The organism is Methanoregula sp., assembly GCF_049518935.1.
Lineage (GTDB): Archaea > Halobacteriota > Methanomicrobia > Methanomicrobiales > Methanospirillaceae > Methanoregula.
Genome location: NZ_JBEKRH010000005.1, coordinates 57672 through 115342, shown reverse-complemented (window position 1 = coordinate 115342; position 57671 = coordinate 57672). Strand labels below are relative to the sequence as shown.

At 54.9% G+C, this 57671-nt stretch carries 55 protein-coding genes (1 of these 55 only partly in view); 27 read left to right on the top strand and 28 right to left on the bottom strand.

The features are described from left to right. Window positions 1-135: 135 nt before the first annotated feature. The 3 genes from ABSE13_RS05685 to ABSE13_RS05675 all read right to left on the bottom strand — a co-directional run bounded on the left by ABSE13_RS05685 (window position 136) and on the right by ABSE13_RS05675 (window position 5755). Window positions 136-3294 (bottom strand): carboxylesterase family protein, encoded by a 3159-nt coding sequence (locus ABSE13_RS05685; RefSeq protein WP_424027535.1) that lies wholly within the window; start codon window positions 3292-3294, stop codon window positions 136-138. A 350-nt stretch (window positions 3295-3644) separates the two neighbouring features. Then, window positions 3645-4970, bottom strand: coding sequence for an MFS transporter (locus ABSE13_RS05680; RefSeq protein ID WP_424027542.1), 1326 nt, complete (start codon window positions 4968-4970; stop codon window positions 3645-3647). Between the two features lie 152 nt (window positions 4971-5122). Further along, on the bottom strand, window positions 5123-5755 hold the full coding sequence (locus ABSE13_RS05675; RefSeq protein WP_424027534.1) for a LysE family translocator: 633 nt from the start codon (window positions 5753-5755) through the stop codon (window positions 5123-5125). A 314-nt stretch (window positions 5756-6069) separates the two neighbouring features. Here ABSE13_RS05675 and ABSE13_RS05670 point away from each other — a divergent pair, with 314 nt between their 5' ends. Both ABSE13_RS05670 and ABSE13_RS05665 read left to right on the top strand, forming a co-directional pair. Further along, on the top strand, window positions 6070-6297 hold the full coding sequence (locus tag ABSE13_RS05670) for a KTSC domain-containing protein (RefSeq protein WP_424027533.1): 228 nt from the start codon (window positions 6070-6072) through the stop codon (window positions 6295-6297). Between the two features lie 92 nt (window positions 6298-6389). Then, window positions 6390-7181 (top strand): DUF6544 family protein, encoded by a 792-nt coding sequence (locus ABSE13_RS05665; RefSeq protein ID WP_424027532.1) that lies wholly within the window; start codon window positions 6390-6392, stop codon window positions 7179-7181. A 40-nt stretch (window positions 7182-7221) separates the two neighbouring features. Here the strand turns inward: ABSE13_RS05665 and ABSE13_RS05660 are convergent, their stop codons facing one another. Beyond that, a complete protein-coding gene (locus ABSE13_RS05660) occupies window positions 7222-8022 on the bottom strand; it encodes a ligand-gated ion channel (RefSeq protein WP_424027531.1) in 801 nt (266 codons plus the stop codon). Window positions 8023-8511: 489 nt separating this feature from the next. Between ABSE13_RS05660 and ABSE13_RS05655 the strand changes: the two genes are divergently transcribed. The 5 genes from ABSE13_RS05655 to ABSE13_RS05635 all read left to right on the top strand — a co-directional run bounded on the left by ABSE13_RS05655 (window position 8512) and on the right by ABSE13_RS05635 (window position 11896). Then, complete coding sequence (locus tag ABSE13_RS05655; protein WP_424027530.1) at window positions 8512-8961, top strand: Hsp20/alpha crystallin family protein; 450 nt, start codon at window positions 8512-8514, stop codon at window positions 8959-8961. A 111-nt stretch (window positions 8962-9072) separates the two neighbouring features. Further along, the gene (locus ABSE13_RS05650; RefSeq protein ID WP_424027529.1) at window positions 9073-9414 is read left to right on the top strand and encodes a hypothetical protein; all 342 of its coding nucleotides are present in this window, start codon (window positions 9073-9075) and stop codon (window positions 9412-9414) included. Window positions 9415-9554: 140 nt separating this feature from the next. Further along, window positions 9555-10256: a DUF1003 domain-containing protein gene (locus ABSE13_RS05645; RefSeq protein WP_424027528.1), complete on the top strand. Its 702-nt coding sequence runs from the start codon at window positions 9555-9557 to the stop codon at window positions 10254-10256. A gap of 376 nt (window positions 10257-10632) precedes the next feature. Beyond that, a complete protein-coding gene (locus tag ABSE13_RS05640) occupies window positions 10633-11319 on the top strand; it encodes a hypothetical protein (RefSeq protein ID WP_424027527.1) in 687 nt (228 codons plus the stop codon). 1 nt (window position 11320) lies between these two features. Further along, window positions 11321-11896, top strand: coding sequence for a LemA family protein (locus ABSE13_RS05635; RefSeq protein WP_424027526.1), 576 nt, complete (start codon window positions 11321-11323; stop codon window positions 11894-11896). Between the two features lie 189 nt (window positions 11897-12085). Here the strand turns inward: ABSE13_RS05635 and ABSE13_RS05630 are convergent, their stop codons facing one another. Beyond that, window positions 12086-13888: a hybrid sensor histidine kinase/response regulator gene (locus ABSE13_RS05630; RefSeq protein WP_424027525.1), complete on the bottom strand. Its 1803-nt coding sequence runs from the start codon at window positions 13886-13888 to the stop codon at window positions 12086-12088. Between the two features lie 286 nt (window positions 13889-14174). Between ABSE13_RS05630 and ABSE13_RS05625 the strand changes: the two genes are divergently transcribed. After that, on the top strand, window positions 14175-14876 hold the full coding sequence (locus tag ABSE13_RS05625) for a DUF1003 domain-containing protein (RefSeq protein WP_424027524.1): 702 nt from the start codon (window positions 14175-14177) through the stop codon (window positions 14874-14876). 158 nt (window positions 14877-15034) lie between these two features. Here the strand turns inward: ABSE13_RS05625 and ABSE13_RS05620 are convergent, their stop codons facing one another. Continuing rightward, window positions 15035-15367 carry a hypothetical protein gene (locus ABSE13_RS05620; RefSeq protein ID WP_424027523.1) on the bottom strand — a complete coding sequence of 111 codons (333 nt, stop codon included), beginning with the start codon at window positions 15365-15367 and terminating at the stop codon, window positions 15035-15037. Between the two features lie 684 nt (window positions 15368-16051). On the opposite strand from ABSE13_RS05620, the gene ABSE13_RS05615 reads away from it, so the two are divergent. Further along, window positions 16052-16603, top strand: coding sequence for a hypothetical protein (locus ABSE13_RS05615; protein ID WP_424027522.1), 552 nt, complete (start codon window positions 16052-16054; stop codon window positions 16601-16603). A 341-nt stretch (window positions 16604-16944) separates the two neighbouring features. On the opposite strand, the gene ABSE13_RS05610 is transcribed toward ABSE13_RS05615, so the two are convergent. The 4 genes from ABSE13_RS05610 to ABSE13_RS05595 form a co-directional block, all read right to left on the bottom strand. Continuing rightward, a complete protein-coding gene (locus ABSE13_RS05610; RefSeq protein WP_424027521.1) occupies window positions 16945-17634 on the bottom strand; it encodes a hypothetical protein in 690 nt (229 codons plus the stop codon). A 208-nt stretch (window positions 17635-17842) separates the two neighbouring features. Next, window positions 17843-18358 (bottom strand): hypothetical protein, encoded by a 516-nt coding sequence (locus ABSE13_RS05605; protein ID WP_424027520.1) that lies wholly within the window; start codon window positions 18356-18358, stop codon window positions 17843-17845. Window positions 18359-18468: 110 nt separating this feature from the next. Beyond that, window positions 18469-19161, bottom strand: coding sequence for a DUF4352 domain-containing protein (locus ABSE13_RS05600; RefSeq protein ID WP_424027519.1), 693 nt, complete (start codon window positions 19159-19161; stop codon window positions 18469-18471). 15 nt (window positions 19162-19176) lie between these two features. After that, complete coding sequence (locus tag ABSE13_RS05595) at window positions 19177-19806, bottom strand: hypothetical protein (RefSeq protein WP_424027518.1); 630 nt, start codon at window positions 19804-19806, stop codon at window positions 19177-19179. A gap of 465 nt (window positions 19807-20271) precedes the next feature. Between ABSE13_RS05595 and ABSE13_RS05590 the strand changes: the two genes are divergently transcribed. The 3 genes from ABSE13_RS05590 (at window position 20272) to ABSE13_RS05580 (ending at window position 21827) form a co-directional block, all read left to right on the top strand. Continuing rightward, a complete protein-coding gene (locus ABSE13_RS05590; RefSeq protein WP_424027517.1) occupies window positions 20272-20496 on the top strand; it encodes a hypothetical protein in 225 nt (74 codons plus the stop codon). Between the two features lie 14 nt (window positions 20497-20510). Further along, window positions 20511-20666 carry a DUF1328 domain-containing protein gene (locus ABSE13_RS05585; RefSeq protein WP_424027516.1) on the top strand — a complete coding sequence of 52 codons (156 nt, stop codon included), beginning with the start codon at window positions 20511-20513 and terminating at the stop codon, window positions 20664-20666. Window positions 20667-20801: 135 nt separating this feature from the next. Next, complete coding sequence (locus ABSE13_RS05580; protein ID WP_424027515.1) at window positions 20802-21827, top strand: AI-2E family transporter; 1026 nt, start codon at window positions 20802-20804, stop codon at window positions 21825-21827. Window positions 21828-22494: 667 nt separating this feature from the next. Here ABSE13_RS05580 and ABSE13_RS05575 read toward each other — a convergent pair. Further along, window positions 22495-22785 carry a hypothetical protein gene (locus ABSE13_RS05575; protein ID WP_424027514.1) on the bottom strand — a complete coding sequence of 97 codons (291 nt, stop codon included), beginning with the start codon at window positions 22783-22785 and terminating at the stop codon, window positions 22495-22497. A gap of 46 nt (window positions 22786-22831) precedes the next feature. Continuing rightward, entirely contained in the window at window positions 22832-24466 is a 1635-nt protein-coding gene (thsA, locus tag ABSE13_RS05570) for a thermosome subunit alpha (RefSeq protein ID WP_424027513.1), read from the bottom strand. 467 nt (window positions 24467-24933) lie between these two features. Between thsA and eif1A the strand changes: the two genes are divergently transcribed. Further along, the gene (gene eif1A / locus ABSE13_RS05565; protein ID WP_424027512.1) at window positions 24934-25275 is read left to right on the top strand and encodes a translation initiation factor eIF-1A; all 342 of its coding nucleotides are present in this window, start codon (window positions 24934-24936) and stop codon (window positions 25273-25275) included. 115 nt (window positions 25276-25390) lie between these two features. On the opposite strand, the gene ABSE13_RS05560 is transcribed toward eif1A, so the two are convergent. Beyond that, window positions 25391-26869 (bottom strand): MFS transporter, encoded by a 1479-nt coding sequence (locus tag ABSE13_RS05560; protein ID WP_424027511.1) that lies wholly within the window; start codon window positions 26867-26869, stop codon window positions 25391-25393. A gap of 130 nt (window positions 26870-26999) precedes the next feature. Between ABSE13_RS05560 and ABSE13_RS05555 the strand changes: the two genes are divergently transcribed. After that, entirely contained in the window at window positions 27000-28142 is a 1143-nt protein-coding gene (locus tag ABSE13_RS05555) for an aldo/keto reductase (RefSeq protein ID WP_424027510.1), read from the top strand. A 301-nt stretch (window positions 28143-28443) separates the two neighbouring features. On the opposite strand, the gene ABSE13_RS05550 is transcribed toward ABSE13_RS05555, so the two are convergent. Beyond that, window positions 28444-28872, bottom strand: a complete 429-nt coding sequence (locus ABSE13_RS05550) for a nuclear transport factor 2 family protein (protein ID WP_424027509.1) — start codon at window positions 28870-28872, stop codon at window positions 28444-28446. A 297-nt stretch (window positions 28873-29169) separates the two neighbouring features. Here ABSE13_RS05550 and ABSE13_RS05545 point away from each other — a divergent pair, with 297 nt between their 5' ends. Next, a complete protein-coding gene (locus ABSE13_RS05545) occupies window positions 29170-30156 on the top strand; it encodes an ATP-binding cassette domain-containing protein (RefSeq protein WP_424027508.1) in 987 nt (328 codons plus the stop codon). 3 nt (window positions 30157-30159) lie between these two features. Continuing rightward, complete coding sequence (locus ABSE13_RS05540) at window positions 30160-30909, top strand: ABC transporter permease (protein ID WP_424027507.1); 750 nt, start codon at window positions 30160-30162, stop codon at window positions 30907-30909. A 623-nt stretch (window positions 30910-31532) separates the two neighbouring features. On the opposite strand, the gene ABSE13_RS05535 is transcribed toward ABSE13_RS05540, so the two are convergent. Continuing rightward, the gene (locus ABSE13_RS05535; protein WP_424027506.1) at window positions 31533-32480 is read right to left on the bottom strand and encodes a hypothetical protein; all 948 of its coding nucleotides are present in this window, start codon (window positions 32478-32480) and stop codon (window positions 31533-31535) included. 295 nt (window positions 32481-32775) lie between these two features. Here ABSE13_RS05535 and ABSE13_RS05530 point away from each other — a divergent pair, with 295 nt between their 5' ends. Further along, the gene (locus ABSE13_RS05530) at window positions 32776-34347 is read left to right on the top strand and encodes an amino acid permease (protein WP_424027505.1); all 1572 of its coding nucleotides are present in this window, start codon (window positions 32776-32778) and stop codon (window positions 34345-34347) included. A gap of 66 nt (window positions 34348-34413) precedes the next feature. Beyond that, the gene (locus ABSE13_RS05525; protein ID WP_424027504.1) at window positions 34414-35226 is read left to right on the top strand and encodes a hypothetical protein; all 813 of its coding nucleotides are present in this window, start codon (window positions 34414-34416) and stop codon (window positions 35224-35226) included. Window positions 35227-35314: 88 nt separating this feature from the next. Here the strand turns inward: ABSE13_RS05525 and ABSE13_RS05520 are convergent, their stop codons facing one another. Then, window positions 35315-35968, bottom strand: a complete 654-nt coding sequence (locus ABSE13_RS05520) for a PrsW family glutamic-type intramembrane protease (protein WP_424027503.1) — start codon at window positions 35966-35968, stop codon at window positions 35315-35317. Window positions 35969-36659: 691 nt separating this feature from the next. On the opposite strand from ABSE13_RS05520, the gene ABSE13_RS05515 reads away from it, so the two are divergent. Further along, window positions 36660-37349 (top strand): ArsR/SmtB family transcription factor, encoded by a 690-nt coding sequence (locus ABSE13_RS05515; protein ID WP_424027502.1) that lies wholly within the window; start codon window positions 36660-36662, stop codon window positions 37347-37349. A gap of 91 nt (window positions 37350-37440) precedes the next feature. Here the strand turns inward: ABSE13_RS05515 and ABSE13_RS05510 are convergent, their stop codons facing one another. From ABSE13_RS05510 to ABSE13_RS05500, 3 genes are all read right to left on the bottom strand, one after another. Beyond that, window positions 37441-38868, bottom strand: coding sequence for an amino acid permease (locus ABSE13_RS05510; protein WP_424027501.1), 1428 nt, complete (start codon window positions 38866-38868; stop codon window positions 37441-37443). Window positions 38869-39372: 504 nt separating this feature from the next. Next, on the bottom strand, window positions 39373-39834 hold the full coding sequence (locus ABSE13_RS05505; protein ID WP_424027500.1) for a protease inhibitor I42 family protein: 462 nt from the start codon (window positions 39832-39834) through the stop codon (window positions 39373-39375). A gap of 291 nt (window positions 39835-40125) precedes the next feature. Beyond that, a complete protein-coding gene (locus ABSE13_RS05500) occupies window positions 40126-41196 on the bottom strand; it encodes a heparan-alpha-glucosaminide N-acetyltransferase domain-containing protein (protein WP_424027499.1) in 1071 nt (356 codons plus the stop codon). A 168-nt stretch (window positions 41197-41364) separates the two neighbouring features. Between ABSE13_RS05500 and ABSE13_RS05495 the strand changes: the two genes are divergently transcribed. Continuing rightward, on the top strand, window positions 41365-42408 hold the full coding sequence (locus ABSE13_RS05495; protein ID WP_424027498.1) for an asparaginase: 1044 nt from the start codon (window positions 41365-41367) through the stop codon (window positions 42406-42408). Between the two features lie 300 nt (window positions 42409-42708). Here the strand turns inward: ABSE13_RS05495 and ABSE13_RS05490 are convergent, their stop codons facing one another. Both ABSE13_RS05490 and ABSE13_RS05485 read right to left on the bottom strand, forming a co-directional pair. Beyond that, a complete protein-coding gene (locus ABSE13_RS05490) occupies window positions 42709-43641 on the bottom strand; it encodes a response regulator (RefSeq protein WP_424027497.1) in 933 nt (310 codons plus the stop codon). Then, on the bottom strand, window positions 43638-45059 hold the full coding sequence (locus ABSE13_RS05485) for a sensor histidine kinase (protein WP_424027496.1): 1422 nt from the start codon (window positions 45057-45059) through the stop codon (window positions 43638-43640). Before ABSE13_RS05485 ends, ABSE13_RS05490 begins: the two co-directional genes overlap by 4 nt. 430 nt (window positions 45060-45489) lie before the next feature. Here ABSE13_RS05485 and ABSE13_RS05480 point away from each other — a divergent pair, with 430 nt between their 5' ends. Together ABSE13_RS05480 and lon are read left to right on the top strand one after the other, a co-directional pair. Then, window positions 45490-45909 (top strand): MarR family winged helix-turn-helix transcriptional regulator, encoded by a 420-nt coding sequence (locus ABSE13_RS05480; RefSeq protein WP_424027495.1) that lies wholly within the window; start codon window positions 45490-45492, stop codon window positions 45907-45909. 56 nt (window positions 45910-45965) lie between these two features. After that, window positions 45966-48350, top strand: a complete 2385-nt coding sequence (gene lon / locus ABSE13_RS05475; protein ID WP_424027494.1) for an endopeptidase La — start codon at window positions 45966-45968, stop codon at window positions 48348-48350. Window positions 48351-48702: 352 nt separating this feature from the next. Here the strand turns inward: lon and ABSE13_RS05470 are convergent, their stop codons facing one another. Next, window positions 48703-48915 carry a hypothetical protein gene (locus ABSE13_RS05470; RefSeq protein WP_424027493.1) on the bottom strand — a complete coding sequence of 71 codons (213 nt, stop codon included), beginning with the start codon at window positions 48913-48915 and terminating at the stop codon, window positions 48703-48705. 222 nt (window positions 48916-49137) lie between these two features. On the opposite strand from ABSE13_RS05470, the gene ABSE13_RS05465 reads away from it, so the two are divergent. The 3 genes from ABSE13_RS05465 to ABSE13_RS05455 all read left to right on the top strand — a co-directional run bounded on the left by ABSE13_RS05465 (window position 49138) and on the right by ABSE13_RS05455 (window position 50252). Further along, window positions 49138-49437, top strand: a complete 300-nt coding sequence (locus ABSE13_RS05465; RefSeq protein ID WP_424027492.1) for a hypothetical protein — start codon at window positions 49138-49140, stop codon at window positions 49435-49437. Between the two features lie 73 nt (window positions 49438-49510). After that, on the top strand, window positions 49511-49699 hold the full coding sequence (locus ABSE13_RS05460; RefSeq protein ID WP_424027491.1) for a hypothetical protein: 189 nt from the start codon (window positions 49511-49513) through the stop codon (window positions 49697-49699). Window positions 49700-49778: 79 nt separating this feature from the next. Continuing rightward, window positions 49779-50252: a Holliday junction resolvase-like protein gene (locus ABSE13_RS05455; protein WP_424027490.1), complete on the top strand. Its 474-nt coding sequence runs from the start codon at window positions 49779-49781 to the stop codon at window positions 50250-50252. 292 nt (window positions 50253-50544) lie between these two features. Here ABSE13_RS05455 and ABSE13_RS05450 read toward each other — a convergent pair whose 3' ends face one another. From ABSE13_RS05450 to ABSE13_RS05435, 4 genes are all read right to left on the bottom strand, one after another. After that, a complete protein-coding gene (locus tag ABSE13_RS05450) occupies window positions 50545-50832 on the bottom strand; it encodes a hypothetical protein (RefSeq protein ID WP_424027489.1) in 288 nt (95 codons plus the stop codon). Window positions 50833-50923: 91 nt separating this feature from the next. After that, window positions 50924-51202, bottom strand: coding sequence for a hypothetical protein (locus tag ABSE13_RS05445; protein WP_424027488.1), 279 nt, complete (start codon window positions 51200-51202; stop codon window positions 50924-50926). A gap of 279 nt (window positions 51203-51481) precedes the next feature. Then, on the bottom strand, window positions 51482-51730 hold the full coding sequence (locus ABSE13_RS05440; protein ID WP_424027487.1) for a hypothetical protein: 249 nt from the start codon (window positions 51728-51730) through the stop codon (window positions 51482-51484). Window positions 51731-52173: 443 nt separating this feature from the next. Then, a complete protein-coding gene (locus ABSE13_RS05435) occupies window positions 52174-53667 on the bottom strand; it encodes an MFS transporter (RefSeq protein WP_424027486.1) in 1494 nt (497 codons plus the stop codon). A gap of 1713 nt (window positions 53668-55380) precedes the next feature. On the opposite strand from ABSE13_RS05435, the gene ABSE13_RS05430 reads away from it, so the two are divergent. Next, window positions 55381-55902: an META domain-containing protein gene (locus ABSE13_RS05430; RefSeq protein ID WP_424027485.1), complete on the top strand. Its 522-nt coding sequence runs from the start codon at window positions 55381-55383 to the stop codon at window positions 55900-55902. Between the two features lie 434 nt (window positions 55903-56336). Then, the gene (locus ABSE13_RS05425; RefSeq protein ID WP_424027484.1) at window positions 56337-56846 is read left to right on the top strand and encodes a TspO/MBR family protein; all 510 of its coding nucleotides are present in this window, start codon (window positions 56337-56339) and stop codon (window positions 56844-56846) included. A 111-nt stretch (window positions 56847-56957) separates the two neighbouring features. On the opposite strand, the gene ABSE13_RS05420 is transcribed toward ABSE13_RS05425, so the two are convergent. Then, the gene (locus ABSE13_RS05420; RefSeq protein WP_424027483.1) at window positions 56958-57542 is read right to left on the bottom strand and encodes an HD domain-containing protein; all 585 of its coding nucleotides are present in this window, start codon (window positions 57540-57542) and stop codon (window positions 56958-56960) included. A gap of 69 nt (window positions 57543-57611) precedes the next feature. After that, window positions 57612-57671: the final stretch of a putative manganese-dependent inorganic diphosphatase gene (locus ABSE13_RS05415; RefSeq protein WP_424027482.1), read on the bottom strand. Its footprint extends 1566 nt past the window's final position; only the last 60 of its 1626 coding nucleotides appear in the window; its start codon lies beyond the right edge, outside the window — the gene reads right to left on this strand; its stop codon occupies window positions 57612-57614.

Here is a 57671-nt window from a genome sequence, read left to right as displayed (position 1 = left end):
GCACCCCCGCCACCACGCTCAGTAGCATTCACCGCCGTCCGGCGTTCCAGTGTGCCCGATGCGCGAGACATTCCCGGCATCGATCCCCCTCTCACGCGTACCCGGACAGAATGTAGCGGTGGGCCGGTCCGGCTTTTAGTTTATTCTCTGTATCCTCCCGTCAGCCGTCACGTTCACCGGTTGCGGCAATGACCCCACGTAGGAAACAAGGGCATCGACATCAACCGGCCCGTAGGTCATGTTCTGTCCTCCCTCAAAGGTCGTGTACCCGTTACCACCCATAGCAAGGTATCCGACCGTGGAAACGGTGTAGTTCGTGTCCGGGTTTAAGGGGACACCGTGTATCGTCACCGCAGTCACTTTGCTGCCTGCAGGTTTTGCTGCATCATAGGTATATGCAAGCCCCGAGACAATGAGATTGTCCGGGGGGAGCGGCTCCTGCCACTGCTGTTCAAGGGCATTCCGGATCTGAACACCTGACAGGGTCATTGACAGGACCGTCCCGGCAGCCGGTTGGACCGCATACAAGTCGTTCCAGCTGATGTTACCCCCCGGCAGGTCTGCAAAAATGTCACCGGACGTATCAAATCCCACATCGGTCTTCATCGCGGCCCGCTCCCCGTCTGCAACCAAGTCCCCCATCGCCGACTCCCCGGCACTGTTCTCGCCCCGGGTAATATTCCCGGCAGCAACGCCGATCGTCTGGTCCTCGACCGGGGCAACGGCCCCCTGGGCCGCTGCAAGAAGCGCCGTGGCAGCGGGGTCCGGGCTGGTACCGGGGGGCTGGTCTGCATAGGCCGGGATAATCTGTGCGGATTTCCCCACGATCTCCCCGCTGCCCGTATCGATGGTGAGATCGATATCGGCGTACCCCCGGCTGTACATATACGCCTGCGTGACGAGTACGGGTTTTCCGCCGGAATTGTTCAGGAAGGCATTGGTGAACTCATGGGTATGGGCGGACAGTACCACGTCAACCGCCGGGTCGAGCCGGGGAATAATTTCGGTCACCCGCCCGGTTACGTTCCCGCCCGCCTGCGTGGGGCCCTCATAGGGAACCTGGTTTCCTCCTTCGTGGAGGAGGACCACGATCGCGTGCACACCCTTATTCCGGATCTCCGGGATATACCGGTTTATGGAATCGGCTTCGTCAAGGAAGGTCACACCTTCGACATTGGCAGCATTCGTGAGCTCAGGCGTGGTCATCGTATCTGCACCAATGAACGCGATCGTCACCCCGCTCACATTGCGCAGGGTATAGGGTGGAAGGATGGGAGTATTGTTGGCGGTCCAGACCACGTTTGCGCAGACATAGTCGAATCTCGCGCCGGGGTACGGGTCAGCGAGGTGGGTGATATTCGTCGACCCGTCCCCCCCGTTAATCTTTCTCATCAGTTCCGGAATCCCGTTATTGAACTCCTGGTTACCCAGCGTTGCAACCATATTACAGGAATCATCCGGGGAATGCGATCCGACGGTACAGTACTGGTTTGCAAAGCTGTTGAAGAACAGCATGGACGGCTCGTCAAGGAGCAGCCCGGATACGGGAGGCGATGACCCGACCACATCCCCGGGCAGGGCAATGATGGTGCCATCCGCATTCCCGGACGCCATCGCTGATTTGATATAGGAAGCCAGTACCGGCGCCCCCCCGACAGGGCGCTCGTTCAGGGTCTGTCCCGGGGACATGTGCCCATGGAAATCGTTTATCGCGAGAATTTTTACATGAACGGTTGCGTTTGTATGCGGTGCCTGGACAGGCCCGCTCTTCACCGTCGGGGTCTCATTGATATCGAGATACCGGCCATCTTCCCAAGTATAGGCCGGCCAGGTCACATTCATCCCACCATTCGGGTCGCCCGTCTTCGCGAACCGGGTCCAGAGATCCACGAGGTTATCGGCAACCGCCGGATCCGGTCTTATTCCCGGGACTCCGAATAACATGAGGGTCTCACTGCCATGGAATGCCCCCAGGTTCAGCCCGGGCAGGACATAGCTGTACCGGTACAAGTACGTGTTCCGGTTCAGGTCACCCATGGAACCTGCTGCAAACTTCACTGAGTCTGAAAAGTCGTAGTTGGTCATGATCTGTGCCAGGCGGAGCTGGACTTCGGCGGTCGAATTGGCGGGATACGCTGTGAGAACGGAATCTGCATCCTTCCCGAACCGGTCCCTGATGAATGTCACGTACTCCGGCACGGTCATGTTCGCATTCGCAGAGAGTGTTGTCCCGTCGTTGGCATTGTTCCCGATCATCAGGGGGACCGGGTTCTCGCGGTGGCTGAGATACAGGTTGTCCAGAGTATCGGGGAGGATCCACCCGTCGATCGTTGGCTCGAACTCGACGGTGTGGGTACTCCAGAACGAGGATGGTGATGAGGGAGTTGCGTTGATCAGGGCTTCGGGACTGAGCTTCCGCATCTGCATAATGGCATCCGGGCCGGAGCACCCGAGGCTTTCTGCGTACTGTACCCCGAACTGTTCCGCATCGGCCTTCGAGTGGGTGGCATTGATGATTGCCCCGTGCGCCCAGAAGGGGCCGCTCTCGACAATTCCCTGCCGGAAAAGTCCCGTGCTTGTCGGGCTGGCAACGTGAATGAGGACACTCTCCGCTCCCGCCGACTGGCCGAAGATGGTCACCCGGGACGGGTCGCCGCCGAATGCCCCTATGTTGCGCTGGACCCATTGCAGGGCCGCCTGCTGGTCGAGAATCCCATAATTGCCGGAGGCGTTATGCGCGGACTCGTTGTCCAGCTGGGGATGGGCAAGGAACCCGAGGGCGCCAAGCCGGTAGTTCGGTGTGACGATGATGACGCCTTTCTGTGCAAGGGTGGTCCCGTTATACAGCGGCATGGAGCCGGCCACATCGCCGAATCCCCCGCCATAGAAAAAGACCATGACCGGCAGTTTCTCGTCAGCACTCTGTGCCGGGGTCCAGACATTGAGGTACAGGCAGTCCTCGCTCATGTTCAGCGGAGGCGTTCCCGGTGAAGGGACATTATCCGGAACGACCCGCTGAGGACAGGTAGCTCCGTACTGTTTCGTTTCCTTGATACCGTCCCATGGTTGCACTGGTGCGGGAGGTCTCCACCGCAGCTCGCCTGTCGGAGGAGCCGCAAACGGGATGCCGTGATAGACCCGGAGGCCGTTCTGGTTTATTCCTGAGACATACCCGGCTTCCGTCTTCACAATGCCGGATGCCGGTTCATTCTGGGTACATCCTGCAAGAAAAGAAGATCCGATGAGGACCAGGCAGATTACCAGAACACAACTTGTCAACTTACACGTTTGCATGCGATTGCACTCCCCTTGTTTTCTGATTGGGAGAGCCGGGTATTCGCAGAATGGAGACCGACCCTGCGGATCCCACCGCTCCCCGGCACCCGGAAATAAACCAGAGATTTTTTGTGAATATTACGCTGCGACACATTAACGCTTTGTATCTGTCGGTAACCGATAACTTCTCTCCCCCGAAGAATTTCTGAGATTTCTCTCATGCTTCCACAGCCCTCCCCACCGGCTCGTGCCAAACGCCCCGCAATCGCCGGCCCCCGGTTGCGCCGCCGCGAGTACGAGGCCAGAGCCCCCGGGCCGGAATCCGGACGAACGGTTCTGTATCACCCCCTCAGAGGGTATGCAATCTCCTATTCCCCACTCATCCGTGCACCTGAATCATTCCGGACCAGCAGGGCTGCACAAATAATGATGGCAATCCCCAGCAAGAGAAATAACACGGTCATACCGGGGCTGCCGATATTCCCTCCTGCCAGGCCAAGGAGAATCGGCCCGGCAAAGGATCCGACCGAAGCGATGGCGTTGACAAGAGCCACGCCGGAAGCCCGGAGGCCGGGGGAAAATGTTTCCAGAGTCAGGACAAAGAACGGGGCATAAGCGGCGTAAGAGGATGCGATCGCACCTGACAGGAGAATAAATCCAACAAGGGGACTGTGGGCAACCGACAGCAGGATTAAGAAGATCGCCGCCACCGCGAGGGGAGCTGCCACATGCCACCGGCGCTCGCCCAGCCGGTCGGAGTGGCGTGACCAGGCATACATCACCCCGGCAGAAAGAGCATACGGGATCATCACCAGCAGCCCCGTATCCGTAATCGAACGGGAGAGCCCGGACGTATTCACGATCTGGGGGATCCAGAAAAGGAGGCTCGTAAGGAAAAGGCCGACGAGAAATCCGCAGAGGCACAACAGCAGGATCCCGGGGGTAGTAACGAGCTGCCGGAACGGGATGGCCAGCGGGGTCTCTGCCTGCACGCGTGTCTCGTCAAGCCGGGACACGAGCCATGATCGTTCGCGCCCGCCGAGCCAGGCCGCATCTTTCGGGGAATCCTGCAGGTACACGAGGATCGCGCCGCCAAAGATAACCGCCGGGATTCCTTCGAGCACAAACAGCCAGCGCCATGAAGCAAGGCCGGACCATGCCGCATGGGAAAGGATGAAGGTGGATACCGGTGAGGCGATCACCATCGCAAGGGGGATTGCGATAAAGAAAACGGAGAGCGCCTGTGAGATCCGGTTCTTCCGGAACCAGAACGTGAGGTACAGCATGATGCCGGGAGTGAATCCTGCCTCGGCTGCCCCGAGCAGGAAGCGGAGGATCGCGAGCTGGACCGGCGTCTGGACGAACGCGATCAGGATCGTAATGATCCCCCAGCTTACCATGATCCGGGTGAGCCAGATCCGGGCCCCGGTCCTGACGAGAAACTGGTTGCTGGGCACTTCGAAGATCACATAACTGATAAAGAATATGCCAGAGAGAAACCCGAAGAAGGCGGGGTCGATGCCGAGATCCGCGTTCATGGTCAGCGCAGCATAACCGATATTGACCCGGTCAAGGATGGCGATTACCAACAGGATGACGACGAACGGGATGATACGCCACCAGACCTTCCGGTCGATTGCGGCCTCGTCAATATCTCCGCCGGGGGGTGTTTCTTTGTACCGGTCGTTGCTCATGGTCAGCACAGGGTTTTATCTCCGGGATTGTTCTCTCCGGAAATTACGGAGGTGTGGCAGAAGGAAATACGTGTTCCCGTTTTTCGAAAACGATCATTGGTGTTCTTCTGTTTTATCCTCAACCTAAAAATCTCCTGCCCTTTGAATCCGGTTCAGTGATGGATCAGCAGGACACCGATGCCGAGCCCGATGAACAGGATGCAGGTGAAATACTCAAAACCCCGCTGGATTTTTGCATTGTCCCTGAATGTATCGGTGATGGATGATGCACTGATGGCTACGAACATGCACCAGATCGTGCCGGTGCAGAGAAAAATGCACCCGAGAAAGAGAAAGGAGATCCATCCGAGGTTCGAGACGGGATCGATGAACTGGGGCAGGAATGCGAGGAAGAAGAGCGCCACTTTCGGGTTCAGCAGGTTCGTGAGCACCCCCTGCCGGTAGATCTGCCATTTCGCTTCGTGCGTATCACCGAACGTGAAGGCCGGCCCGGTATTGTGCCGGCCGGCGACCGTCATGATGCCGAGGTAGATCAGGTAGAGGCCACCGGCGAGGCAGATCGCCGTGAACGTGAACGGCGAGAGTGCCAGGACCGCATAGAGCCAGATGGAGGCGGCAAGGATGTGGATGATACAGCCGGAACCGACCCCGAGCACGGAAACGATGCCGGCCATCCTCCCCTGTGCAACGCTGCGGCCGAGAATGTACAGCGTATCCTGGCCGGGGACCAGGTTCAGTGCGATCCCGGCGAGGAGAAATATCCCTAAATCCTGTGTCCCGAACATGATCCGGCCTCTGTGGATGAAGGAATTGTACTGTCTTGCACAGGGAATAATATGCGTCCTGTATTTTTTCAGTTCCCGCGCATACACCGTACGGAATAGTTACCTTCGAAGGATCGTGATCACGTCTTCCCGGGCTCCCCCTCCCTTCGGGGGAGTAACCTCACGCGAAAACACACCCCGGTAACCGGCCGCTGCAGTGGACAGACACTATTCAGCTGGTGTGTCCAGGCACTCCGGGAATACGAAAGATCCTGCAGCGCCGGCCATCATGATTTTTATAAAAACCATTAACCCTCCGGCACACGTGTAAGAAAGTGGTGATAATCGTGGAAAGACTGCCCGTTAAATCCCGTATTCTGCGCTCTGTGGGATATGATGAGAGTACAAAAATTCTGGAGATAGAATTTCACTCAGGACTTGTTTACCAGTATTCGGGAGTCATTCCAAAAGTCTACGCGGATCTCATGCATTCAGATGAGATCGGAAAATACTTTTCCGAAAAGATCCGGCCCCGTTTCCAGACAAAACAGGTAGTTAAATAAATCACTCCTGCTCCCGGTCTCCTGCTTTCCCGGAAGTCCGGCAGACCGCCCGGAAACCTCATTAATCCGTCCCGTTCCATATTCACTCAGGAATGTTCCCCTCACTCTCCCGCTTCCGGGGTCTCTACACATCAGAAGTACAGAAACGACTGAAGCCGGGTACCGCGGATTCTGTTGTAACTGAAGAAGATCTTGCCTATCTTCCCGGGCCTGTCCGGAATTACCTGCATTTTACCGGTGCGGTCGGAAAACCAAAAATCGGTAATTTCCGGGCTGAAGGTACCGGCAGCTTCCGGCGGTCTCCGGGGAGCAGCTGGATGAGGATCTCCACCTGGCAGTACAGTTTCTTTGATGATCCCGCACGGCTGTATTATATAAAATCCTCGCTGTTCGGGATCCCGTTTGACGGCCTGCATACATATACCGGCGATCGTGCTACCATGAAGATCAATGTGGCATATTTTTTCCCGGTGGTTGATGCAGGCGGTGAAAAGATGATCATGAGCGAGACGGTGACGTTCTTCAACGACATGTGCGTGCTTGCTCCCGCCACGCTGATTGATGAGAATATTCTCTGGGAAACGGTGGACCCGCTATCAGTCTGGGCCCGGTTTACCCGCAACGGGATTACCGTCTCGGCTATGCTGTATTTCGGGGAAAACGGCGAACTGGTCCGGTTTGTCTCGGATGACCGCTATATGACGGCAGACGGGAAGACCTATGCCCGGTACCAGTGGTCGACGCAGGTATCGGAATACCGGGATTTCAATGGACGCAAGGTACCGGTAAATGGGGAGGCGAGCTGGCAATTGCCGGCAGGATCCTTTACTTACGCCCGTTTCTCGTTAAAAGACATTGAGTATAACGGTTCGGAATTCCGGTAAATTTCCTCCCCCGCCCTGTTCACGGGGTATCTTATCCTCCCTATACCAGCAGCGAAATGAATACTACGCAATACAGGATGATGGAAAGCGGGGGGATCACCCGGAGCGACCAGTAATAGATTTTGTCAGCCCGGGCCGTATCCTTCTCTTCAGTATATTTGAGAATAAGGATCCCGGAGACGAGCACCATGACGAGCGTTGCATACGTGATGATCATGAAGATGTCGAGGAAGGTGGCGTAGGCCACGAGCGGGATTGCATCGGCGATGCGCCAGTGGATGAGCACTGCGGCAAGGAACATCGAGGCATTTAATCCCAGCCGGGACGAGACCTTCATCATCAGGCTCGAGAGGGAGACGATGATGATCAGCATGATCGGCAGGAAAAATTTCAGGACCGTTGACGCGGTGGCCCTCTCAATGCCAACGTCAAAAACAGCCCGGGAATAGGGGACCTCCCCGGCAACATAGGTCTTGTTCGTGACCACAGCATTGGCAGCAGTATATGTCCAACCGGGGAGGTCTGCTTCGGGATCGATACCGGTGTTTGCCGGGTCGATCACAAAGACCATCTCCCGCTCGGTCCTGAGTTTTGGCTCAATCTCGATGGGGAGCTGGTGCTTGTCAAAGGGGTAGCGGCGGAGGTCGGGATTGGCAGTCAGGTCCGCAACAATGCGGTACTCCTTCTCCTGCGGAGTGTCGATGATGGTATCCACGGACGTTGCATGCCCGTTCATGATCTCGATATCGTTGATCGAGACCGGGGAATCGGAGGTAAGGGTCAGGTAAAAATTCGTAGCAAAAGTCCCGTCCGCCACGTCGAACCGGCTGAAGTCCACCACATAAGCGCCGATCTGTACGACCTGGGGAGCGGTTCCGGCCGGCTGTACTGACTCGTTTGCTGTCGCTCCGGCAGCCGGGAGAGCAATCAGGGTGATTGCGAGGATTGCGAGGGCGACAAACAGGGTATACCGTGTGAGGCCGGGAGCACCTTCACGCAGCCGGTTTTCTGCCCGTGCAGACGTGCTCCGCGGATTCGTGTGGCGGTAAATAGTATCATCTTCCTGAATAAAAATGGGGGTGTGGATATATATTAATTAACAGGAGTTCCCGGCACCCGTTCACTTCCCCACTCCCCATAACCTGCACTCCCCCTCTCAACGGGAGAGTCCGCCGGACCAGGCCTGCGGGGAAACGCTTTTTTCTCTCGTCCTCCCGGCAGGCCATTTCCAGATCTCTTAACCAAAACCTCTATTGAGACGGACAGCAACCGTCTCTCTATCCAGGTGGGAAGAGCACCTGGGCAACAAAAAAGAGAGGAGGTTAGACATATGGTACGAAGATTTCACCGATCAATCTATGACGAACTCGACGAACTCAGGGCATCCATGGACTACCTGTACCAGCTTGCTCTTGAACCAACTGACAACCCGCTGTTGCCCGGAGGAGATAATCCCGATATCGTGTGCCAGAACATACACCGCCTGAACGCGGAAGTCACCGAGCATGGTGATGAAGTGATGGTGACGGTGGACACTGTCCCGGGAACCGGAAGTGCAAAAATATCCGTTGATCTCATCAACGAACAGACCCTGAAGATCACCTGCGAACGGGTGGATGAACGAACCGGGGATACTGACGGGAATACCCTGCGTGAACAGAGAATATTCTCCCTCAACCATGTGATCCCGCTCCCCGGTCAGGTTATTACGAACGGTGCGAAAATGAGCCTGAGAAACGGTGTGCTCGATATCCATCTGAAAAAAGCACAGCCGGTATAAACGAAAACACCCCGGCATCCATCCTTTTTTTTGGCACTCTTCGTTCATCCCGGTAATTCAATTAGCGAATTATTTAAACGATGACCTGCAATTTCCTGAACTGAGCGAGAAATGAGAAAAACTTCCGATCTGGTAGATGAGATGCGTGCTGAAGCAAAAGATGCCTGGCTTGTCGCAATTGTAGTCGGGTTTGAAACGGAGACAAAATTTGTCTTCAGTTCACGAAGGCATCCGCTGGAAGAACTGAACCAGCTGGTGCACAATGGCGGGTCTCCCATAGGCCTGCTGCGTTTCGATAAAGAACATGCCATGATACAGGGATCATACCGCCCGTTCGGGGAATATGAGAATGAGGACTGGGTAAAAAAATATCTGGCCGGCCTCCTCGATAATACCGGAGAGATCATTGAATTAAGCCAGCAGCAGACGCATGATTTCCCTAAGGCGTACTGATAACAACCTCCCTCTCCCCATGATTTTCCGGGCATGTCCCGGCTCTTGTTCTCCCCGTCCAGCCGGCCCCCCTCCTACCTGCATGCTCCTTTCTCTATTTATGATTGCAGATCCATTGATGATTATAAGAGGTAATGGTGATGGCCGATCAGGAAACTTTTCCCTGCCAGGTTTGCGGGGAACAGAAACGGAAAGATGAGCTTGTACCAGCGGCGTTGATCCGTGCACCGGTTGTTGATCTGATCATAAAGGGACATCCGGCGTGGTCGCCCGAAGGGTACATCTGCCATGCGGATCTCGACCGGTTCAGGATAGCGTATGTCCGGGATGTCCTGGAGAAGGAGAGAGACGAGTGTGCCTCTCTCAAAGAGGCTGATAAGCCCGGTGTGAAAGAAGAGGATCATCTCCCTAAAAATGACTATATCGAATATGAGAGTGAGCTGACCTTCGGCGAGCATCTTTCCGATAAAATTGCCGGTTTTGCCGGCAGCTGGTCTTTTATTGCAGTGTTTGCCGGCCTGATTTTCCTGTGGGTCGCACTGAACACCTATGTTTTACTGTACCGGCCGTTCGACGCGTATCCCTTCATCCTGCTCAATCTTGTCCTTTCGATTCTTGCCGCAGTCCAGGCTCCCGTCATTATCATGAGCCAGAACCGGCAGGAGATCAGGGACCGTCTCCATGCCGATCGTGATTACCAGGTGTCCGTCCACACGGAACTCGAAATTCACCGGCTCCATAAAAAAATTGATCATCTCCTGGTAAGCCAGGGGGAACGACACACGGAGATCCAGAATATCCAGATGGAGCTTATGGAAGAGCTGGTCAAAAAAAACGGATAAGGCCACAGGTATCTTTACCGGATCTCCGGTCTGATACACCTCTCCTGCCTGCCTTCTCCTGTTCACTGCCTGTGTTCCGGTCCAATCGTCTCCCGCGGGCCCAATAATGCATGAGGCTGATCAACCCGGCCGTAATACCCGCCGGGTGGGGGTCGTATGACATCTTCCGTTCAATAAAAACGGAAAAACCAACTCCCGCCCGGCGATAAAATTAAAATCCCCGGTTGCCCCTCGTCGGTTATTATTAACTCACGAACCAAACCATTCCCACAGGAGGAATACAACTCTGTCATATTCTGATATTTTTCTCATATCTGCGATCGGTTTTTTTATCGGCCTGATCGTAATAGTCGCGGGCTTCTGGCGATATCTCGTGGTGCAGAAGATTAAAAACACGCCGCTCTCGAAGGTCAGTTCGGCCTCGGTGGGTCTCGTGGCACTCGCCGGCAAGGCACGGCTCCGCGAGCAGCAGGTGAGCCCGGTCAGCGAGGTCCCTTGTGCGTTCTGGCGGATCTATGGATCGTATTTCAAGTCAGGAAAAAACGGGGGATGGCAGGGGATCTATTCTGCTGACTCGAAGAATATGATCTCTCTTGAAGACGACACGGGTACAATCCCGGTCCTGCCGGATGGAGCCCAGATCGAGATCCCGTCCCATTTGTCTTTCGAGGGGTACATCAGCGAGCAGGGCCTGATCATGAAGGCCCCTGCGACCATGGACCCGCGTGTCCTGAAATTCATCGAATCGCTGGATCCGGATACGAAAGCGGCATTCCACATGCACAGGGATGAAAAGATCCTCGTGAACGAGTACGTGATCCGGGAAAATGATCCCCTCTTTGTACTGGGGTCGGCGTTGCCGGCAGACGGCGTACCCGGCCTGGAAAACCAGGAGACTCTGGTCGTCCGGCAGGGGACCGGCGATTCGACCCTGTATATCAGCGACTCCTCGGAACGCACTTTCATGAAGACGATCGCCGGGCACATGTACTGGCAGATCCTCGGGGGCCTTGCGCTCTCCGCTCTCTGCCTGTACCTGATCCTCTCCATGGGTGGAGACTAACGTGGCGGCCCTTGAGATCAGCGGCGGATTCATCGTCCTCGGGCTCATTATCATCGGGCTCTTTTTCGTGATTGCGATATACAACGGGCTCATCTCGCTCCGCAACAACATCGACAAGGCGTGGGCGAACATCGATGTCCTCTTAAAAAAGCGGCTGGACCTTATCCCGAACCTTGTGGAGATTGTCAAAGGCTATGCAATCTACGAGAGGAGCGTGCTTGAGGAGATCACGAAGATCCGGGTATCTGCCCTGCAGGCAGAAGGGATCCCCGAGAAGGCGCGGGGAAGCGAAGCGGTCAGCACCTTGCTGGGTTCGGTCTTTGCCCTCGCCGAGAACTACCCGGATCTCAAGGCAAGCGACAATTTCCTGAATCTTCAGAAAGAACTCTCCACGATAGAGAGCCAGATCGCCCAGCGCAGGGAATTCTACAACGACTCGGTGCTGTTGTACAATACGAATATCAGAACGATACCGGGCGTCATTGTCGCGGACTTCCTGAAATACACGCCCCGGGAATATTTCATGGTGGACGGCGATGTTGAAACGCCTGTCAGGATTGCTATCGGGACAAAGTGATTCAGGGTATGCCCGGGATGCCGGGATCCCTTCCGCCCGTTCTTCCGGAACAGCTCTTCGTTTCCATTACGTGAGGATCGTGCAGACCCGGGCTCCGGGGAAAAACGCGTGTTTTTTCGTAGTCCCCGCTCCTTCATCCAATCCGGCAGCTGGCCACCCGTCTCTTCAGGATCTTCCCATAACTCCTGTTCAACCGTTCACTTTTTTATCGGATGAAAACCGGTAGCAGTCTTTCGGGACCCGCATCTCGAACCGTGCTTCATGGCCCGGCTCACCGGTCTCGTTGATGGTAATCCCGGTAATGGAAAGAATTTCCCGGGTCAGGAAAAGGCCAAGGCCGGTATTTTTGCCATATCCCTGACCGAATATCTTCTCCTTCTCCATTGCCGGAACACCGGTCCCGTTATCCTCCCACACGATGGTCAGGCCGTCCGGGGACTCCCTTGTATAAACCCGGATCGTTGTTGCATGTTTCCCGTGCCGCAGCGTGTTGTCGAGGAGATTGGAAAAGATCTTTTCAAGAATCGGGTCTGCATAGACAAAAACGCCTTTGACATCCGCCTGCAGGGTGACATCATTGCTGACACGAGCAGGGGGAAGTATTTTTACGAGGTCCTGCCACAGGGGTTCTGTAGAGCCAAGGTCCTGGTAAATCCTGGTGAATTCAATATACTCACCGATCGCCCGCGTATTGGACTCCAGTTTTTCAATCATTTCCTTCACCTTCGGATCGAGCGGCATATCTTTTACGAGGTCCAGGTAAACGGCAATGATCGTGATCTTGTTGAGGATATCGTGGCGCGTGATGCTGTTCAGGAGATTGAGCTGCCGGTTTGCAGCCCGCAGCGCCGCCTCGGTCCGCTTACGCCCGGAGATATCGCGGGCCACCACCTGGACGGCGGGCTTTCCCTGGTGGATAGCACCGGTTGCGATCACTTCCACGTCCACGGTGGTCCCGTCAAGACAGCGGAACCGTTCCTCGACCAGGGGGACCGCTGACTCCGGGGATGCCGACATGATCCTGATCCGCTCGCTCACGATCCCGCAAAATTCCGGATCAACGAAATCAGGGACTGCCCGTCCGACCATTTCAGCGGGGCTCTTTGCTTTTACCAGCCGTGCTGCGGCATCGTTGGCAAAAACGATCGTCCCTTCCTTGTGGATGATAAATGCGTCAAAAGACTGTGCAATCAGCCGCCGGTACCTCTCCTCGCTCTCGCGCAGTGCATCTTCAGTCTGTTTTCGCTGCGTAATGTCGCGGGTGAATGCGAAACTGTAGTCCCTGCCATCTTTTGAAACATAATTGGCCATAACTTCCACGTCTGCGAACGTCCCGTCCTTGTTCCGGTGCCGGGTCGTGAAGACGGACGTTTTTATCTCTCGCAGATGCTGCCTTGATCCTGCCAGCAGTTCCGGGGTAAAATCCGGGTCCAGGTCAAAGATTGTCATCGCCAGGAACTCCACCTGTGTGTACCCGGTGTTCCTGCAGGCCGAGTCGTTCACGTACAGGATATTTCCTTCAAAATCAACCCAGTACACTTCGTCGGATGCCCGGTCCACCGAGGCCTTGAAGAAGCTGAGCCGGGATTCGTTGGCTATCAGTTCTTCTGCCGCCTTCCTCCGCCCGACCGCTTTCCTGATCTTATGGGCGAGTTCAGCGAACTGTGCTCTGGCATCGCCGCCCTTCTGGAGATAGAAGTCGACCCCGTTATTGATCGCTTCGATCACGATCTCTTCGCGTCCCTTTCCGGTGAAAAGAATGAACGGGATATCCCCAAACCGCGAGCGGACCTCTTTTAAAAATGTGATGCCGTCCATCTCCGGCATCTGGTAATCGGATACGATGGCATCATACGATGTGTTCGCTATTTTTTCCATTGCTTCAGGTGCTGAATCCGTTGTTTCAATCCTGAAATCCCCGCTTTTTTCGAGATACACCCTGCACAAATCCAGAAGCTGGTTCTCATCATCGACATAGAGGACTGAATACATCGGACACATCACAATTCTATTCTGCTTTGATAAGGTGGGGTTGATGGCTGGATAAATATTCGCGAATACCGATTGCCGCACTTACCGGTAATCTCCTGGAATACCCCTGCGGCCGGGCACCCCCGGCTCCGCCCTCCTTCTCTCAAAGTGAGGGGTGGTCGTTCCCGGAATCCGGGGAAAAACGCGTGTTTCTCTGTAGTCTGCTCTCCCGGCCCCCATGTGTTCCCCGCCGCTCCTTTCGTTATATATGATCGCAGATCCATTGATCGTTGTTAGAGGAAATGGGATGGCTGATCAGGACACATTTCCCTGCCAGGTGTGCGGGGAACACAGAAAACAGAGCGAGGTCGTGCCTGCAGGATCGGTCCACGCATCGATCGCTGATGTAATACGGAAGGAGTATCCTGCATGGTCACGGGAAGGCTATATCTGCAGTGCCGACCTGAACCGCTTCCGGGCACAGTATGTCAGGGAGATCCTGGACAGGGAGAAGGATGAGCTCTCCTCCCTGGAAGAGAATATCATTCAAAGCATGAAAGATCACGAACTTACGGCCAGAAATATCAATGTCGAATTTGACCGGCAGCTAAGTTTCGGGGATCGTGTTTCCGACCGGCTCGCCGATTTTGCCGGCAGCTGGATATTCATCACCATATTCGCCGGTGTCTTTATTGTATGGATTACCATGAATGCCATTGTCCTTGTGTTCAGGCCGTTCGATCCGTATCCGTTCATCCTGCTCAATCTCGTTCTCTCGGCTCTTGCTGCAATCCAGGCACCTGTCATCATCATGAGCCAGAACCGGCAGGAGGAACGGGACCGCATGAATGCCGAACACGATTACCAGGTGAACCTTAATGCCGAGATGGAAATTCACCAGCTGCACAGGAAGATCGATCACCTCCTCATCAACCAGGGGGAGAGACTCCTGGAGATCCAGAAGATCCAGCTGGAACTGATGGAAGACCTGGCCAAAAAAACAGGGTGAGGCCGGCCAGGCACCTGCGGTCAGGAAGGAAATGTCCAAGTCCCCGGATCTTCCTTACCTGTACAACTCGTATTACCGGAATACCCGGTTGCTATCGCTTTGAATGAGGTTCTCTCCTCCGGAACCTGTCCGTCTTAACCAAAAAAGGATGATCTTTTTTACGCCTTAGGGGTACTCTCTTCGAGATCCGCAATCCAGCTGGCAACGGCCCTGAGCACGGTCATCGTCTTCTCGGTTTTGTGAAGATTCCCGCTCTGGGTAAAAATCCCGTTATTATCCTTTGAGATCACTTCGCTGATCACCCAGACGCCGAAGGGATCGGTGGTCACGGAGAGCCCATTGGAAAAGCCCGGACAATTGATGTACAATTCACCGGATTCGCAATCGATATCAATTTTCAGATCGCGATCATCCTTCTGCACCATCTCCTTCAGGAACACGGACAGGTCGCGTGTCGTCAGGATCGTTTCAATATCTTCTGGTCGTAGCATAGTTCATCTCTGTTCTTATCGTCGTAACGGTGGTAATTGGGTTCGGTGTTTTTGCACTCCCGGAAAAAGCAGGAAAAAATGTCATCCTGCTTCCCGGTGAACGGTGGTCCCTGGCAAAGACGCACGGTCTCTTCAGGATTTTACGGTCCCTGTCATTTTCCTGGAGAGCCCGAGGGATCCCGTGCGTGTGGTCCGGGTCCGTGTCGCGGAGACATAGTGAATACTCCCGCTGCCTGATGATAAAGCAATGCGTGAAACCGGGGGTTCTGATAATGTATCGATTGATGGTAAATTATTTACGAGATGAGAAATTGAAGATCCCCCGTGAACTTATCAGGATCAGTCCATCTCCGGAGCCCGCCTTATGCCGGATATGGTCAAACCGAACACGTTCTGCGGTTTTCTAAAAAAACAAGGGTAAAGTGCTATTTTAGCCCCTGATATTTCAAATAAAATTTTCCGATAATACTTCCCGGATCAATCATTCAGACGCTCCCTGGGGCTTCGGCAATGCCTCCGCCCTCGCCGCTGTGGCGACCCCCGCATAGCGATATATCCGCATACAGTTTTCATAACACGAAAAATGTATGCCGGCAAAACCCCGGTAACTTTTTCCATTTCAATTCTGGTTACGAGAAATTTACGAAAATATCGTCGTGGAAATAAAGAAATTTAGGGGCTGTATTGGCACATTACCCAAAAACAATATGGCTGCTTTTTCGGGAATTGGTGTTTTTATGCCGGAATTTTGATTCACATTTTGCAATGACCGGAGAGATATTTACCCTGTCCTGCTTCAGGGTGGCATGCTCTGATAGGGAATTAACTGAATCGTACCAGGGAATGGAGTTTATGAAAATGCGAGCCAATAAAAAAGTAACGGTTACCCGGGCCATGAATGACGGCCGCCTCTTCGCTGCACATCCTGCATCGGATGATGTAAAAGCCAATGACCAAAAGTCCGGTTATACGGATTCAATGGTTGTCCCCCATGACAGGGTCAGCGAGGTTGACACGTCAATCCTCCAGGTAAAACTTACCTGCCCCCGGTGCGGAGAATCAACCCTTCATGCAGAATTCCCTGATCATTACGAATGCTGGATCAAATGTTCGTCCTGCGGTTTTTTTATGGGGATGAGTAACGATGAGTGGCACCGTATGGAGAACAGTCCCAATGTAAATGAAAAAATCAAGAAAATGGCACGTAAGAAAGAACTATTGAACGTTCAGCCATGAAACATCCCCGGATTTGCGATTTTTTTGGAACCGCCCGGGTCTGCATCTTATGTACTGCAAAGTAGGTAACCCGGGATGGAAACCCACCCGCTGCACAGGAGAATTGATCCTCTCCTCATCAACCAGGGTGAGAGTCTCCTGCCCCTCAAACTTCCGGAAAACTGGCTAAGAAACCGGATCCGGACGAGATTCTGATACGTGGACTGCTGACAGGGAATTTTTAATGATATGAATGATCAGTCCTCTGACGCTAACGTATCAGTTTCTTCATCCGTCCCCCCGTGAACCGGTTACGAATAGACGCTTGTACTCCCCAATCGTCAAAAAAGAATACTATGGTCTCACCGTACAAGGGGTATCTCCTCGCCCGTCACCGTTTCAGCATTTCTGCTCGTGAAATACGTGAACGATGAGACTACCTTCTCAAAATCAGCTTTATCGAAAGGCCGGGACACATCGTCTGTCGTGTAGATGAGTACGCTGGCAAAACCGATATCGCTGGCACTGCCCTTCTGGACCACGTACCCGACATGGGTTTTCCCGTCATTTGAGGACTCGAAGCGGTCATAAGTGATGCCGTTTATGGTGACCGTGGTCTGGATTGGTGCCGGATCCCAGGTCCTGAACGTATCGCGGTATGCCTGGTCACCGTTGAGGCTGATGGGATAAGTCATAATATAAAAGACATCATTTGCAACGAGCTCGGTTTTGTACACGAGACCCTGCGATCCTTCAGGCAGACTCACAAGCCGGGTCGTCACATTCCAGTCCTGCGGCGCCTCAAATGCCATGTGAAGATCCGACTCCTTCCATGCCTTCGTAGGCACAATGTAATGGAGTATCGTGACGACTGCCTGCGGGGTGCTTATAGTGACGGTGGCCAGAGGCGTCTCCGCCGGTAGTGCTGTTGTAGCGACAGGTTGGGTTACAACCGTTGTGTACGGCTGGGGGGCGGGTGACGACTGAGTGCACCCGGATAAGAGAATGAGTGCGATGAGAAGAATAAGGATTCCGGTTATAAAATGTTTCATAAAATTCTAACTATACGTGAGAATGGTTATATGTTGGGGTTGGGTACCCTGCTCCTTCCGGGATTTCGGCAATTGACTCCTGCGGGGTTCCCGTGTTTTGTCGTGACTTTTAATCCAGGACATGTATCGAACACGAAGAGTTCATTTTCTTTAAGTCCCGTTAACGCACAAGAAACCCCCGGTAAGATTGCGATTCATATCAGAAATATCAGGTTGCAGCGTCCAGTTCCTGTTTCAGGGTTGGCAGAATGCTCACCGAAATGTTCACTTCGCGGGCGGCATCCTCGGTCAGGATCTGTTGCCGTGTTATTTCTGCAGTGGTGAGATCCCGCTCATCCCCAAGCCGCTGGATCTCGAAGATCAGGCTGCGGTCCTGCTCCGCCAGCAGCAGGTGATTGTAAAACGAAAACGTATCCTTTGCGATCTTCCGGTCCATCTTGGGGATGTCCCGCTGGTAGGTGAAGTACAGGCCATTGTCAGGGTAGAGGGCGGTGGCCTGGACAAAGATATATTTGCCACCAGGATTTGCGAGAAATACCTGGTCTGTATTGTTGAGGTCGTTCCCGAATGACGAGACATCGAGATAGAGGCCCTCGGCGATGTCTCCCTTGTCCTTGTTCAATGACGTGTTATAGAGGATAAGCGAGTTGGTAAGGGCCATTCCACCCCCGATAAGGACACCGATGACGATAATGATGATCTGGGCTTTAGTGTTTTCATTCACAAACATTCACCCCACATTGTCTGCCTTGTATCCGAAGCACGAAAAAAATCTCCGGGCATGTTCTCCAAAACGGCTGATGCTAACGTGGTTGTGAACAGGAATATTCCTGTTCAGCCAAGTTTCCATGCTATCCTGTTCTGATAGTCAAGATTGCAAACCACATATGTTGTATCGGGTGAGAATGACGCCGGGACTTCAAAGATGAGATAGCCATCTGCCTTGTTGCTTTCGCCGGGCTGGAGGTACCCGACAGCTCCGGTACTATCGATCTGGTAATCATATTGTGTCCCGCTCATAGTGTCGACGATTACATCAGGACCGTGGACGGAGGAATAATTGTACGCCTTCCCGTCACTGATCACGACAAACTGTTTTGCTGAAGGGGCATACACGGCACTGCTGCCGGTATTCTGGACCGTGACATATATGAACAGGAATGTGTTTCCCTCCTGGGGCTTCTCCATATTGTAACCACGCTGGAGTTCGAGAGGCGGTGAAGCTGCTGCCTGCTCATGGGCGCTGTTCCATGACGGCGATGTCCAGTTGTAGTTCGGTTTTACCTCGAACCGGTATACGGTTGCCTTTCCCTGTGCATTTCCGCTCCCGAATGAGGCGTACTGGTTCAGGCTCAGGGCATTCGGAAATGGTACTGCTGTTGCAGTTGGTACTGGCGATAGTGCCGCCACTGCAATGGTGGGAACAGAAGTCTGTGTCTGGACTGGCGGGGATGTACTGGTGCATCCCGTGAAGAGGAGTACAAAGAACAGCACTCCAAAAACTGCGATTGTGTACATAACTTTCATACAATCCCTCCGCTCTCATATGGGCCGTGCATCGATCTCGGTGGGAAGCAGCCGGTTGAGAAGATAATCCGGTACCTGTCGCGAGGTGTGTACCGCCATATCGAAATATGCCCGGTTATCCCGGTCGCCATCGTATTTGAGATCTATCTGGAAGTAGGTATCAACAAGGGTGATTGCACCAAGTGTAGTGATCACGGCACGCCTCTCTGATATATTCCTGTCCTCCCCTACCACAAGTTTCTGCTGGTCACCGTCGATATTTGAGAATAACTCATTCTGGTTCGAGAGAACACTGATCTGTGTATTCCCTATTGCGAGGGTCTGACCTTCGGGGAACGAAACACCATAGTTGGTGGTGTAGGGTAATGCGTTACCGGGTGATACGTTCGTAACTGATACGGTCAGTGTCAGGATTCCTGCCACCGCTACTATGATGATAAGGACAACAAGGGAGATGACGATTTTTGTCCCGCTTCCCCATCCGGTCTTCTGCTTTATCTTGGCACGTTCCTCTTCCTGCCCCTGCTTTCGTCCTTTTTCTTTTGCCAGGTCACGATCCCGCTGATTGTTCTGTTCCTCTTGCCGTCCTGCGTCTTTTGCCAGTTCCCGGCCTTTTTCATCTTCCCGCGAAGTTATATCAGTCATATAAAATTCTCCCGTTTTCTCTCATAGAGTTTCAACAATCCCACACACGTGCAGATCTTTCTGGGATGACTTTTTATTGCGATGGAACCATTGTCCGTTCAGTCATCTGTTCCGTAACCGTACAAGAGCATGCCCAATATATCCCAATATTATATAAATATTACCCGATGTTACAAAATCTGCCGTTTCAATGAATTACCGGCTTTTTTGATTCCCGAAGATTTTTTTAAAGAAAAACCGGATGAGATACGGGCGATATACTCCTGAGTATGCCCGTAAAAGCATTGAATGATTTTTCAATGTTCTGCCTCGGAAATGCTGGATTGCCTCACAATTTGCAACACGTGCAAATGCTTATCCCCATCCCTGTCTTGTACCCGTGTGCTCTGGTATGTGTATAAAAAATTTATTATATATGGGAACATTCTCGTAATCTTCATATCAGGGAATGGAGTTGAAAAACCAATGACTGACAATCTGAAAGTAAAGGCCAGCAAAGCTGTCGATGACGCACGCGTAGCAGCCCATGCAGTCTATGATGATGCAACCGTTGCAGCCCATAACACTCTCAAAGATGCTGGGGTGGAAGCACAGAACCTGTCCGATGAGGTAAAAATCGGCGTCCACAAGGTTGTCGCTGATGCGAAAATCGCAGCCCATGAGGCCGGATCCACATTGAAGAAGAAATAACCGTGAAGTGAACCGTGGCTGATCTGATCTATCTTGCGATAATCTTCCTTGTGCTTGCCCTGGTTTCTTACCTGGCTGGCGCACGGGGGATAGCCGGACTTTCGATGGAGATCGCAAAATGGCTTGTGATACTCTTCGTTGTAATTGCTATCATCACGTTCATCCTGTAGCGGATACAGAGGGAAAAACAGGCACCGGGATTCCCGGCGCATCTCCTGGTACAGCTGTTTTCCTTCCGATTCCCGTGAGAAATTTTTGGCCATGCCGGGAAAATATACATTACGCATTATAGGGATGTGACATTTATGGGTTCGTTCAGATTACGTGAAGATCAGCAGGTGCTGCTCCTTATATGTGCGATTTATATCATATGCATCCTGATTTTCTGGCCGCTCATGACCGTTGTTATCTGGTCAGCGGCAGTTGCAATCGCCCTTATGCCTTTTCATAAATGGCTTTCCCGCGTAGTAAAACCATCCGTATCTGTCACATTCATTACCCTCTGGGTTCTTCTCGTAATCCTGCTCGTCCTCTCGGTATCGGCGAGCATAATGTATGGCAACATCCTCAAAATCGGGGATATGGTTTCATCACTGGTACGCGGTTTTAAAAATACCGGCGTTTCTGCATTCCTGCCAACATTGACAGAAGGGCAGATTTCCCATATGCCCAACACACTTGTCCAGCTCCTGCTTCAATCGCTTCTGTCGTTGACCAGTAATGTCATGCAGTCACTGATCTCGATCATTATCTTCTTCCTATCGCTCTCGATGTTCCTGTATTATGGGGAACAGATCTGGGACACCCTGACGCGAACCCTTTCTCCCGGACTTTTTTCTGCCGTGGGAAAAATGGCGGAAATTTCCGCCAGCACCATCTATGCCCTTATCATTGTCCAGATCTCCGCAGCAGTAATCTCATTTCTCCTTGCAATCCCGTTCTTCTTATTTCTGGGTGTTAATGACCCAATCCTGTTCGCAACCCTGATTGGTCTTGCCATGCTGATCCCGCTCATCGGTGCCCAGATTATGATCCTCTTTTTCACCCTTTATTTCGTGAGCATCGGTGAAACCGGTAGTGCCCTCCTCACACTGTTCATAGGGTATCCTCTCCTGAGCGGCTGGATTGATTTCTACTATCGGCCGGTGATGATGGGACAACGGGTTTCAATTCCCCCGGTCATGATGATGATCGGCATCTTTGCCGGTGTCCCGTTTATGGGGATTGTGGGTTTCATTATAGGCCCGGTGCTCGTCGCGCTCGCAGTGACCGGGTATAAAATACTTGCAGAAGAGGCACGCGACCCGGCGTTCCGGTCTCCCCGGAACTGATTTTTTTAAAAAGGTATCGGGTTGTCGTGTTTCACGAGGGTTCCGGGTCTTCCCCAAACCGGAAAAAGAGGGAAACCGTGTGCCGAAAGGACAAGCAGCCGGCTAAATTGTTATACCGGAGAGCGTATAGTAGTTATTGTGAATTACTGTCCGGTCTGTAAACGGGAATATCAGCAGACGAGCGGGAACCGGGCAGGACTCTGTCCCATCTGTGGTACCAAGCTTGTCCAGATATCTGATGATGAGATGGATACCGTGCGCCGGGATAACCTGCAGAAAAAAGAATAACCGGATCGTCAGGGATGCAAAAGAGTTGAACTGCACTTCTGAAACGAGCTACGACCTGTCTGGCTCAGATATATTTTGTGTTCTTGCAGATCAACCCTGAATAAACCGGGATGTGCTTTCAAATCCTGAATGTTAATCCTCATCTCACCCGGTTCCTGAAAATAAAAAAATTCTTCTTTTTCCCGTTTACCCCCCATCCGGATGAGTCCCACACCCGTATCTTTTTTTTGCAGTTGGATACTTTTTCCCTGGTGTCGTAATGCAGAATGGTTATATTTTAAGGTAACTTTTGAGACACCTGTACGGTTACATCACGCGTACAATCGTCCCTTATCGGACACGTCCCGTGGAAAAAAGATGAACCGGTCAAAAAATCCGGTTATTTTGTTACCCGATGAGCTTCGGTATCGGTAATCTCGTAGATAACATCCGTCTTTTCCGTTTTGAGCTGCTGGAGGTCCTGCAGGATGGCCTGCAACTCATACTCCTTGTCCCTTCGTGCGATCATATACGGTGTGTTCGGCTGGGGATTTTCCGGGGTGGCGGCCAGCAGTTCACAGGTATTGCGCTGACGGGCTATCTTGAGATTGGAAATTTTGTCGAGATCAAGGGATTTGAAATCCCCTGCATGGAACGCACCCGACTGCATGAATCGTACCAGGACCGTCATTCAAACCCCCTGCCTCCCCGGACTTCTGCTGACGTTGCCTTCATACCTAATAGTCACCCATTCCCGGCGGCATTCCGCCCGGTGGCATACCTCCGGCCGGCCCTGCTGCCTTTGACGATGCGATAACATCGTCGATGCGCAGGATCATGACCGCGGCCTCGGCAGCGCTTGATATTGCCTGCGTCTTCACCCGGAGGGGCTCCACAACGCCGGCTTTGAGCATATCGACCGGTTTTCCCTTGTAGACATCGAGGCCGAAGGTCTTCTTTCCCGCTTCGTGCTCCGCCCGGATCGCAACGATCATGTCGATGGGATCGAGGCCGGCGTTCGCGGCGAGCGTTCGCGGAATGACCTCAAGCGCTTTTGCGAATGCCTCGATTGCAAGCTGGATACGGCCCCCGATCGTCGAGGCGTACCGGTGCAGCTGGAGCGAGAGCTCGATCTCGGGTGCCCCGCCACCTGCAACGATCTTCTTGTCCTGCACGACAACACTGACAACCATGAGTGCATCGTGGATCGCACGTTCGAGTTCATCGACCACGTGCTCCGACCCGCCCCGGATGATCAGGGAGACTGCTTTCGGGTTTTTGCATTTCGAGACAAAGATCATATCGGCCCCGGAGAGTTTCTTCTCCTCGACAAGACCGGCAGCCCCGAGATCAGCCGGTGTAACGGCGTCGATGCTGCTGACAATTGCTGCACCGGTTGCCCGTGAGAGGTTGTCCATGTCGCTCTTCTTGACCCTGCGGACGGCTAAGATTCCTGCAGTTGCAAGGTAGTGCTGGGCCACGTCATCGATGCCTTTCTGGAAGAACACCACGTTTGCACCGGTTTTGATGACCTTGTCCGCCATATCGTGGACCATCTGCCCGTCCTCATCGAGAAACGCCTGCACCTGCTCTGGCCGGGTGATATTGATCTTTGCAGAGACTTCTGTCTTTTTGTACTCGAGAGCTGCGTTGAGAAGGAGGATTCTTGCGTTTTTAATCTCCTTTGGCATAGCCGGGTGCGCCCGTTCCTTGTCTATGACCATCCCCTCGATCATCGCAGTATCCTCAATGGCGCCCCCGACTTTCTTCTGCACGTTCACGTGCTTGATATCGACGGTGCCGTCAGGATCGGTAACCCTCGTTATCGCCTGCACGACAATAGTGCAGAGCAGGTCCTTGTATGCCTCTGCCCCTTTGCCGCTGACCGCTGTTTCAGCGACTTTTTTGAGCATTTCGTGATCGCCCGGTTTCACGGCAACTGCGATCCCGGACAGGATCTCCAGCGACTTTACCGCAGCCTGCTGGTATCCTTCCGCAATAACGGTCGGGTGGATGTGCTGTTCGAGCAGGTTCTCTGCATTCTTCAGGAGCTCGCCGGCCAGTACGACGGCTGATGTAGTGCCGTCGCCGACTTCCTTGTCCTGGGTCTTTGCAATCTCGACCATCATCTTCGCGGCCGGATGCTCGATGTCCATCTGCTGCAGGATGGTGGCGCCATCGTTGGTGATGGTAATATCGCCCATACCGTCGATGAGCATCTTGTCCATGCCTTTTGGCCCGAGGGTTGAACGGACCGCGGCTGCAACCGCCTTTGCGGCTGCAATATTGCTGTTCTGGGCTTCCTGCCCCCGGGTCCGCTGTGTTCCCTGCCTGAGAATGACGATCTGTTGCCCGCCAAGTTGTTGTGACATTTCTTTCCTCGTTTTTTATGATTATTTCCGGGTCCGCTTCCCTGATTAGGAAAAAGCTCCCTCATGGTGATCTGCACTGCCGGTCTTACGGTGCCCTGGTACTCCCGTTTTGTGCGACAGGCAGACTGATGATCACGCAATCCCTTTGTGAAAAATGGACTCCGGAACAGTTTCGCCCCACGATACCAGGTTCCCGGGGCTGTCGCCAGCGCAACGACTGATGCGTATGACTGTATCACTCTGCTGTGATGGGTGACAATTGCCTCGCGGGCTCATAGATGTATCTGTCCGGGATGAACACGGACGTATCCCGGGCCAATGCCGGCCCTCCCCCGTCAGGAAAATGAAACGCTTCCCGCCAGCTGCCGCCGTGCCACAACCCGTTTCATTGGCATGCAGGCCCGGCATTCCCGATATATACATTCAACATGTCAGCCACCATACATAGTGCATACGTAGTTGGTTGAATGAGTGGTTTTCATAAAAAAAATAATGAAGCAGCAATCGATCCGAATGCTGTCAATCCCGACGGTACACCTGTAGCACGTGTACGGCTTCCAAAGAAATGGGCCAAGGAACAGTTCGCCCTTGCCGAGACAATGCTCGGGGCAAATCATATCCGCGTCCAGTGCATGGACGGGGTCACCCGCATGGGCAGGATCAAGGGAAAGATCAAGAAACGGGCCTGGATACGCGAAGGCGATACCGTCCTCGTCATCCCCTGGAGTTTCCAGGACGAGAAGTGCGATATCATCTACCGGTACCTCAAGCCACAGACGGAATGGCTCCGGAAGAACCGGTACCTTTAATCTTTTTTTTGCCGAGTCCGTAAGGACGATGCATGAGAAGAACACACAGTGTTCTTCGAGTTGTCGGGTCCGCCAGAACGGGACCTGAGCAATCCAGAAAAACAGCCGTTACACCTTATGGGACTGTTTCCGGAATCTCCTGTATGCCTTCAGGCTCTTCGTTTGTCCTCCGGAGGATGAGGATGACCAGGACACAGAGGATGAACGACGTCAGGTAGACCGCCTGGTACCCGAGTTCCGAGAGTGCCGGGGTGAGCCGTGGCACAAGCGGTGTTCCGTTACGGGGGATCCCCGCTGCATACATGCGGAAGGCAAAGACACTCTGGAAGAGGGCAATCCCAACGACGAGACCGATGTGCCGGACGGTCATCATCACGCCGGAGCCGTTCCCGACCACGTCCCCGGGACAATGGTTCATGATCAGCTTCCCGTTCGGCCCGAAGAAGGCAGCCGTCGAGACCCGGGTGATGACCATCGCGGCTACGATCACGAATACGACCGTCAGCGAATCGAACGTGGCAAAGATGAGGAACCCGGCAGCAGTGAGTGCGATCGCAACAGACGAAACAAGGACGGTCCCGTGCCGGTCGGCAAGGCTTCCGGCTACCGGAGCGGCAATGATGGAGAAGAGTGCCGGGACCATCATGATCATCCCCGCGGTGGCCAGGTCGAGGTGCCGGGAGTTGACGAGATAGAGGGGCATCAGGTAGGTGATGCCGGAGAAGAGCATCGTTACGATGAGGCAGGAGGCAATCCCCGAAAGGAAGTCCGGGTTTTTGATGAGCGCAGGGCTGATGAGCCGATCCGTGGTTCGTTTCTCGAGTTGCCAGAATATGAGGCCGAATGCAATACCGGCGATGAAGAGCGCGATGAGCACGGGATCCGGCGTACCCGGGACCTGGAAGAGGGAGAATGAGAGAAGGACGCAGACCGTAGCGAGAATAAAGGTAACCGGCCCGGAAAGCCGCACCGGTCTCTGCACTGCAGGCAGCGCCTGGCCGGGGATGTAGTGCCAGGCAAGGACGATTGCGATGAGAACGACAGGGAGGTTGATGAAGAAGATCCAATGCCAGCTCGCGTACTGGGTGATGAAACCGCCAATCCCGGGGCCGAGCGCAAAGCCGACCGCAGAGAGTGAGATCAGGTACCCGAGCGACTTTCCCCGGCTGGATTCCGGGAGGAACCCGGTGATGATCGCGGGCCCGATCGCGGAGAACATTGCAGCGCCTGCTGCCTGGAAGACGCGTGCACCGATCAGGAACCAGATGTCCGGAGCGATCCCGCAGAGAAACGAGCCGATACCAAAGATTGCGAGGCCCGCAATGAGGAGCTGCCGGAATCCGATCCGGTCGCCCAGTTTCCCCATCAGGAGGATAAGTGCCGATATGGTGAGCACATAGGAGAGGATGACCAGTGAGCCCATCCCGACCGAGACCTGGAATGATCTGATGATGACCGGGTTTGCAATGTTCACGACACTCATATCCAGTGCCCCAAGGAGCGATGCGAGGGAAACGCAGGTAAGAATGAGGTGCTGGCCGGTAGCGCTCCGGGCGTCTGCGGCGGGGAATATGCGGGAAATGTCCGTTACCATCCGGGAATAGTAATCTGTATTTTTCTTTGGTGATAAAATTGTCAGATATAGTTCGCTACCCAATCCTCCCATGCAAGAATTTATACAGTATTGCTCACGCAATCAGGATCAAGGATATCGGTGAAGGATTATGCTCTACAGGAAGATGAAAAAGGCCGCACCAGGACTCTCCATCCTCGGGTTCGGCTGCATGAGGCTCCCCCTGAAGGATAACGGGCAGATTGACGAGGAGCAGGCAACCGGGATGCTCCGGTACGCAATCGATCATGGCGTGAACTATGTCGATACCGCGTATCCCTATCACAACGGCGAGAGCGAACCGTTCGTAGGGCGTGCACTTGAAGGTGGATATCGCGAAAAGGTGCACCTCGCGACCAAGCTCCCGAGCTGGCTGATCAAGTCCCGGGAGGATATGGACAAATATCTCGATGAGCAGCTTGCCCGGCTCAGGACAAAGACCATCGATTTTTACCTTGTGCACGGTCTCAACCGGCCGTTCTGGGAGAACCTCTCGGCACTCGGCGTCACGGATTTTCTCGACGATGCGATCGCGGACGGGCGGATCCGCCATGCCGGGTTCTCTTTCCATGACAACACGGCGCTCTTCAGGGAGATCGTGGACAGTTACAACTGGACGTTCGCCCAGATCCAGTACAATTTCATGGACGACCACTACCAGGCGGGGACCGAGGGGCTGGAATACGCAGCGAAGAAAGGACTTGGCATCGTGGTCATGGAGCCGATCCGTGGCGGCCTGCTGGCACGGGACCTTGCCGGTATCCGGGAGATCTGGCAGAAGGCGAAGGTCCGGCGCTCTCCCGTCGAATGGGCGCTCCGCTGGGTCTGGAACCACCCGGAAGTGACGGTCGTCCTGTCAGGCATGTCGGCGCCGGAGCAGGTCCGGCAGAATGTCGCCCTTGCTGAAACCGGCTTTGCGGACTCTCTCTCCAAAGCAGAGCTCACCCTGTTCGGGAAGGTCAAAAAAGAGCTGGAGAAACGGATTATCATCCCCTGCACCGGGTGCAAGTACTGCGTGCCGTGCCCCCACGGCGTGAGCATCCCGGAATGCTTCGAGATGTTCAACCGCGGGCACATCTACGAGGATGAGGAACAGACCCGGCAGCTCTATTCGATGTTCCTCGGAGGCTTCTTCGACGGCACTCCCCATTATGCGTCGCTCTGCCAGGAGTGCGGGGAATGCGAGGAGAACTGCCCCCAGAGCCTCCCGATCCGTGAACACCTGAAAAAAGTGGGGGAATATTTTGGAAAATAAGAGGCGGATGTGGTGCGGCATCCGGTTCATCCGCGTTTTCCCCCCGGAACCGTGCCGGTCCTGAAGTATATATCGCGTATCTGGCAGGAGAGATACGGATTCGGCCGGAATTTGAAGAATTCTTTTGAATTCTTCTTCTCCTCACGATCTGAAGACCGATTCGGATTTTGAAGAATTCTCATGAATTCTTCACCTCCTCACGGTCCGAAGACCGTTTTGGAATTTGAAGAATCCTGATGGATTATTCCCCCTGCCGGAACACCCACAAAACAGAAGGGAGCCTTCGTCCAGTCCCGGGTCATTATTCAGAGTTATTTCCGGGGAATTCCGTCTCGTTCTCATCAATGACTTTCTGCACCAGTGCCGAATCAAGGTATGCTCTCACCTCAACAATTTTTCCCCCGTCAAACCGGCAGATCCAGCAGTACTGGTTGTGGAACGGGAGCCCGTTATTGGCGGTAGACAGGGCTTCAAGCTCGACAACGGCAATTGTCCTGCTCACCAGCACGCCGGTAACCCGCAGACGGACACCATCCTTGAGGACCCGGTCGAGACGCCGGAAGGTATGGTCGGTAAATTCCTGCCTGCCGGTATAGGTGCCGGCAAGCGGGTGCGTTCCCATCACGGTCCAGTGCACTGAATCGGATACGTGTGCAAAGAAGAGATCGCTCTTTCCCGATTCAAGGCTTGCAAAGAGCGAGCGGACAGAGGTTTCGGTAATCGGTTTCATGGATATTCTCACCGTTGCGTAACGCTGCCGGTGCAGACAGATATTGTTCAGCGCGGTAATGCAGTATCGGATACCGGTGAAATAAATTCGTTGTTGAGTGAAAAAACAATTTAAGTTAACAATCCGCTTTTATCTATTCCCCTCTGAACTGAGCATAATATTCAGGACGCTGGTACCATCCCCCGCTCAGTTCCGGTATACTCACTCCATGAAATGGCGGACCCTGATAACAAGCGTATTAAAAGAACAGGCAGAAATTTTACCGGAATACTTTCCGGCAGGATAGGATACGATCTCATGACTGTTGCACTGCACATACAGAACCTGACCCGGCGCTTCAATGACCTGGTCGCCGTAGATAATATCTCGTTCGATATCGAACAGGGGGAGATCTTCGGACTGCTGGGCCCTAATGGCGCAGGGAAGACAACCACCCTCTCGATGCTCGCCACCATGCTCCCCCCTACATCCGGTTCGGCAACGATCAACGGTATCGACATCGGGCAGGACCCTGACGGGGTCAGGAATGCGATCGGGATCGTCTTCCAGGACCAGAGCCTGGACGAGGAACTGACCGCGTGGGAAAACATGGACTTCCACGGGCGGCTCTACCGGATCCCGGCAGTGACCCGGAACCAGCGGATCACCGAGCTCCTCACGCTGGTCGAACTCCAGGATCGCAGGGATGATATTGTCAAGACCTTTTCCGGGGGGATGCGGCGGCGCCTTGAGATCGCCCGCGGCCTTCTCCACCACCCTTCGGTCCTCTTCCTCGACGAACCCACGCTCGGCCTCGACCCCCAGACCCGCAACCATCTCTGGACCTACATTGCCACCCTCGCGAAGGAGAAAGGGATCACGATCATCCTCACCACGCATTACATGGATGAGGCAGACCGGTTATGCAACCGGGTCGCGATCATCGATCACGGAAAGATCATCGCTATCGACACGCCGAAGAACCTCAAGGACGGCCTCGGCGGGGACCTGGTGACCATCGGGTCTCCCGACCCGGCGGGGGTGGCTGAAGCCCTCAAAGAACCATGGGTAGTCCGGGTGGAAACCCATAACGATGAAGTGGTAGTCAGCCTGAAAAATGCTGACCAGTATGTCAGTTCCATAGTCACGCTCCTCAACGCCCGGCAGGTCCCTATCGCATCGATCGCGATCCACAAGCCCACACTCGAGGATGTCTTCCTCTCCTTCACCGGGAAGACCATCCGCGAACAGGAAGCCGACACAAAGGAACAGATGCGCACATACCAGAGAATGATGAGGCGCTGAACCATGGATATCATCTACACCATCTGGCTCCGGAATATGAAGCGGTACATCCGGTCAAAGAGCCGCATCATCGGCAGCATCGCCATGCCGCTCTTCTTCCTGCTCTTCCTCGGATTCGGCCTGAACTCCGTAGTGCAGCTGCCCGGGCTCGGCGGGAATTATATCGTGTTCCTTGTCCCGGGCATGGTTGCAATGAGCGTCATGTTCACCTCCGTTTTCTCCGGCATCCAGATCATCTGGGACAAGCAGTTCGGCTTTTTGAAAGAGACCCTCGTTGCGCCGGTTTCCCGGCTGGAAATCATGCTGGGCCAGACTGCTGGCGGAGCAACAACGGCGGTCCTGCAGGGATTCATGATCATGGTCATCTCCCTGTTCATCGGGCTCCGTGTATCAAGCATAGCCGGATTCCTGATCGCGCTGTTGTTCATGGTGCTGATTGGGATCTCCTTCACGGCCTTCGGTATTGCCATCGCGTCAAGGATGGACGATATGACCGGTTTCCAGCTGATCATGAACTTTGTTATCTTCCCGATATTCGGGCTGTCCGGTGCGCTCTTCCCCATCAGCTCGCTGCCGTCATGGATAGCACCGATTACCCTTTTTGATCCCCTGACGTACGGTGTGGAAGGGATCCGGTACGGCCTGACCGGGGTATCCCAGATCAATCCGGTGGTATGTCTTGCGGTTATCGGGGGTTTTGCACTCGCGATGACCGTGGCGGGAGCATTCCTCTTCAGGAAGATCAAAATATAAACAAGAGACAGGAGCCGTGGATAACATGGTTTTCCCGCCGGCTCTTTTTCCAGGGTCCGGATACCGGCCCCCCTCCTCCTGTTAGGAATACTCGTAAGAAAAACAGGAAAGTGAGTGAGCCTTCCGGAAATTTGATCCATTTCCGGTATCGGTTCATCTGGTTACTCAGAGGTTCAAGAGCAGCAATCAGATCTAGCTGCAGTTCGAATATGGGCACCAGCCGCGGAACCAGCAGTTGCAGCATGAGTACCTGAGTCCCTTGGGACAGCGGATTTTGGTTTGCATGCTACAGCATTTCCTTTGAGGGGCATATATCTGGCGTTAAGTGAAAATTTTACTGCACTTATTTTTACTGAACGTATCTGTCCGGTGCCGCTGCCGGCATACCCGCGCAGAGCAGGAGAGGTGCAATAAGAATCAGGCTGACGGTTATTCCTGTCATGATATCGTTTCCTGTTACGCCGCCGCCCCTCTCAACGCGGAGAGGAATAACGCGGGGTTTATGATCACGATCTGCTGTATTCACTCGTCGGATGGTTTTTCTCCCGAACCGTTCACAGAACCAGGAAATTCCTAAAAAAGGATGCACAGGGCAGGAACTGCACCTGCGGATCATACCGTTTTCAGAGATAGTTAAGACGTGACTCCGGCCAGATATCGTCCCAGCCGTATCCCAGGTACTTCCCATCGGTCGCATCAACGATCACGATGTAGGTGCTTTGATAATCGCTGTCCCACCGGTAGGAGCCTGTCATTTTGATGACCCACGCAAGGTTCTCAACATTCTGGTTCTGCGTAACCACAGCAAGATATCCTTCCGCCGAGTTGACCTTGAATTCGCTGTATACCTGGTCCTCAGCCGTCTGTATTGCGCTGGCAAGAGAGACGGTGTTCTTCAGGCTTGAAACAGTCAGGACGCGGTCTACACCCCAGTAATCCACGATGGCTCCAGTAGCCGCGTTGACCCGGACATGGACGATACTCGGGAGAAGGACATGGTCTTTCTCCTCGCGGAGAACGAAATCGTATGCCTTGGACAACACGACCTGCTCATATTCACCTGAGGACTGATTGTACTTCCAGTCTGTAGTCTCATACACCCTGTCAACGATCAGTTTCCAGGTTTTCCCGGAGAACCCGTCGTATTTTAAACCGGCATATTCCGTTGCCTTTGCATAGGCCTTATCCCTGCTGATAGTGAGATCCGGGGAGTTCGGTACATTGTCACCAAAATGAACGAACTCGACAACGCCGGAATTCTGGTTCACATCGAATGTTGAGTTATTCACGGTGAAATGGTAATAGTTCCCGATTTCCAGGCTGCCGGTGGAGCCGAGCACCGGTTCGATGCTCAGATCGCCCACGAATACCCGGATACTGTTCTTTGCCTGTTCAACCGATATGGGATAATTGTCATTGACCGATGCAACGCTTGCGGCGGACATGCTCGCGGTGGATACGCTCACAGCGTTTCCATTGATCGGATCGAGCTGGACGCTGGTTGCTCCAACTCCCGGCAGACACGCGAGAATGCAGACAGCCGCAATAACAACGGCGAATAATCTTGGCATATTCATCTTGTTTCCTCCGTATTCTGGCACGCACATGCGTGCAGGTTCATGACCTTTATGTGAGGTCTACAGGGATCTTTTGTCTGATTCGGTTTAAGCCAAGTGTTAACTGAAAATTATTTTGCACCAATATTTTGCCGATTTTTCGCAAAATACGCACAAATTGAGTGAAAAAAAAATTTCACTCAACCTTTGTTTTATCCTGCGCCCGCTCCGAATACACATATCAGCGGATCATCTCTCCCTGAGGGTGCGGGCAGGATCCGGCGTAACGATGGGCACGCGAGGTAAGGAAATGAAAGAGCGTTTCTCACTCAACCATTCCATGTTCTGGAGAAAACCTGTAGAGGATCTCCACGCGGAGATCGCGAACCGCCCTTCCCTGAAACGGGTGCTCAGGCCAACCGACCTGGTCCTGATGGGCGTCGGCGCCATCATTGGCACCGGCGTTTTCGTCCTGTCAGGAGTGGCTGCGGGCCTCCACGCCGGCAACGCACTCCCGCTCTCATTCCTTATCGCCGGTGTGGTCTGCCTCTTTGCTGCCCTCTGTTATGCGGAGTTCTCCACCATGATCCCGGTTGCGGGGAGTGCGTACACGTACTGTTACACGTCCCTTGGTGAGATCTGGGCCTGGATTATCGGATGGGACCTGGTGCTGGAGTATGGTCTTGCTATTTCCGCTGTTGCAATCGGGTGGTCCGGATATTTCTGCGTCCTTGCGGGTTCACTGGGGTTCGTCATTCCGGCGTCGCTGTCACACCCATTCGGTGTTGACGGGGGCATCGTCAACCTGCCCGCCGTCATCATCGTGCTCTGCCTGACGGTCCTCCTCATACACGGGACGCAGAAGAGCGTAAGGTTGAATGCGATCATCGTGGGTATCAAGATCCTTGTCATCCTCCTCTTCATCGTCCTTGGCGCAGGTGCGATCCATCCCGTAAACTGGCAGCCGTTCATGCCCCCCACGGGCTGGTTCGGTGTCTTCTCAGGGGCGGCAATCGTCTTCTTCGCGTTCATAGGATTTGATGCCGTGGTCACGGCCGCGGAAGAAACAGAAGAGCCCCAGAAGAGCATGCCTGCCGGGATCATCGGGTCCCTTGTCATCTGCATGATCCTGTATGTCATCGTCGGGATTGTTCTTACGGGGATCATTCCTTATACCGAACTGACCGCACCGGATGCAATCAACGCACCGATAGCCTTCGCGCTTGAGAAGATCGGGTATTCCTGGGGTGCCATGCTGGTGTCTGTCGGTGCAATCTGCGGCATGACCTCGGTACTCCTCGTCATGCTCTTTGGCCAGAGCCGGATCCTCTTTGCCATGTCACGGGACGGGCTCGTCCCCGGCATCTTTTCCGTAGTAAACCCGGTCACGCAGACTCCGGTGAACGTGACGGTGTTTACCGGGATTATAACGGCCGTCATCGCCGGGCTCTTCCCCCTGTCCATAGTGGCAGAACTGGTGAACATGGGGACGCTTGTCGCATTCTCTATCGTGGCATTCGGCGTGATCGTCCTCCGCTGGCAGCAGCCGGGACTGAAGCGGCCGTTCTCCTGCCCCGGCGTCCCCTACATCCCCCTGCTCTGCATTGCGTGCTGCATATTCCTCATCTGCCACCTCAACACTCTCTCCCACCAGCTCTTCCTCATCTGGCTCTTCCTCGGGCTTGTCGTGTACTTCCTGTATGGTGTGAAGAAGAGTGCCAACCGGCAGAACGGGAACACCTGCCTTCCCGAACCAATCCCCTGCACGATAAATCCCGGAGCCCCCCTCGCGCCCCTGCCGGAGATCACAACCCGTGATTCCCGTGCAGATCCCGCTGCCGGGACACTTAAAACCCCCCCGGTGATCGCCCGGGATACCTGACCGGATCGTTAGTTCTCTCTTTTACCAGATGAGCCTATATAGCACGGAACCAGAACTACATCGTATATGGAAGCAGCACCGGGAACCGGATCTCCCACCATATTTCCTGTCCCGTCGTGGATGATCCGCACATTGTGGGGGATCATCGCCTTCTCGGTAATCTTCGCTGCCCTGATCTTTGTCATTCCGCTCGACACCTACCGTATGGCAGGGAATTACTTTGAAATATTTGTCTCAGTTTTCTGCATGGCATGCTGCCTCTACGCCTACCGGTATATCTCCGGCCAGGTTCTCCTGCTCCTTGCGGCATTCGCGTTCTTCAGCTATGCCCTTTCAAACGCGTTCTGGTATTTTTACACTTTGGCCCTCGGCCGTGCGTTCGTATACACTACCATCGCAGAGCTCGGTTTTCTCTGTTTCTTCCTTTTCTTTATCGCCGCCTTCTCCATCGGGTTCCCCGACGAGGGAATGCGATTTTCCCGTGCCGCGGGACTCCTTGTTCTCTTCCTGTCCATTCCCCTTGCAATCATCTGGGTGGGTGGGGATAACCAGCCGGTCCGGCTCGGGCTGCTCCTGATCCGGTTTTTCCTCATTGAGCAGCTGGTCGCGATCACGATACGTTACGGGGTCTATCGCCACACAATTCTCTTTGCCGGTATCTCCCTTTACTGCCTCTCATCAATGCTGTACGGGATACGGGAGACCCTTTTGACAATCTACCCGGTTACGCACTTTCCCGGTAACAGCCTCATGGCTCCCCTCTCGCTCTATGACTTCATGAGCGTGGTCGGACCGATGATCATCTGCTCCCTGGCGCTTATCCAGCTCGGCCTGTTCGCGTACCTTTCAGAAAACAGGGGTACTCCTCAAAGCGGGTAACCCGGAAAGGACCATTTATCTCCCGATCTCCCACTGGAGAAAAGGATCAACGGTCGCAAAAAACCGCGTACGCGGGCATCGGATCCTCTCACTCCCGGGGATCCGGTTCCGGCCCGAAGAGCGTGGGGATATCGACGTGGTAGCAGAGCAGCAGGAAGATGAAGAGAATGACCGGGAATACAAGGTCTGCAATAACCCCGGCAGTCCCCAGGTACAGGGCATTCAGGTTGAAGAGCGCGTGCACGGTGACCGCCACCATGTAAAATCCCAGGAGGAGCGCGGGAAGAGCGGCCCGGTGAACGTCCCGTATCAGGACGAGCCCGTACCCGAGAATCGCGCACGTACAACCATGCATGAGCGTGGTGGAGAACGATCGGATCACAAGGGCGATGATCCCTGCGTGCACGGGGCCAAACAGCATCCAGTTCTCGATGATGGAAAACCCTATTCCCGTGGCCATGGCGCAGGCAAGGATCTCCCGGTTGTCCCTCCGGATCCCGAGCATAAAGGATATCGCAAGCGGGAGTGCCTTGAAGAACTCTTCGAGGAGTGGCGAGAGGGTGACTGCGGGGCTCACGATCTCCGGGAACCGCTCTGCAAGAAGCGGCACAAGAAAGAAGACCGGGATTGCAGCTGCGCATCCCCAGGCAAGGTACAGGATGCTCCGCTGTCCCAGGCTGCCTGCAAATGCCGCGAGGAAGACAATCGGCAGGAAATATGCCAGTACCGGCAGGAGGTCCATGGTTTGCTGATATCCCGGAAAGACTGGTCCTGAAGTGTCTTTCCTGGTATGACGATTGTCCCGCTGATACAAAAATGGTAGCTTATGGCAGCATCCCGGCTGTCCCGCTCCACTGCCACGTCCCCCGTTTTCAGCCGGGAAACACGTGCAAATTTTTTTTCACTCAACCGGTGATTTATCTCTCAAGACAGGAGAATAGATGTGTGCCAGCACATGGCACCTTGAGAGGGACACCCCTGTCCGTTTCATGCACGGGAGCATGTGTGTCCGGCCACCCTGATGAAAAAATTTCCGGCACGAAACAAACATACGATGAGGAATATTGCCGGCCGCACAAACAATCACCCGGAACATGCTCCCATAACTCTCAAGGATCCCGTCCGGGTTCTTTTCGGGTTGATCCCGCGTGGATGTGATGCATCTCTTCCGGAACTGTGAGGAAGATGCGGTCCCGGTTTTTTGAGTGAAATTTTTTTTTCAGTTATCGGCGGATATATAATACTTCCCGACAGCTTTTACTTTATATCACCATCACGGGTATCGTTGTGCGCGAGAGGGGAGAGACATTGTGCCGGATAACTGCCCGGCACCGTGAGGGGCCGAAAGGATCAGATGGCCCGTGGAACAGGCGATCTGCCCGTGCCCTTCCGGCACGGGCTTGACAAGGAAGAACTAAAACGGAGGAGATGAAATGGGAGACGGAGATATCAAGTCCATCGGGAATGGGTCCACCGGTATGGGCCTTTCCCATGGCCCGGACACTATGAACGGAATGCAGGTTCCCGGCGCGGGCGAGCCCGTGCATGCTGAGGAAGAAGAGGTGATCATCCTGGAAGCCGGGCATGAGAAGGCCCAGAAGTTCATTAAGGTGATGTCGAACCAGAGCGCAAGCGATGTGCTGCAGCTGCTCAAAGACGGCGGGGGACTCCGGCTTTCCGATATCGCCGAACGGCTCGGCATGTCGCTCAATGCTACCAAGTACCATATTGAGAACATGATGGATGCCGGGCTCCTCGAGATCTCCAATACCCGGTACAGTGTCAAGGGGAGGAAGATCAAGATCTACCGGATGAAGAACCAGATCTTCATCGTGGCACCGGGGATGACAGAGAAGAAACAGATCATCTCTGCCGTGTTGAAGTACGGTTCTTTCCTCGGGATCTATATCCTGATCGCCATCGGGCTCTTCGCGTTCATCCCGCTGCCGGAACTATCAGGATCGCTCCCGCTCGCTGGTTCTCTCCTGCCGTCCGGGGGCGAAGTTGTCACCGATCAGGGGTTTGTGGCAGCACTTCTCGTTGCCGCCGTCATCACGCTCCTGCTTCTGGTCGGGTTCGAGGTCCGTGAATATTTCAGGGACCGGCAGCCCGCCGGGGACTGATCCGTCACTTTTTCTCTAATTACATTTTTTATTGTCAGAGCCACGGACCGGACCCCGGGGTACTGCACGGATACCGGTTGAAAGGCTCCTGCTAGGAAGTACGAGCTCCGTTGTTTTCGCTGTTCTTCAGCCCGAAGGCAAAATAGATCAGGAGCCCGACAATCATCCAGATGATGAACCTGAGCTGGGTAACGCCCGGTAGCAGGAGGATGAGACCGGCGCATGAGACTATACAGAGAATGGGGACGTACGGGACCAGCGGGCACCGGAACGGGCGTTCAATGCCGGGGCGGGCCTTTCTCAGGACGAGGACGCCGATCGCGACGATAATGAAGGCCGCAAGAGTACCGATATTGACCAGCTCCGCGATCACATCAAGGGGGATGAACCCCGCAAGTAACGAGGTTGCAAGGCCTACGATGATGGTAACTTTTGCCGGAGTATGGAACACCGGGTGGACTTCGCTGAAGTACCTGGGCAGCAGTCCGTCCCGGGACATGGCAAAGAAGATCCGTGTCTGGCCGTAGAGCGTGACGAGGATCACCGATGTGATGCCACAGAGCGCCCCGATGGAGACGAGTGCTGCTCCCCACCCGGAGCCGATCCGGCTCAGGGCGAAGGCAACAGGAGCGCCGGTCTCATGGAAATCGCCATACGGCACGATCCCGGTGAGCATCGCCGCTACTGCAACATACAGCACCATGACGATAACGACCGACGCAATGATCCCTATGGGCAGGTTCTTCTGCGGGTTCTCGATCTCCTCGGCTGCAGTGAGCACTGCGTCAAACCCGATATAGGCAAAGAAGACGATCGCCGCCCCGGCAAGAACACCGGACCAGCCGAATGGCATGAACGGGTACCAGTTGGCCCCGTCGATATGCTGGTAACCGAGGGCAAGGAAGATCAGGATGACAGCGATATTGATCAGCACGATCAGGGTATTGAGCCGGGCGCTCTCCCGCATCCCGATGACGAGGACTGCGGTGATGACGAGTATGATCAGGACTGCCGGGATGTTCACAAGTCCGCCCTCCACCCCGGGCGGGTGCACGAATGCGGGGGGCAGGAAAATGCCGGAACCGGCGAGAAGGGTGGTGACATATGCCGACCACCCGATCGCTACTGCCGAGATCGAGACTGCATATTCGAGGATCAGGTCCCACCCGATGATCCAGGCCCAGATCTCCCCGAGGGATGTGTAACAGTACGTGTATGCACTTCCCGCGACCGGGACCATAGCTGAGAATTCCGCATAACAGAGGGCGGCAAGGATACAGACGAGGCCGGATATGATGAACGAGAGGATGATTGCCGGGCCCGCATAATCGGCGGCAGCAATGCCGGTGATCACAAAGATGCCGGTGCCGACGACTGCCCCTATCCCGAGAAGGATCAGTTCAAACAGCCCAAGTACGCGCCGGAGACCCTGCTCTCCCTGGCTCTGCCGCGTCAGCTGCTCGATGGATCGGGTCCTGAACATCGGGTGTTTCCGGAGAGTCTGAAGACGGGTGCGCATACAAATCCATGGGTGTCCTGTGATCGCGAGAGCCTGAAGCCCGGCCAGAAATATGCCGGCGTCTTCCGGGACGGGCCAGGAAATCATCCCCGGACCAGTATATAGTACCGCGTAGTTGACTGAGATGGTTTTCCGGAGCAGGGATCTTCGTGTCTGCCGGGGATCTCACGCGCCGGTACTGGCGAGATCCCCGTCACGCAGGACGTTTTCCGTCCCGGTTATGCACACTACATGGATCGGGGAGCCCGGGGTTCCGTCTGTGGGGGACCCGTTTTTTACTATTTGTGCAGAGATCCTGTTTGAATGGGAGAACTTCTTATGATTGATTACCAGAGGATCGGGCCCGCGTTGTCGTCATGCGCACAACAATGTACTATATCAGGACGAAATCGGATAAACCAAGCGATAAATGAAATTTTTTTTGCACTTATGCCAGAAACCGGGACGCATTCACCGCTTTAACGGTGAATATACAATGGAAATGGCCGGCATGAGGTCCGGGGTTTACCGGATTGTGAAACTGAGCGCGTACCCGCGCCCGCTGCCGGTATCCGGCTCCCACGGCCTCTTGTAAACGGCTGTCACTGACCCGGTGCCCGGCAACTCCGGTATCATGGTGATATGACGCCACCCTCCTGCATCAGTCACGCTGCCCGCAGGGTCTGCCGAGATAAAATAATCGCCGATTACCCTGAACCCGCTGCTCGGTGTGACCGTCCACCGGTAACCGGCTGCAGGGTTCTCATAGAGCCGGATGGTGACAGGTTCCCCGGCACGGATAACCGAGCTGCTCCCGTCGTCCCTTTCAGTATATGGCAGGAACGCCGGCAATGCATCGTCTGGTGTGGCGTTTGTGTCCATAACTTTCGGTTTTGCCAGTAGCCCGAGGACTGCACCAGCGCCCCATGCCGATCCCATGCTCACCAGCAGGATAAGGGCGACTGTGCAAATGGTATTGTATCTCATGTCATCATCTCCGATCGAATATTCCCGGCCTTTCGGGATACTATCCTGTACGCAAAAGAACTCCATGAACCTGGCGTTGAATGAAAATTTTTTTGCGGTTATTTTTTGCTGGCAGGGGGTGGAATTCCCGGGAAACGATCTTCCGCCCCATTTTTCGTTTTCCGCCGGTCATTGCATATTCCGACAAAATTCAGGGAATGCCCATCGGGCGAATGTGACCCGGTAAACGGTCATCCGGATGCGGTCCCGGACCCTCACGTGGTGTCCATCCGGTCGGACTGCATCCGGCGTTCAGCCCCCTATGAGCGTACGGACTATAAAGGAGGGTGCCTTCAGGATGCCCCGGATGTACCGGATCAGGTACGCAGCCACGATCATTCCCGCAAGAAGCAGGGCATATCCTGCCATAAAAAGCGGGAGCGGGAGGCTCAGGTCCAGCGGTCCTATAAGCACTCCTATGACAAGTATGTGGAGGATGTAGATCGCAAGAGAGCATTCCCCCATGGCTTTCAGGACGTCGGAACGGAAGCCCGCAGCCACCAGGTGATCAGCCAGTGCGAAGAGACAGAATATCAGGCCGGTGATCGCAAGCATGAATTCCATTGTCGGGGGATAGAACAGTTCCACATAGCCGTACCGGGTCAGCATTGCCCCGGGCCAGAGGTACCAGCAGAGGGCTCCGGTGATGAACATCCCCCCGGCCAGCATCGTGATCTCCCTGCTGGCAAAGCTGACGATGGTGCCATCACGCCAGCGGAATGAACCGGCCTGGGCTCCCAGGAGGGAGATTACTATCCAGGGAAACAGGGGAAACCAGCCGTCGATCAGCCACTGGTGGATCACGAGTGCGGGTGCAGGAAGTGCGGCACCGGACAGGAACGAGAGGACCGGTAGCTGGAGCGGGAGGGCGCCATACCCTGTGAAGGACTGGAGAAGGGGGGTTGCGATCAGGACGGAAGCAATGACCAGCATCCGTTCCCGCAGGCCGAGGTTGAGGAACAGCCAGGCTACGGGAAGGGAGATGCCGATGAGATAGAGCACATCCACACTCAGGAACGGGACTAATCCCGCTACTCCAAGGTCAAGGAGGGCCGCGATGAGTATCACAAAACCGCCCCTGATGAGAAAATACCGGAACGGGCGCTTTTTTGTACTGCAGGAAAGTGCCACCATCAGACCGGAGATGAAGATAAAAAGCGGGGCCGCAACGGAAGAGACCAGCCGGAGCCAGAATGGGGCCGGCGGAGCGAGGGCATACGGGACCAGGTTTGCACCCACCATGATCGCGATGGCAAACCCGCGGAGAATGTCAACAGGTATATCCCGGAAGGGAGGATGGGACACAGGTTCGGCGGCGGTCATGCTCCGGAACTATTGGATGATCGCGGTAATATGGCTGGCCTTGACCGAAATTTTTTTTTCACTCATCGCCAGTGTTATCCAAAAGTTCTCCTCATGTTCTGGTGTGAGATCCCGAAAAATCCCGCACCGGCAGCTCACCTTTGAAAAGCTGGTACAGGAGACTATACTATGAACCCGCGAAGTTTGTCGGGTGCCCGGCACCAGGCGCCCGAACAGGGAAGCACGCGTTTACCCACCGTCGTTATATTTTCGTTTGGCAGTTCGTTTTGCGATCCGGGCCAGGCGGACGTGAACCTTGCAGATTATTATGGGGGGACGCTGGGCCTCTACGACTGTACTGCGGCAGTCCGGGAGATGCGGAAGTATGCCACTATCAGGGGCATGCAGGTCGCCTGCATCCCCGGTGCAGACATCACCGATACACACCTGCTGGATCTCCTGCTGAATGCAGATGAGGCGCTCCGCCAGCCGGACGTATCAGGAATCGTCATCGCCGCGGGCATGGATATCCTGGAAGAGGTTGCCTGGTTCCTGGACCTCTGTCTCCGGACCGGTAAACCTGTCATTGTCACCGGTGCAACACGGCCCCCGTCAGCGCTCAGCTGCGATGGTAGCCAGAACCTGCTCAATGCCGTCCGGCTTGCCATTGACCGCAGGTCTGCCCGAAAAGGAGTACTGGTAGTGCTGGACGGGACGATCCACGCCGCACGGGATGTGCTGATGACCAGTTCCTGCGGTACAGCGGCATTCCAGTCCCCTCTTACAGGAGCGCTGGGCTTTATTGCCGGCGGCGAGCCGTTCTTCTGCCGGGTGCCGGCCCGGGACAATACCACCGGGACCGGATTTCCTCCGGGCACCATCAGGAGCCTTCCCCGCGTCGAGATCCTCTACACCTGCACCTGCCAGGACAGAGTCACCGTCGACGCTCTCCTGGGCACCGGTGCTGACGGGATTGTGGTGGCCGGCATGGGGGAGGGGTGCATCCCTGAAATGGTACGGACCGCACTTGCCGAAGCGTCACACCAGGGCGTCTGTGTGGTGATATCGTCGCGGAACAGTTGCGGTATGGTGAGTCCCCGGGTGGGCAATACCTCATGGCCGTTTATATCGGCAGATACCCTCAGTCCCCAGAAAGCCCGCATCCTGCTCAGGCTTGCCCTGGCAAAGACACGATCGCAGGATGAGATACGGGAGATGTTCTCCCGCTATTGACCTTCCCGTGGCCTGGGGAGATGCCCGATCCGTTCGTGAATCCCGGGGGATCTCTCCTGTACGGGTACAGGGACGATATCCGCCAGAGTGAGGGGATACCCTCCCCCTTACACGAACAGCCCCGGAATTATACCCCGGGATCGGCATGAACCAGTGAGAACAGGTGCTGCCGGAATCCCTGTTTATTGTGCAGGACCAGGCTGGCATCAATTTTTGTAACGGGAACTACCCTACCGGCAGTTGACTGGATATCCTGTGCCGGACAGATGTTCCGCTCGTGGATCACGTACGGCCCGGGTCCTAATCCAGTACACCGCCCACGATATTACCGGCCAGCGTGAGTGCCTCCATCTCGGTATCCGACCACTCGCGGGAACGATCGCCGGAGAAACCTACGAACCCCCACAGGGCGTCATTCCGGAACAGCGGGAGCATCGCGATCGAGGAGATCCCGCATTTTTCAAAGAAGATACGATCTTCTTTTGGGAACTTTTCAATCTCCCCGGCAACCGTGTTCCCGCTTGCCAGCAGCGTGCGCCAGAGCGATGTCGAGAAGGTGATCCGGGACTCATTATCACCGGGATGGAGCAGGTACCGCGACGTGCCGGGGGCGGCCCAGATATACTGGAGTTTTGCGCCGCAGGGACCTTCCTGGTCCAGGTTCATCCGGAAGACCGCCACGATGTTCGCGTGAACGGCGAGACCGACATGTTCGAGTATTTCGTGGATACCCCGCTCGAGTGTCTCCACCGGCCGGGTCTTCGCGCCCCTGCACTCCTTCTGGAACTTCAGGAACCACTCTATGGAGAAACTGAGTGCAAAGAGGATGTCGTCGCGCTTTTTGATCTCATGTTCCATCCGGTGCCGGTGGAGGGCGAGTTCGATTGCAGAGTACAGCTCACGCTCGTTGAAGGGTTTGAGGATATAGGCAAACGGCGCGATCCCCTTCACCCGCTCAAGCGTCCCGTCATCGGCATATGCGGTCACGAAGACGATGGGGACCTCGTGGAAACCGGCGATCTTCCGGGCCGTATCGATCCCATCCAGTTCCGAGCCCTCAAGCACGATGTCCATCAGGATGAGATCGGGACGGCTCTGCATGGCAAGCGTAATTGCCTCGGTACTGTCGCCGGCAGTACCGGTAACCCGGTATCCCATCCCGCTCAGGACGACCCTGAGGTTTTCGGCAACGATCAGTTCATCCTCTACTACCAGAACCGATGCCCGGGTCATGCCTTTACCCCCGTACCCCGTGCAGGGACTGATATGGTGAATTCCGTACCTGCGTTACGGGAGAGATCGATGGTGCCTTTCAACTGCCGTATCAGCATCTGGACAAGATTGAGGCCCAGCGACTCGGCATGTTTCCAGTCGAAGTTCTCAGGTATGCCCCGGCCGGTGTCCCGGACCCTGAGGAGGATGGTATCGCCCTCCATGCTCCCACGGATGGAGACTTCCCCGCTGCTTCCCTCCGGGAAAGCGTATTTCAGGGCATTGGAGACCAGCTCGTTCATGATCAGGCCAAGGGGGATCGCGGTATTGATTGTCATGGGGAGATCCGCGACCGCGATATTGATCCTTACCCGGCTCCGGTCTACGCCGTAGGAGACCATGAGGTTGGCGACCAGGTTCTTAAGATATCCCTCAAAATCTATCGAACTGAGATTATCCGACTGGTACAGCTTCTCGTGGATGAGGGCCATGGACCTGACCCGGGTCTGGCTCTCCATCAGCGCCTCAGAGAACCCGGGATTTTCAGTCTTACTCGCCTGGAGATAGAGCAGGCTGATGATGATCTGGAGGTTGTTCTTGACCCGGTGGTGGATCTCCCTGAGCAGCACCTCCTTCTCGTGGAGCGAGGTCTTGAGCTGATCCTCTGCAAGCGACCGCTGCCGGTTTTCGGTGAGCAGGGCCGAGTTCACCCACTCGAGTTCATGAGTTCGCTCCCGGACCCGGTTCTCGAGTCCCGTATTCAGGTTCGCCAGCTCTTCCTCCGCCAGTTTGCGTGCCGTGATATCTTCCAGTACCAGGATGAAGTATTTCGGTTTTGTATCGGCATCCCTGACGGAAGAAAGATATGACTGGCACCAGATGGGGGCACCATCTTTTCTGACAAGGGGGATCGTAGCGCAGTACTCATCGTAATCCCCCATCAGGACCCGGTTGATCGCGTCGAGATGCCAGAGACTGTCGTCCGGTGGGACGATATCCCAGATGGGAGTAGCAAGGAGTTTGTCTTCCGTGCAGCCAAGGATCTCGGCAAACCGCCGGTTGCACCGGCATATGCGTTCGTCGGGCAGGAACTCCACGATACCGACCGCGGTCTGATCGAAGGTGGCGCAGAGTCGCTCCTCGCTCTCCCGGAGCGCCTGCTCGGCCCGCTGCCGTTCTATGATATCCCGGATAAGGGCAAAAAGCCCGACTGCCACGAGGAGATACCCCCCGCTCCGCATCAGGATAAGCGGCAAGCCGGCGACCAGTGTGGAACCGGTCAGCATGGCAAGGTGCGAGAGGGCAAACAGGATGTACGCGATACCAAAATAGAGCGGCGTCAGTTTCCCGATACGGAGGTATCCCCAGATGCTCACGATGACAATGGTGAGACTCAGCAGGAGGTTGACAAGTACGGTCAGATCGATGGATTCAAACATGGTGATGTCGGCTCCTGTATCCGCTCCTCACCGGAACAGCTCGCTGTCCCGGTTTCCGGACCGGAAGGTATGAGTCATTATTCCTGCAGGCCTTTAAATCAGGCGTTGAGTGAAAATTTCCTTGCGGTCATGCCGGGCCAAAAGAAGGAGAGCTGCACCGTGATTGATCCGTACCTTATCATCACCCCCCGCTCCCAACGGAAGACAACCGGACCTGAAATCCGATACCATGTGGTTCTGGCAACGGAAGAATACGTGAACGGGCGTCATCCCGTGCATCAGCAGGTATTGCCGGTTTCCTCTTCCTTTCGCTTATCCTGCCGGTCTGAGGGTGCAGCGTTGTCTCTTTCTCCTTACCTGTATTACACCAGATATATCCCGACCAGCATCTTTATGATTAGGTAAGACCTAACTAACGAAGGATCGGAGTATGATGGAGAGAGAGGAGCATCTGCTGGAAGTGTTCGAGAACCTGCTCAGGATGAGAAACGAATGCTCCTGCTCCATCTTCTCCGAATGCGGCCTCTCGGATATGACGGTGAAACAGATCGCCTATCTGAAAGCCATCGATGAACAGGGGGAAGTCACCTTCAGCAGGCTTGCGGAGATCACGAGGAACTCGAAACCCACGATCACCGAGATGATCAACAGATTTGTCCGGATGGAATGCGTGTACCGTGATCCCTGCCCCGATGACGGGAGGATCCTGTACATCCGCCTGACCGATAAGGGACAGAAGATTGCCAAGGCTGAACAGGCTGCCCTGCGCCGGGTGATTGAACGTATGATGGAAACACTTGATGAAGACGAGACGGATCTCCTGATCGGGATCCTGCAGAAGGTCAGGTAATTTTTTTTGTCCTGGACTTTAGTTAGGTAAATTCGAACTAAATGAATGAGGAAACCATGCAACCAGAAAAAACTGATGATACACAGGAAAAAATTGTCATACCGCTCTTTGAGATTGTAGTCTACCCGGACAGCCGGACAAAATTCCCCGTTGATGGAACAACGGGCGAGCTCCTGCTGGCCGCAATGGAACACCCGGATACTGCCCATGCAGTAGGCCTCACGGTGAAGAGCGGTACCCGTCCGTTTGAACTGACCACTGAATCGCTCTATACGATCGGCAACCTGTTCCAGGTACTGCACGTGCAGCCTGCAGATGACGGGTACCTTGTCTGTGCACAGGTTGTACAGCGGGTGAGGGCACTCTCCCTGTCCGAGAAGGACGGGCGGTTCTATACTGCATACGAGCCGGTCCCGGACGAGCAGGATATCGATGACGAACTGCAGGCCCGGATACTCATGGACATCAAGAGCACAGTCCACGAGATCAGCAGCCGGTTCCATGGCTCCGAACAGTTCACCCGGCCGATCGACCGGATGGACTCCGTGGACCAGATCATGGGTTTCGTCATGCCTTTCCTGCCGGTCCCCCTGGCCGAGAAGCAGGTACTGCTTGAGACCGTCTCGGTCCGGGAGCGCTCCATCACGTTCCTTGAGTTGCTCATAAGGACCCGGGAGAACATCGCTATCCGGATCGAGATGGCAAAGAAAGTCTCCGACAAGGTGAGCAAATCGAACCGGGAAGCGATTCTCCGTGAACAACTGAAGATGATCCAGGAAGAGCTGGGTGAGACCGATGGAACCGGCGGCGATGCAGGATACCGGGAGCGGGTCGAAAACGCAAAGATGCCGGAGGATGTGAAGAAGAAGGCCCTCGCAGAGGTGCGGAAACTTGAGACCGGGGGCAGCCAGAACCATGAGAGTTCCATCATACGCAACTACCTCGATCTCCTGCTCGATCTTCCCTGGACAATGGAAGAGAAGAAGAGCATCGATATCGCTCAGGCCCGCCACGTCCTCGAGAGCCACCACAACGGCCTCGAGAAGGTCAAGGAACGGATCATCCAGCACCTCGCGGTCATGAAACTGAAGCAGGAGAAACAGGGTTCGATCCTTCTCTTCGCCGGCCCGCCCGGCACGGGGAAGACAAGCCTTGGCAAGAGCATAGCGGAAGCGCTCGGGCGAAAATACGTCAGGGTCAGCCTTGGCGGTATCCGGGACGAAGCCGAGATCCGGGGGCACAGGAGGACCTATATCGGAGCCCTGCCCGGAAGGATCATCCAGGGCATCCAGAAAGCCGGCACGAAGAACCCGGTCTTCATACTCGACGAGATCGACAAACTGGCAATGTCCTATTCGGGGGACCCGGCAAGCGCCCTCCTTGAAGTCCTTGATCCCGAGCAGAACAGTACCTTCTCGGACCACTATCTGGAAGTCCCCTTCGATCTTTCCGATGTCCTCTTCATCGCAACTGCCAACTCGCTCGCTACGATCCCGGCCCCCCTCCTTGACCGGATGGAGCTGATCGAGATCTCGGGCTATACCAAGAACGAGAAGTTCGCCATTGCAAAAGACCACCTGATTCCTGAGGTCTTAAAAGAGCACGGCCTCGATGCGGAGAAGCTCCGGGTCGAAGACGAATCCCTGAAAGTGATCATCGAGAAGTACACCCGCGAAGCGGGGGTCCGGTGGCTCAAGAAACAGCTGGCAAAGATTGCCCGGCACGTCTCCGAGAAGATCGTCTCCGGTACACCTGAGCTGCCGTTCGTAGTGAAACCGGAGATGCTCGACGCGATCCTGGGAAAGGAGATCATCCGGCAGGAAGTGGCGAGGAAAGAGCCCGTCCCCGGCGTAGTGACCGGTCTCGCGTGGACACCTGTTGGGGGGGAGATCCTGTTCATCGAAGGCACGTTCATGCCCGGGACCGGCAAGCTCACCCTCACCGGCCAGCTGGGGGACGTGATGAAGGAGTCGGCAACGATATCGTTAAGCCTCATCCGGTCCCGGCTCGCTGATACGCAGGGCGGGTTCAACTTCATGACAAGCGACATCCATATCCACGTACCTTCGGGTGCGACTCCCAAGGACGGACCTTCGGCAGGTGTCACCCTCTTTACGGCCCTCTCCTCCCTGATCACCGGGAAGACTGCTGACCCGAACCTCGCCATGACCGGCGAGATCACCCTGAGCGGTGCCGTCCTGCCGGTTGGGGGTATCAAGGAGAAGATCCTTGCCGCACACCGGGCGGGTATAAAGAAAGTCATCCTGCCAAAAGAGAACGAGCGGGATCTCCAGGACGTTCCCGAAGATGTCCGGGGCGAACTTACGTTCGTACCGGTCGAGACCGTTGAAGAGGTCTTAAAAGAAGCGCTGGGTATCGAGCTGCCCAGAACTGTTGTGCTGCACGCCGGGAACAGTGTGGTGCCGGCGCAGAATCTCTGAATCTGTCGGAAGTGGTGGGGATGGATTAGTGCGGTGATCATCCCCCCTCACCAAACGGTGATATCCCCTGTTCTTCCTGATTCCCGGCGAAACCTGCACCGTGGTTCCCCGCCGGAATGTCCCCCGATTTGGATTCCCGCACAGGGCATGTTCAGCAGACCCCTTGTATCTGTTGGTTCCTGACCCGGGAGAACTTCCCGGGCAGCCCGGTATATTCGCAAAAAATGTACCGTATCCGGCTGCCTGATGACTATCCCGAAAAGGTACTGCAAAGAGCAGGACCTGCGCCGAACCCTGCGCAGGTGGGCCGGGCTGATAAAGAATTGCCCGGAAACCCGCGGGAAATCCCCGCTTAATACGAGCCGCGCCCGATCTGGCTCACGTAGATTTTGTGCTCCTGCAGGTCGATCCTGAAGAGCTCGGGATTGCTGATGAGATCCGGGACTTTGATTCTCATTTCTACCAGTTCCGGAAACGAGAAGTACTCGTTGTTCTTCCGCTTCCCGTCCATCCAGTCCAGTGATACACCGGTATCTGTCTGGACGCTGTTATAGATCTTTTCCACGGTACCATAATGCAGGATGTGAGTAATTGAATCTACCCGTGTCAGCCCATGGCAAAAATCACCGTCCCCACACTCAGGAGCAGGGCTCCCCGCTCTCTGGCCGTCTTTGGAAGAAAAGAATTCCGGGCCGGAATTTCAGGTTTTTTCAAAATTTGCCAACAACACGCAACTATATCCCCAGAAGAACCAAAGGGGCATGAGAAATACAAAAAGGGGACTAAAATGGGACATACTCGTACAGATTCGACGCGGAGATACGAGTGCGCCCACCTTATCTGTGCCTATCTGCTCACCAAGAACATGAGGCGGGCGGTGGTGACTTCACGGGACATAGCCCTGTTCCATCACCTGTCACGAAAATCCTCCCAGTCGATCAGCGCCATGCTGAACTTCCTGTATACCAACCATATCCGTGAATCCCGTTTTGGATTCTACATCAGGGGAACCTCTCCCTTCCGGAAATGCGATTATCCCCACCAGTATACGATAGAACTGATAGATGAGGCCCGGGGGCTGCTCTGATGCAAACTGCACCTCTTGACGGCCCGGTAAAACCCATCGTGGAACTCCCCTGCGGCCTGCGGGGAAAAAACACGTGCAGGATCCTGCCGTGACCCTGACCTGGACGGAATGGCTCAATGGAAACGATGAGGACAATTCGTGCTGGTTTGATTTCATGGAAGCGCCGCGTGTATGGAAGACGCGATGGTTCTGGATCGGTGTTGCGGTTGCGTGTGCCTGCATCTTCGTGCTTTCCCTGTCGGGTATACTGGGAATCCCATGAATGCCATTTGTCGGGAGTGGATTTTTAGTTTCACTCCCCGCACCACTTCTTCAATATCCCCGCCAGCTAAAAAAAATCTGTGACGTTTTTCGACACTCTCATTCTCATAGCCGTGTTCCTTGCCGGCTGCATTGCTGCATATCTCTGGTACCGGACAAAGGTCTGTGTCATCGAAGGCCGGGCGCAGAACGACTTCGACCGCTGGAAGAATGAGCACACCAAAGAGATCCGGAAGGATTCCGTCAACCGCTCGCGGTCCACGCTGAAAGGCCGGATCTCAGAACAGATGGCCCCGCTCCTTCCGGAGTTCCCCTGGTCCCCGGCGGATGCCCGGTTCATCGGAAACCCGATCGACTTTGTGGTCTTTGACGGGTACACGGATGCAAAAGACGGGAACGGCGATCAGGTCACGGTTGTCCTTGTCGAGGTAAAAAAAGGTAAGGGCAGACTTACGCGTGAGGAGGTGCTGATCAGGAAGGCGGTAGAGGAGGGCAGGGTCGCATGGAAGACGATCTTCCTGAAGGATGATGATCCTGATGACCGGGACACCTGAAGAAGGATCCCTGCCGGGCCGGTGAATGAAATCAAGCCTTCAGGAAATAACCGCGGGCCGAAGAACGATTCTCCGCTGAGGGTGGGGATATAACTGATTTCAGAATTTCAAATTTTCCGCTCCCCCCAACCCCCTCAAGCCGAACTGCCGCCACGGGCAGGCAGTTCTTTGTTGCGGGGGAGTCCGTAAACTGAGAATTGAGATCAAAGAGTTCTGATGAACTTCGTTCTCCAACGGGGTCTTGCGACCGTTGGAGAAAAACCAGAATCTCTCCGGAACGGGATCTTCCGTCTCACCGGTCATTGCCGGTTTCAAACGATGAATCCTGGTCGTCTTTCTGCTGGTGCTCTTCGATGAGTCTCCGCACCTCATCGTAGGCTTTCTGCTTATCTTTTACTCCGGTGAAAAGAATGCGGACCCCGTCGATGTCGTCCTTGATATAGACGGCCTCATCATACGCGATCAGCAGGATCTGTCCCCCGGGTCCAAAGGAGTGCTCTTCCCGCTCTCCCCGCATATAGCGGTCCCGCTGCTCCTTTGTCGGCGCAGCATACTTGTTCTCGTACCGGAAGACTCCCAAAGCGATTCACTCCCCGTTACTATTCATGACAGTCGGCATTAAACATAATGAACGGATCCAGGTATCCCCCTGTACGTAACAACTCCGGGAATCAGATCTTCCCGGTCTTCGTCAGCTTCTTGGAGGGCCTGATCGGACCCGGGGGATTGGTATGGGCCGGCAGCTCATCCCCGTGGGGATGGGAATGGGCATCATGCCGGGGCGGGAGGGCCGGTTTTGGGACCGGGTGGTGGGCAGGGTGGGGCAACGGGTGAGCCATCGGATGGTGCCCGGCATCCTCAATCTGGCGCTCCTTGTCAGGGCTGGGGTGTGACCCGGCATGTGACGGCGGATCACGTGGAAGGGGTTTGTGCTCGTGTCGCGGTGACATAGTGAATACTCCCTCTGCCTGTTGATAAATTATTGGAATAGAGCAAAAACCGTCCGGAGATCCCCCCACCCGGTGGTACGGCATCCCCGCGACCGGCATTGTTCCGGGCATCAGGCCCCGGGGGCCCGTCCGTACGCATTCTGCGTGAACCCGCGTCGTACTGGTCGTGCCGGAGAACCCGGGTCAGGATCTTTGACGGGTTCTCATCCGTGGATTGAAGCAGCTGGCCAAAAAAGAGTTGACTGGCCCGTTTTCCCGTCCAATGACGGGTTTACGGGTTTATTTTACCGGGTGGCACCCGATGGGCGAGGGTATCCGGGAGCGTCCCGTCTGCTGGTTTGCATACGGGGTGACTACACTTGAGCGTTTCCTGCATTTTGTGCAGGATGAATCCCGGGCTTCCTTGAAATGATCACGGGGGGTTTTGTTGACGATTACGTTCTCGGCAGAGCAGGCCGGGCAGGTGAACCGGATTACGTACCCGGTTCTCGTACCCAAGACTTCAGGTTTCAGGAAATTTTTTGTCATTCGTGTATTTTTTTTTAAGGACTGATTGTTCACTATTCAACCGGGATCTCCGGCGGAGATGCGGTACCATGTTCAAAAAAGGTTTTGCGGAGAGCAGGAGGGGACATTCCTATGCCCGGTGATCCCGATGGGTGGGCAATGGTGTCAAAACCATTTATGATTATACTAGTATACGTTGTCCTAGTGTATAGCATGATGGGAGGGGTCCCGGTTAACCATGATCCCACGGGAAACCCTCTTCTGCCCCTGTCCCACTTTTCCTGTGCCTGAGTTATGCGGTGATCCGGTGAACCCGCGGTATCTGACGGTCACCGGCATTTTCCTGCTCTTTGCCGGATCAGCATGCATGAGAGCGTTTTCCGGGGGTCCGTTTCCTGATGCGAAGGAAAAAGAGGGCCCGGGTCCCCCCGGAGCGAACAGGTGACGGGGAACCCGGGTGAATTTCAGACCATCCCTGCCCCCGGTTCCCGGGGCTCAGATGGATTGCAGTAATCCGGATGGATTTCTTCCCGTGCAGCGATTGCGATCACGATGATCACTATCCCCAGCAGGAACGAGAAGAAGAAGGCGAAGTCGAACCCTGACGCGAGCACGTGCATCTGCAGGTCTGACGGGGATTCCCTCGTGACCGCGCTGTTTGCGGCAATCGTAAGGACGCCCTGGATGAAGACCAGGTTGAAGAAGGCGATCCCGAGGGTCAGCGGGGCGAACCGTTCGAGGCTTGTCAGGCTCGAGACCATGCCCTGTTTTGTCCGGGCCACCGAGTTCATGACCATGTTCGAGGCCGGGGTGATGACGAGGCCGAGCCCGAAGCCGATCAGCGCAAGGCTGAAGACTATGTAGCCCGGGGGAGTGTCGGTGTGCAGACGGGTCATCAGGAAGTACCCGACCGTCAGCGTAATGCCGGAGACTACGCAGAGCGCCCGGGGTCCCGTCCGGTTGAAGAGATACCCGGAGAGGATGCCGGCCCCCATCATCGCAAAGGAGAGCGAGGTCATGACAATACCGGCCGAGGAGGTGTCATAGTTCCTGACGTACTTCAGGTAGAACGGCAGGAGGTAGTTGATCCCCGCGAAGCTGAAGAAGACGAGCGAGAGGAGAAGGTTTGTCAGGAGGAAATTCCTGTCCCTGAAGAGCCGGAGATCGAGGAGCGGGTCGGCGCTCATGAGCTCGTGCCGGACAAACCATCCGAGCGTGATTACGGCGAGTGCCGCGAGAGCGAGTATGCCCGGGGAGGTCCACCCGATACTGTCACCTTCGGATACCACGAACAGGAGGGAGGCGAGCCCCACGAAGACCAGGCCGCCCCCGGTGGTGTCAAACCCGGCCAGTTCCTTCTGTCCGGTATCCCGGGGAATGACCTTTGCCCCGAGGAGCACGGCCACGATCCCGACCGGCACATTGATGAAGAAGATCGCGTGCCACGAGAAGTACTGGGTCAGGAACCCGCCGATGGTCGGGCCAAGGGCGGTGCCGAGCGCCGCGAGCGTCATGACGATGCCCATTGCCCTGCCTTTCTGGTCCATCGGGATATAGGCGGTGATCATCGCCGGTGCGATCGCCGTCATCATCGCACCGCCGATCGCCTGGAAGATCCGCGAGGCGATGAGCCACGTGAGCGAGCCGAAGATGTCAGGGAGAATCCCGCAGGCCAGCGATCCGAGGGTAAATATTGCAAATCCTGCGAGGAAGACCTTTCTGAACCCGATGATGTCGGAGATCTTCCCGAAGACCAGTACGCAGCCGGCCATCACGAGCAGGTATGCGGTCGCAACCCAGCTGACGGTGGCCGTGGAGACCTGGAACGCCTCGGAGATGGTCGGGAGGGCGATGTTGACGATCGTGCCGTCGAGTCCCGCCATGAATGTGGCGAGGGATATGGAGAGGATCAGGAGGGTGAGGGCTGGTGCTGCTTTACCGGTTCCGGGGGTGTCCATATTCTCTATTGTGCGAGGAGTGGTGATGAGGGTTGCGCCGGGGGTAGCCCCCTCTCTCCCTTCAGGACCCCCCCACCACCCCCTTGCCTGCATGAACAACCGTGACAATTCGCGTGGAGCTTCAGACGGCGGGACGTTTCGCCAGGATTTCCGGAACGCGAGGAAGAGGGGGATACCCACCCCTTCTCAGCAGGGAGGGGTACCCACCCCACCCGCTGAGGGAGCCACCCCCCCTACCCCCTCCGGGAATTCCGGGCCGGGGGTGGGGTAGCTACCCCCCATGAGCTTGGATTGGGGGAACCCCGGCACTATATTCTTTTTTGAGATGTGAAAATATCTTCAGAAAAAAATAATAGCCCCTGGACAAACGTTATGTTAGTGATATGACAACCAGACGAATCCACAATCCTGTCACCGGCAAATATTATGAGTTACGGCAGCGTTCGACCGTAAATGGTGAGGCCGGGCAGATCAAGGGATTATGGAGTTCCAAAAAGAAAGCAAGGAGATAATATTTGGCGGAAACTATCCCGTCTTTGAATCTATCATCTCCCCCAACCTCTTATCAAATTTTTTTTCCTGACTCCCCAGATCCCTCATCAAAAAAATTCCCGGACCTCCCCGCCAATCGCATCTCTGCGATCACTCGTGCCCCGGAATTTTTCAATATAATTTTTCCCGGTCCAAAAATTATTCCGGAAAATTTCCCAAGAAAATTTTTCAAAAATATTCCGGACCGGCCAAAAAACTTCGGTCCCAAACCCGCCCAAACTTCCATCTAATCTACTCTGAAATACCATATCCCGATCCCCCTTTTTCGCATCTCACACTACCCCGAATCCGGGCACGCTACGGCCTCCGTTTCCAAACAAAGCCCAACTTAAGCCCGGTTTGACCTCCGACAACCCCCTGTTTGATGCGATCCTCCTGGAGGTTTTTCATAAAGACAGGGTCCGGAAGATCAACCCGTTCTCTACGGAGCTGTTGTAACTGGGGGTATTTCGCGTGGAACGTTCATAGACGCATTTCCCGGACCCTGCGCCATTCAAGTCCAGCCCCCTCCGGTTTCGCCTCCCAAAAGCGTACATTAGCGTTTTTCAAAAGGCGGTAAAATGCGTATTTTGCCTTAAAAACGATTATACGGGCTTTGTTCAAAAATGTGTGCCGGAATTCGTGATTTTGTGCAGTCCGGCCGGAAACTGATTGCCCGGATTGGCAAACCGGGGCTGTAAATAGCCCGGATTCGGGGTGCAGGTTTGAGGTTTTGTGGGGTAGATGCTACGATGGATGAGTGGGACCGGAGGAGATCTATTCACCATTCCCCTCAGGACTCCATTTGTGGGATTTCTTTTAATGATTTTTTATTTACCATTACGGCCGGTCCGGACCTGAGCAAATTCAACCGGCCCAACCGATCGTGATTAAAAATGTCTGAAACTGCGGGGCAGTTTCAGCAGCCGCTTGGAAACGGCTTTTTCAATCGATCAATGTGATCGCGTTTGGATTTTTTTAAACGACTCTTGTTCAAAAATTTTTGAGCGGGATTTAGCTGAAAAAAGTTGAACAGATTTTTTACTAAACCTGAAAATTTTCCGGAACATTTTCCGGAACAATCTGTAACAAAGTCCACATTTACCGTATTCATGATCTCTGGATACTATCCAGACCTCCCCCAAACGAAACGGTTAATGCGTCACCGGGTGAACACCGGCTATGCCAGATGATCAGGAGCCCGAAGAGCCCGTTACGGAAGAAAAGCCCGAGGCAGAGCAGCCGAAGGGATTCATGGTTTCCGTTGCAGTCATACTCATCGCGATCCTCATCATCCTCATCGTCTACATGAACCTGTCGGGCCAGGGAGCAACGGCCGCGACAGCAATAACCGAAAATACCTGGTCGCTCCAGTCCTTTGTCGATCCCGATGGCAACGTAACCCCGGTACTGAACGGTACGGTCATCAACGCAAGTTTCCGGACGGACGGGATGCTGACCGGGAGGGGGGGCTGCAACTGGTACTCCGCCCGGTACATGGTCCGGGAGACGGAGATTGTTATATCCCAGGTGACGACAACCGATATGGGATGCTGGGACAGCAATGCCGATCTCCAGGAAGAGCGGTACTATGGCATGCTTGAAGGTGTGGACGAACTGCGGGTCCATGACCGGGTCCTGACCCTCTACGGGATCGGCGGGAAACCGACGCTCATCTTTACCCCGGCAAATCCGGGGGACTGATCATTTTTCCCAGGGCCGGCACACCCGGTGAACCACGTTTTCCCGGCAAAAAATGCACCTGTTTGATTGGCATTATGGAGCGACAATACGGCCCGCCGCAGCCTTCCGCCTCCACGATAGTCAGGTCTACGGTGTAAAATTTCCGGGACTTCATTGACCCGGAAACCCTTCTTTCATCATTACGGTGAAACGACACGATGGCACGCCTGCCGCCCGGGTTTCCGGCACCCTGATACCCCGTGCCCCGGCATCACCGGGGATCAGCGAACCTGCTATGCCATCCGGTCGCAGACACCTTCGGTTTCCCGCTTTACGCCGATTCCTGCGCGAATCGACCACAATACATAATAGTTGACAAAATAATTCCTATTAATTACGCTCCCGGAAATCTATAGAATCTCTATAGGTAATGGAGCGGGAGACACCGTCGGATCATGATTACAATGCATCCCGTAGTACGTTTAATCACCGCCCTTTTTATCTGCCTTTCAGCCGGATACGCGGACCTGTATTTTTTTATTCCCTCCATTCCGGTATGGTACGGACCCCTGTCGAAACCCTCGTTCGTTCCCCAAGTCTCGTTCATCTATTACGGAATTATAGCGATCTCGCTCCTGCTTGCGTTCTGCCTGTATTCCATCTGGAACTCGGCCCAAAAAAACAAGGAGGCACAGCTCGCCGTCTGGCTCTTCATCACCAGCCTGTTCCTGAATGTGGCCTGGTTTTTTGTCTTCTTCTGGGCCCATTCGGTCTTCTTCAGTATGGTGGTGATGGCCTTGCTGCTGACGATGATCGTTGCCACGATGTTCCAGTCCATGAGGTCGGCCGTTCTCGCCGTATTATTCCAGATCCCTTACCTCATAATTCTGATCGCGGCTACGTATGTCACGGTGATGATCTATCTGATGAACCCGAACCTCCCTCTCATGAGTTTTACTTTCTGACGGACAGGGCGGGACCCACGGCATATTCCCACCGGAATATACCGGGGTCATCACCGGCAGGTCCTGACCCTGCGGCGGAACCGCAGCCGTTTCCCTGCCATGCTCCGCTGCCTATCCGGCACCCCGCCTCTCTTCATCAAGGGCCTCGAGAAACCTGATAAGAAATGCATGCCGTGTTTTTGCGATCCTGCGACCGGACCCCGTGTACATCAGTTCCCCGAGTTTCAGCAGTTTGTCATGGAAATGGGCGATCGCGTCATCGATTCCCCCGCCGTGCTCCGCCGCCCGCATGAAAGTCCTGGCGATGCCGGACGCCCCCATCGCGTCCAGCTTATCCGCGTCGGAAAGAATCTTCGCTTCCAGCGTTGCCGGTAATTCCTTTGACCGGAACCGGTGGGTGCGAATCGCCCCGGCAATGGCAGGAATATGGTTTTCATCATAGTGGATGGAACGCAGGTACTGCTCCGCGATCCGTGCCCCTTCCTCCTCGTGGGGGATCCCCTGCGTCTTCTCGATCGGACGGGCGATATCGTGGAGCAGGGCAGCGGGGATCAGGATTGCCATGTCAGCATGCTCCTCTTCCCCGATCTGCCCGCAGAGCCGGGTGACCCTCTTAACGTGATCCATCCCGTGCGATCCTGCCTGTCCGAGCACAGAGGTTACGTGTTTTCGGATGGTGTCAAACTCATGATTCATGGTGTCCGGTTCCTCTGGAGATCTTGGCAGGCACCGGTATAAATCCTGTCGGGCAGAGACAAAAAACGGTTACGGGCGTGCCTGCCCGCGGAGTTTCTCGCCCAGCAGCGGGAGGAAATCTTTCTTGCG

Bases quoted from the DNA above. Each gene is read 5' to 3' on its own strand.
- ABSE13_RS05685 (WP_424027535.1), bottom strand. From the start codon at position 3,294: ATGCAAACGTGTAAGTTGACAAGTTGTGTTCTGGTAATCTGCCTGGTC.
- ABSE13_RS05680 (WP_424027542.1), bottom strand. From the start codon at position 4,970: ATGAGCAACGACCGGTACAAAGAAACACCCCCCGGCGGAGATATTGAC.
- ABSE13_RS05675 (WP_424027534.1), bottom strand. From the start codon at position 5,755: ATGTTCGGGACACAGGATTTAGGGATATTTCTCCTCGCCGGGATCGCA.
- ABSE13_RS05665 (WP_424027532.1), top strand. From the start codon at position 6,390: ATGTTCCCCTCACTCTCCCGCTTCCGGGGTCTCTACACATCAGAAGTA.
- ABSE13_RS05655 (WP_424027530.1), top strand. From the start codon at position 8,512: ATGGTACGAAGATTTCACCGATCAATCTATGACGAACTCGACGAACTC.
- ABSE13_RS05650 (WP_424027529.1), top strand. From the start codon at position 9,073: ATGAGAAAAACTTCCGATCTGGTAGATGAGATGCGTGCTGAAGCAAAA.
- ABSE13_RS05645 (WP_424027528.1), top strand. From the start codon at position 9,555: ATGGCCGATCAGGAAACTTTTCCCTGCCAGGTTTGCGGGGAACAGAAA.
- ABSE13_RS05630 (WP_424027525.1), bottom strand. From the start codon at position 13,888: ATGTATTCAGTCCTCTATGTCGATGATGAGAACCAGCTTCTGGATTTG.
- ABSE13_RS05625 (WP_424027524.1), top strand. From the start codon at position 14,175: ATGGCTGATCAGGACACATTTCCCTGCCAGGTGTGCGGGGAACACAGA.
- ABSE13_RS05620 (WP_424027523.1), bottom strand. From the start codon at position 15,367: ATGCTACGACCAGAAGATATTGAAACGATCCTGACGACACGCGACCTG.
- ABSE13_RS05610 (WP_424027521.1), bottom strand. From the start codon at position 17,634: ATGAAACATTTTATAACCGGAATCCTTATTCTTCTCATCGCACTCATT.
- ABSE13_RS05600 (WP_424027519.1), bottom strand. From the start codon at position 19,161: ATGAAAGTTATGTACACAATCGCAGTTTTTGGAGTGCTGTTCTTTGTA.
- ABSE13_RS05595 (WP_424027518.1), bottom strand. From the start codon at position 19,806: ATGACTGATATAACTTCGCGGGAAGATGAAAAAGGCCGGGAACTGGCA.
- ABSE13_RS05590 (WP_424027517.1), top strand. From the start codon at position 20,272: ATGACTGACAATCTGAAAGTAAAGGCCAGCAAAGCTGTCGATGACGCA.
- ABSE13_RS05580 (WP_424027515.1), top strand. From the start codon at position 20,802: ATGGGTTCGTTCAGATTACGTGAAGATCAGCAGGTGCTGCTCCTTATA.
- ABSE13_RS05575 (WP_424027514.1), bottom strand. From the start codon at position 22,785: ATGACGGTCCTGGTACGATTCATGCAGTCGGGTGCGTTCCATGCAGGG.
- thsA (WP_424027513.1), bottom strand. From the start codon at position 24,466: ATGTCACAACAACTTGGCGGGCAACAGATCGTCATTCTCAGGCAGGGA.
- eif1A (WP_424027512.1), top strand. From the start codon at position 24,934: ATGAGTGGTTTTCATAAAAAAAATAATGAAGCAGCAATCGATCCGAAT.
- ABSE13_RS05560 (WP_424027511.1), bottom strand. From the start codon at position 26,869: ATGGTAACGGACATTTCCCGCATATTCCCCGCCGCAGACGCCCGGAGC.
- ABSE13_RS05555 (WP_424027510.1), top strand. From the start codon at position 27,000: ATGCTCTACAGGAAGATGAAAAAGGCCGCACCAGGACTCTCCATCCTC.
- ABSE13_RS05550 (WP_424027509.1), bottom strand. From the start codon at position 28,872: ATGAAACCGATTACCGAAACCTCTGTCCGCTCGCTCTTTGCAAGCCTT.
- ABSE13_RS05545 (WP_424027508.1), top strand. From the start codon at position 29,170: ATGACTGTTGCACTGCACATACAGAACCTGACCCGGCGCTTCAATGAC.
- ABSE13_RS05540 (WP_424027507.1), top strand. From the start codon at position 30,160: ATGGATATCATCTACACCATCTGGCTCCGGAATATGAAGCGGTACATC.
- ABSE13_RS05535 (WP_424027506.1), bottom strand. From the start codon at position 32,480: ATGCCAAGATTATTCGCCGTTGTTATTGCGGCTGTCTGCATTCTCGCG.
- ABSE13_RS05530 (WP_424027505.1), top strand. From the start codon at position 32,776: ATGAAAGAGCGTTTCTCACTCAACCATTCCATGTTCTGGAGAAAACCT.
- ABSE13_RS05525 (WP_424027504.1), top strand. From the start codon at position 34,414: ATGGAAGCAGCACCGGGAACCGGATCTCCCACCATATTTCCTGTCCCG.
- ABSE13_RS05520 (WP_424027503.1), bottom strand. From the start codon at position 35,968: ATGGACCTCCTGCCGGTACTGGCATATTTCCTGCCGATTGTCTTCCTC.
- ABSE13_RS05515 (WP_424027502.1), top strand. From the start codon at position 36,660: ATGGGAGACGGAGATATCAAGTCCATCGGGAATGGGTCCACCGGTATG.
- ABSE13_RS05510 (WP_424027501.1), bottom strand. From the start codon at position 38,868: ATGCGCACCCGTCTTCAGACTCTCCGGAAACACCCGATGTTCAGGACC.
- ABSE13_RS05505 (WP_424027500.1), bottom strand. From the start codon at position 39,834: ATGAGATACAATACCATTTGCACAGTCGCCCTTATCCTGCTGGTGAGC.
- ABSE13_RS05500 (WP_424027499.1), bottom strand. From the start codon at position 41,196: ATGACCGCCGCCGAACCTGTGTCCCATCCTCCCTTCCGGGATATACCT.
- ABSE13_RS05495 (WP_424027498.1), top strand. From the start codon at position 41,365: ATGAACCCGCGAAGTTTGTCGGGTGCCCGGCACCAGGCGCCCGAACAG.
- ABSE13_RS05490 (WP_424027497.1), bottom strand. From the start codon at position 43,641: ATGACCCGGGCATCGGTTCTGGTAGTAGAGGATGAACTGATCGTTGCC.
- ABSE13_RS05485 (WP_424027496.1), bottom strand. From the start codon at position 45,059: ATGTTTGAATCCATCGATCTGACCGTACTTGTCAACCTCCTGCTGAGT.
- ABSE13_RS05480 (WP_424027495.1), top strand. From the start codon at position 45,490: ATGATGGAGAGAGAGGAGCATCTGCTGGAAGTGTTCGAGAACCTGCTC.
- lon (WP_424027494.1), top strand. From the start codon at position 45,966: ATGCAACCAGAAAAAACTGATGATACACAGGAAAAAATTGTCATACCG.
- ABSE13_RS05465 (WP_424027492.1), top strand. From the start codon at position 49,138: ATGGGACATACTCGTACAGATTCGACGCGGAGATACGAGTGCGCCCAC.
- ABSE13_RS05445 (WP_424027488.1), bottom strand. From the start codon at position 51,202: ATGTCACCGCGACACGAGCACAAACCCCTTCCACGTGATCCGCCGTCA.
- ABSE13_RS05440 (WP_424027487.1), bottom strand. From the start codon at position 51,730: ATGACAAAAAATTTCCTGAAACCTGAAGTCTTGGGTACGAGAACCGGG.
- ABSE13_RS05435 (WP_424027486.1), bottom strand. From the start codon at position 53,667: ATGGACACCCCCGGAACCGGTAAAGCAGCACCAGCCCTCACCCTCCTG.
- ABSE13_RS05430 (WP_424027485.1), top strand. From the start codon at position 55,381: ATGCCAGATGATCAGGAGCCCGAAGAGCCCGTTACGGAAGAAAAGCCC.
- ABSE13_RS05425 (WP_424027484.1), top strand. From the start codon at position 56,337: ATGATTACAATGCATCCCGTAGTACGTTTAATCACCGCCCTTTTTATC.
- ABSE13_RS05420 (WP_424027483.1), bottom strand. From the start codon at position 57,542: ATGAATCATGAGTTTGACACCATCCGAAAACACGTAACCTCTGTGCTC.